Origin of the sequence: Curtobacterium sp. MCJR17_043 (genome assembly GCF_003224315.2) — a bacterium.
Lineage (GTDB): Bacteria > Actinomycetota > Actinomycetes > Actinomycetales > Microbacteriaceae > Curtobacterium.
The window spans coordinates 740,742-794,759 of record NZ_CP126259.1; the positions used below are offsets into that span (position 1 = coordinate 740,742).

The 54,018-nt window shown below is 70.3% G+C and carries 58 protein-coding genes and 11 pseudogenes (2 of these 69 running past the window's edge); 45 read left to right on the top strand and 24 right to left on the bottom strand.

All coding sequences use genetic code 11. The features are described from left to right. Positions 1–442, top strand: partial view of a GNAT family N-acetyltransferase gene (locus tag DEJ15_RS03890; RefSeq protein WP_284175644.1) — the 3' portion only. The gene continues 71 nt to the left of window position 1, outside the view; 442 of the gene's 513 nt are visible here — the last part of the coding sequence; its start codon lies beyond the left edge, outside the window; the stop codon is at positions 440–442. A 168-nt stretch (positions 443–610) separates the two neighbouring features. After that, positions 611–1,345, top strand: coding sequence for a GntR family transcriptional regulator (locus DEJ15_RS03895; RefSeq protein ID WP_110823133.1), 735 nt, complete (start codon positions 611–613; stop codon positions 1,343–1,345). Between the two features lie 7 nt (positions 1,346–1,352). Here the strand turns inward: DEJ15_RS03895 and DEJ15_RS03900 are convergent, their stop codons facing one another. After that, the gene (locus DEJ15_RS03900; RefSeq protein ID WP_110823135.1) at positions 1,353–1,805 is read right to left on the bottom strand and encodes a PTS sugar transporter subunit IIA; all 453 of its coding nucleotides are present in this window, start codon (positions 1,803–1,805) and stop codon (positions 1,353–1,355) included. After that, positions 1,802–2,038 (bottom strand): PTS sugar transporter subunit IIB, encoded by a 237-nt coding sequence (locus DEJ15_RS03905; RefSeq protein ID WP_110823137.1) that lies wholly within the window; start codon positions 2,036–2,038, stop codon positions 1,802–1,804. Before DEJ15_RS03905 ends, DEJ15_RS03900 begins: the two co-directional genes overlap by 4 nt. Positions 2,039–2,226: 188 nt before the next feature. Here DEJ15_RS03905 and DEJ15_RS03910 point away from each other — a divergent pair. The 15 genes and pseudogenes from DEJ15_RS03910 (at position 2,227) to DEJ15_RS03975 (ending at position 14,030) form a co-directional block, all read left to right on the top strand. Then, a pseudogene (locus DEJ15_RS03910) lies at positions 2,227–3,487 on the top strand (PTS transporter subunit EIIC). Between the two features lie 121 nt (positions 3,488–3,608). After that, the gene (locus DEJ15_RS03915; protein WP_349814802.1) at positions 3,609–4,262 is read left to right on the top strand and encodes a metal ABC transporter substrate-binding protein; all 654 of its coding nucleotides are present in this window, start codon (positions 3,609–3,611) and stop codon (positions 4,260–4,262) included. 259 nt (positions 4,263–4,521) lie between these two features. Next, positions 4,522–5,417 (top strand): annotated as a pseudogene (locus DEJ15_RS03920) (metal ABC transporter ATP-binding protein). After that, the gene (locus DEJ15_RS03925) at positions 5,417–6,337 is read left to right on the top strand and encodes a metal ABC transporter permease (RefSeq protein WP_110823145.1); all 921 of its coding nucleotides are present in this window, start codon (positions 5,417–5,419) and stop codon (positions 6,335–6,337) included. Before DEJ15_RS03920 ends, DEJ15_RS03925 begins: the two are co-directional and overlap by 1 nt. Then, positions 6,334–6,756: a Fur family transcriptional regulator gene (locus tag DEJ15_RS03930; protein ID WP_110823147.1), complete on the top strand. Its 423-nt coding sequence runs from the start codon at positions 6,334–6,336 to the stop codon at positions 6,754–6,756. Before DEJ15_RS03925 ends, DEJ15_RS03930 begins: the two co-directional genes overlap by 4 nt. A gap of 224 nt (positions 6,757–6,980) precedes the next feature. After that, positions 6,981–7,454, top strand: a complete 474-nt coding sequence (locus DEJ15_RS03935) for a hypothetical protein (protein WP_284175645.1) — start codon at positions 6,981–6,983, stop codon at positions 7,452–7,454. A 74-nt stretch (positions 7,455–7,528) separates the two neighbouring features. Continuing rightward, positions 7,529–8,980 (top strand): annotated as a pseudogene (locus DEJ15_RS19345) (lipase maturation factor family protein). A gap of 342 nt (positions 8,981–9,322) precedes the next feature. After that, positions 9,323–9,559 (top strand): 50S ribosomal protein L28, encoded by a 237-nt coding sequence (gene rpmB, locus DEJ15_RS03945; RefSeq protein ID WP_110823151.1) that lies wholly within the window; start codon positions 9,323–9,325, stop codon positions 9,557–9,559. Continuing rightward, a complete protein-coding gene (gene rpmG, locus DEJ15_RS03950; protein WP_110823153.1) occupies positions 9,559–9,729 on the top strand; it encodes a 50S ribosomal protein L33 in 171 nt (56 codons plus the stop codon). The genes rpmB and rpmG overlap by 1 nt, the downstream gene beginning before the upstream one ends. Positions 9,730–9,732: 3 nt before the next feature. Then, positions 9,733–10,039 (top strand): annotated as a pseudogene (gene rpsN / locus DEJ15_RS03955) (30S ribosomal protein S14). 301 nt (positions 10,040–10,340) lie between these two features. Continuing rightward, the gene (locus tag DEJ15_RS03960; RefSeq protein WP_110823157.1) at positions 10,341–10,628 is read left to right on the top strand and encodes an HU family DNA-binding protein; all 288 of its coding nucleotides are present in this window, start codon (positions 10,341–10,343) and stop codon (positions 10,626–10,628) included. A gap of 177 nt (positions 10,629–10,805) precedes the next feature. Continuing rightward, positions 10,806–11,207, top strand: a pseudogene (locus DEJ15_RS19350) (copper transporter); the annotation flags it as partial. A 154-nt stretch (positions 11,208–11,361) separates the two neighbouring features. Then, a pseudogene (locus DEJ15_RS17660) lies at positions 11,362–11,643 on the top strand (CopD family protein); the annotation flags it as partial. Positions 11,644–11,851: 208 nt separating this feature from the next. Then, positions 11,852–12,706, top strand: a complete 855-nt coding sequence (locus DEJ15_RS03970; protein WP_284175647.1) for a cytochrome c oxidase assembly protein — start codon at positions 11,852–11,854, stop codon at positions 12,704–12,706. Next, a pseudogene (locus tag DEJ15_RS03975) lies at positions 12,703–14,030 on the top strand (ATP-dependent DNA helicase). Before DEJ15_RS03970 ends, DEJ15_RS03975 begins: the two are co-directional and overlap by 4 nt. 54 nt (positions 14,031–14,084) lie before the next feature. On the opposite strand, the gene DEJ15_RS03980 reads toward DEJ15_RS03975, so the two are convergent. Next, a complete protein-coding gene (locus tag DEJ15_RS03980; protein WP_284175648.1) occupies positions 14,085–14,624 on the bottom strand; it encodes a DUF4383 domain-containing protein in 540 nt (179 codons plus the stop codon). Positions 14,625–14,845: 221 nt separating this feature from the next. On the opposite strand from DEJ15_RS03980, the gene DEJ15_RS03985 reads away from it, so the two are divergent. The 3 genes from DEJ15_RS03985 to DEJ15_RS03995 all read left to right on the top strand — a co-directional run bounded on the left by DEJ15_RS03985 (position 14,846) and on the right by DEJ15_RS03995 (position 16,989). Next, positions 14,846–15,445, top strand: a complete 600-nt coding sequence (locus DEJ15_RS03985) for a phosphatase PAP2 family protein (protein ID WP_284175649.1) — start codon at positions 14,846–14,848, stop codon at positions 15,443–15,445. Between the two features lie 34 nt (positions 15,446–15,479). After that, a complete protein-coding gene (locus DEJ15_RS03990) occupies positions 15,480–15,692 on the top strand; it encodes a hypothetical protein (protein ID WP_284175650.1) in 213 nt (70 codons plus the stop codon). Between the two features lie 157 nt (positions 15,693–15,849). Beyond that, complete coding sequence (locus DEJ15_RS03995) at positions 15,850–16,989, top strand: CE1758 family FMN-dependent luciferase-like monooxygenase (protein ID WP_110823167.1); 1,140 nt, start codon at positions 15,850–15,852, stop codon at positions 16,987–16,989. Between the two features lie 104 nt (positions 16,990–17,093). Here the strand turns inward: DEJ15_RS03995 and DEJ15_RS04000 are convergent, their stop codons facing one another. Continuing rightward, entirely contained in the window at positions 17,094–17,480 is a 387-nt protein-coding gene (locus DEJ15_RS04000; RefSeq protein ID WP_110823169.1) for a DMT family transporter, read from the bottom strand. Next, positions 17,480–17,794, bottom strand: a complete 315-nt coding sequence (locus DEJ15_RS04005) for a DMT family transporter (protein ID WP_110823171.1) — start codon at positions 17,792–17,794, stop codon at positions 17,480–17,482. Before DEJ15_RS04005 ends, DEJ15_RS04000 begins: the two co-directional genes overlap by 1 nt. Positions 17,795–17,884: 90 nt before the next feature. On the opposite strand from DEJ15_RS04005, the gene DEJ15_RS04010 reads away from it, so the two are divergent. The 5 genes from DEJ15_RS04010 (at position 17,885) to DEJ15_RS04030 (ending at position 21,777) form a co-directional block, all read left to right on the top strand. Next, complete coding sequence (locus DEJ15_RS04010; protein WP_110823173.1) at positions 17,885–18,466, top strand: TetR/AcrR family transcriptional regulator; 582 nt, start codon at positions 17,885–17,887, stop codon at positions 18,464–18,466. A gap of 119 nt (positions 18,467–18,585) precedes the next feature. Continuing rightward, positions 18,586–19,605, top strand: a complete 1,020-nt coding sequence (locus DEJ15_RS04015) for a permease (RefSeq protein ID WP_181419441.1) — start codon at positions 18,586–18,588, stop codon at positions 19,603–19,605. 7 nt (positions 19,606–19,612) lie between these two features. Then, positions 19,613–19,819, top strand: coding sequence for a hypothetical protein (locus DEJ15_RS04020; protein ID WP_284175651.1), 207 nt, complete (start codon positions 19,613–19,615; stop codon positions 19,817–19,819). After that, positions 19,737–20,378 carry a TIGR03943 family putative permease subunit gene (locus tag DEJ15_RS04025; RefSeq protein WP_284175652.1) on the top strand — a complete coding sequence of 214 codons (642 nt, stop codon included), beginning with the start codon at positions 19,737–19,739 and terminating at the stop codon, positions 20,376–20,378. Before DEJ15_RS04020 ends, DEJ15_RS04025 begins: the two co-directional genes overlap by 83 nt. Then, positions 20,368–21,777 carry a hypothetical protein gene (locus tag DEJ15_RS04030; RefSeq protein WP_110823177.1) on the top strand — a complete coding sequence of 470 codons (1,410 nt, stop codon included), beginning with the start codon at positions 20,368–20,370 and terminating at the stop codon, positions 21,775–21,777. The genes DEJ15_RS04025 and DEJ15_RS04030 overlap by 11 nt, the downstream gene beginning before the upstream one ends. Before the next feature lie 52 nt (positions 21,778–21,829). Here DEJ15_RS04030 and DEJ15_RS04035 read toward each other — a convergent pair whose 3' ends face one another. The 3 genes from DEJ15_RS04035 to DEJ15_RS04045 all read right to left on the bottom strand — a co-directional run bounded on the left by DEJ15_RS04035 (position 21,830) and on the right by DEJ15_RS04045 (position 25,172). Beyond that, a complete protein-coding gene (locus DEJ15_RS04035) occupies positions 21,830–22,792 on the bottom strand; it encodes a helix-turn-helix transcriptional regulator (RefSeq protein WP_110823179.1) in 963 nt (320 codons plus the stop codon). Positions 22,793–23,010: 218 nt separating this feature from the next. Beyond that, complete coding sequence (locus DEJ15_RS04040) at positions 23,011–24,057, bottom strand: NAD(P)-dependent alcohol dehydrogenase (protein ID WP_110823181.1); 1,047 nt, start codon at positions 24,055–24,057, stop codon at positions 23,011–23,013. Next, the gene (locus tag DEJ15_RS04045) at positions 23,961–25,172 is read right to left on the bottom strand and encodes a LacI family DNA-binding transcriptional regulator (protein WP_284175653.1); all 1,212 of its coding nucleotides are present in this window, start codon (positions 25,170–25,172) and stop codon (positions 23,961–23,963) included. The genes DEJ15_RS04040 and DEJ15_RS04045 overlap by 97 nt, the downstream gene beginning before the upstream one ends. Before the next feature lie 249 nt (positions 25,173–25,421). Between DEJ15_RS04045 and DEJ15_RS17665 the strand changes: the two are divergent. The 3 genes and pseudogenes from DEJ15_RS17665 to DEJ15_RS04060 all read left to right on the top strand — a co-directional run. Next, positions 25,422–25,883: pseudogene (locus DEJ15_RS17665) on the top strand (discoidin domain-containing protein); the annotation flags it as partial. Positions 25,884–25,998: 115 nt separating this feature from the next. Next, the gene (locus DEJ15_RS04055) at positions 25,999–29,592 is read left to right on the top strand and encodes a GH92 family glycosyl hydrolase (RefSeq protein ID WP_284175655.1); all 3,594 of its coding nucleotides are present in this window, start codon (positions 25,999–26,001) and stop codon (positions 29,590–29,592) included. 437 nt (positions 29,593–30,029) lie between these two features. Further along, a complete protein-coding gene (locus DEJ15_RS04060) occupies positions 30,030–31,292 on the top strand; it encodes a hypothetical protein (protein WP_284175656.1) in 1,263 nt (420 codons plus the stop codon). Positions 31,293–31,517: 225 nt separating this feature from the next. On the opposite strand, the gene DEJ15_RS17670 is transcribed toward DEJ15_RS04060, so the two are convergent. From DEJ15_RS17670 to DEJ15_RS04070, 3 genes and pseudogenes are all read right to left on the bottom strand, one after another. Then, complete coding sequence (locus DEJ15_RS17670; RefSeq protein WP_349814803.1) at positions 31,518–31,964, bottom strand: glycerate kinase; 447 nt, start codon at positions 31,962–31,964, stop codon at positions 31,518–31,520. Between the two features lie 70 nt (positions 31,965–32,034). Further along, a pseudogene (locus tag DEJ15_RS17675) lies at positions 32,035–32,622 on the bottom strand (glycerate kinase); the annotation flags it as partial. 120 nt (positions 32,623–32,742) lie between these two features. Continuing rightward, positions 32,743–33,471, bottom strand: coding sequence for an NYN domain-containing protein (locus DEJ15_RS04070; RefSeq protein WP_110823185.1), 729 nt, complete (start codon positions 33,469–33,471; stop codon positions 32,743–32,745). Positions 33,472–33,587: 116 nt separating this feature from the next. Between DEJ15_RS04070 and DEJ15_RS04075 the strand changes: the two genes are divergently transcribed. After that, positions 33,588–34,430, top strand: a complete 843-nt coding sequence (locus tag DEJ15_RS04075) for a formate/nitrite transporter family protein (RefSeq protein ID WP_110823187.1) — start codon at positions 33,588–33,590, stop codon at positions 34,428–34,430. A 26-nt stretch (positions 34,431–34,456) separates the two neighbouring features. On the opposite strand, the gene DEJ15_RS04080 is transcribed toward DEJ15_RS04075, so the two are convergent. Then, positions 34,457–35,587, bottom strand: coding sequence for an FAD-dependent oxidoreductase (locus DEJ15_RS04080; protein WP_110823189.1), 1,131 nt, complete (start codon positions 35,585–35,587; stop codon positions 34,457–34,459). A gap of 94 nt (positions 35,588–35,681) precedes the next feature. Beyond that, the gene (locus DEJ15_RS04085) at positions 35,682–36,281 is read right to left on the bottom strand and encodes a TetR/AcrR family transcriptional regulator (protein ID WP_284175657.1); all 600 of its coding nucleotides are present in this window, start codon (positions 36,279–36,281) and stop codon (positions 35,682–35,684) included. 106 nt (positions 36,282–36,387) lie between these two features. Here DEJ15_RS04085 and DEJ15_RS04090 point away from each other — a divergent pair, with 106 nt between their 5' ends. Together DEJ15_RS04090 and DEJ15_RS04095 are read left to right on the top strand one after the other, a co-directional pair. After that, complete coding sequence (locus tag DEJ15_RS04090; RefSeq protein WP_110823193.1) at positions 36,388–36,750, top strand: DUF4267 domain-containing protein; 363 nt, start codon at positions 36,388–36,390, stop codon at positions 36,748–36,750. Between the two features lie 85 nt (positions 36,751–36,835). Further along, a complete protein-coding gene (locus tag DEJ15_RS04095) occupies positions 36,836–37,300 on the top strand; it encodes an ester cyclase (protein ID WP_110823195.1) in 465 nt (154 codons plus the stop codon). A gap of 180 nt (positions 37,301–37,480) precedes the next feature. Here the strand turns inward: DEJ15_RS04095 and DEJ15_RS04100 are convergent, their stop codons facing one another. Further along, on the bottom strand, positions 37,481–37,675 hold the full coding sequence (locus tag DEJ15_RS04100; RefSeq protein ID WP_110823197.1) for a hypothetical protein: 195 nt from the start codon (positions 37,673–37,675) through the stop codon (positions 37,481–37,483). 318 nt (positions 37,676–37,993) lie between these two features. Between DEJ15_RS04100 and DEJ15_RS04105 the strand changes: the two genes are divergently transcribed. Further along, positions 37,994–38,374 (top strand): DUF6578 domain-containing protein, encoded by a 381-nt coding sequence (locus tag DEJ15_RS04105; protein WP_349814804.1) that lies wholly within the window; start codon positions 37,994–37,996, stop codon positions 38,372–38,374. 630 nt (positions 38,375–39,004) lie between these two features. On the opposite strand, the gene DEJ15_RS04110 is transcribed toward DEJ15_RS04105, so the two are convergent. Next, the gene (locus tag DEJ15_RS04110) at positions 39,005–39,238 is read right to left on the bottom strand and encodes a hypothetical protein (protein WP_110823201.1); all 234 of its coding nucleotides are present in this window, start codon (positions 39,236–39,238) and stop codon (positions 39,005–39,007) included. Next, positions 39,238–39,471, bottom strand: coding sequence for a hypothetical protein (locus tag DEJ15_RS04115; RefSeq protein WP_146232814.1), 234 nt, complete (start codon positions 39,469–39,471; stop codon positions 39,238–39,240). Before DEJ15_RS04115 ends, DEJ15_RS04110 begins: the two co-directional genes overlap by 1 nt. An 82-nt stretch (positions 39,472–39,553) precedes the next feature. On the opposite strand from DEJ15_RS04115, the gene DEJ15_RS04120 reads away from it, so the two are divergent. Continuing rightward, positions 39,554–40,108, top strand: coding sequence for a GNAT family N-acetyltransferase (locus tag DEJ15_RS04120; protein WP_110823205.1), 555 nt, complete (start codon positions 39,554–39,556; stop codon positions 40,106–40,108). Positions 40,109–40,261: 153 nt separating this feature from the next. After that, entirely contained in the window at positions 40,262–40,747 is a 486-nt protein-coding gene (locus tag DEJ15_RS04125; RefSeq protein WP_284175659.1) for a hypothetical protein, read from the top strand. A gap of 372 nt (positions 40,748–41,119) precedes the next feature. On the opposite strand, the gene DEJ15_RS17680 is transcribed toward DEJ15_RS04125, so the two are convergent. The 8 genes and pseudogenes from DEJ15_RS17680 to DEJ15_RS04155 form a co-directional block, all read right to left on the bottom strand. Then, complete coding sequence (locus DEJ15_RS17680) at positions 41,120–41,515, bottom strand: zinc-ribbon domain-containing protein (RefSeq protein ID WP_349814937.1); 396 nt, start codon at positions 41,513–41,515, stop codon at positions 41,120–41,122. 60 nt (positions 41,516–41,575) lie between these two features. Further along, positions 41,576–41,716: pseudogene (locus tag DEJ15_RS17685) on the bottom strand (zinc-ribbon domain-containing protein); the annotation flags it as partial. Between the two features lie 70 nt (positions 41,717–41,786). Further along, a pseudogene (locus tag DEJ15_RS17690) lies at positions 41,787–42,149 on the bottom strand (zinc-ribbon domain-containing protein); the annotation flags it as partial. 798 nt (positions 42,150–42,947) lie between these two features. Beyond that, positions 42,948–44,021 (bottom strand): TniB family NTP-binding protein, encoded by a 1,074-nt coding sequence (locus DEJ15_RS04135; protein WP_110823210.1) that lies wholly within the window; start codon positions 44,019–44,021, stop codon positions 42,948–42,950. A gap of 12 nt (positions 44,022–44,033) precedes the next feature. Further along, on the bottom strand, positions 44,034–44,645 hold the full coding sequence (locus tag DEJ15_RS04140; RefSeq protein WP_284175661.1) for a hypothetical protein: 612 nt from the start codon (positions 44,643–44,645) through the stop codon (positions 44,034–44,036). A gap of 13 nt (positions 44,646–44,658) precedes the next feature. Further along, entirely contained in the window at positions 44,659–44,862 is a 204-nt protein-coding gene (locus DEJ15_RS04145; protein ID WP_284175662.1) for a hypothetical protein, read from the bottom strand. Then, positions 44,855–45,937 (bottom strand): hypothetical protein, encoded by a 1,083-nt coding sequence (locus DEJ15_RS04150; RefSeq protein WP_284175663.1) that lies wholly within the window; start codon positions 45,935–45,937, stop codon positions 44,855–44,857. Before DEJ15_RS04150 ends, DEJ15_RS04145 begins: the two co-directional genes overlap by 8 nt. Positions 45,938–45,964: 27 nt before the next feature. Further along, positions 45,965–46,777 carry a hypothetical protein gene (locus DEJ15_RS04155; RefSeq protein ID WP_284175664.1) on the bottom strand — a complete coding sequence of 271 codons (813 nt, stop codon included), beginning with the start codon at positions 46,775–46,777 and terminating at the stop codon, positions 45,965–45,967. Positions 46,778–46,902: 125 nt separating this feature from the next. Here DEJ15_RS04155 and DEJ15_RS04160 point away from each other — a divergent pair, with 125 nt between their 5' ends. The 11 genes from DEJ15_RS04160 to DEJ15_RS04210 all read left to right on the top strand — a co-directional run. Then, positions 46,903–47,253 (top strand): helix-turn-helix domain-containing protein, encoded by a 351-nt coding sequence (locus DEJ15_RS04160; protein ID WP_284175665.1) that lies wholly within the window; start codon positions 46,903–46,905, stop codon positions 47,251–47,253. 1,350 nt (positions 47,254–48,603) lie between these two features. After that, positions 48,604–49,023 carry a hypothetical protein gene (locus DEJ15_RS04165; protein WP_284175666.1) on the top strand — a complete coding sequence of 140 codons (420 nt, stop codon included), beginning with the start codon at positions 48,604–48,606 and terminating at the stop codon, positions 49,021–49,023. After that, entirely contained in the window at positions 49,016–49,330 is a 315-nt protein-coding gene (locus DEJ15_RS04170; protein ID WP_110823222.1) for a hypothetical protein, read from the top strand. Before DEJ15_RS04165 ends, DEJ15_RS04170 begins: the two co-directional genes overlap by 8 nt. After that, positions 49,299–50,333 carry a hypothetical protein gene (locus DEJ15_RS04175; RefSeq protein ID WP_110858026.1) on the top strand — a complete coding sequence of 345 codons (1,035 nt, stop codon included), beginning with the start codon at positions 49,299–49,301 and terminating at the stop codon, positions 50,331–50,333. The genes DEJ15_RS04170 and DEJ15_RS04175 overlap by 32 nt, the downstream gene beginning before the upstream one ends. Before the next feature lie 34 nt (positions 50,334–50,367). Next, the gene (locus DEJ15_RS04180) at positions 50,368–50,625 is read left to right on the top strand and encodes a hypothetical protein (protein WP_110823226.1); all 258 of its coding nucleotides are present in this window, start codon (positions 50,368–50,370) and stop codon (positions 50,623–50,625) included. 60 nt (positions 50,626–50,685) lie between these two features. Further along, the gene (locus tag DEJ15_RS04185; RefSeq protein WP_284175667.1) at positions 50,686–51,288 is read left to right on the top strand and encodes a hypothetical protein; all 603 of its coding nucleotides are present in this window, start codon (positions 50,686–50,688) and stop codon (positions 51,286–51,288) included. Positions 51,289–51,396: 108 nt separating this feature from the next. Beyond that, positions 51,397–51,528, top strand: a complete 132-nt coding sequence (locus DEJ15_RS04190) for a hypothetical protein (protein WP_258365791.1) — start codon at positions 51,397–51,399, stop codon at positions 51,526–51,528. After that, complete coding sequence (locus DEJ15_RS04195; protein WP_146232811.1) at positions 51,525–51,782, top strand: hypothetical protein; 258 nt, start codon at positions 51,525–51,527, stop codon at positions 51,780–51,782. The genes DEJ15_RS04190 and DEJ15_RS04195 overlap by 4 nt, the downstream gene beginning before the upstream one ends. Then, positions 51,782–52,270 (top strand): hypothetical protein, encoded by a 489-nt coding sequence (locus DEJ15_RS04200; protein ID WP_284175668.1) that lies wholly within the window; start codon positions 51,782–51,784, stop codon positions 52,268–52,270. The genes DEJ15_RS04195 and DEJ15_RS04200 overlap by 1 nt, the downstream gene beginning before the upstream one ends. A 240-nt stretch (positions 52,271–52,510) precedes the next feature. Further along, the gene (locus tag DEJ15_RS04205; RefSeq protein WP_110823232.1) at positions 52,511–52,810 is read left to right on the top strand and encodes a hypothetical protein; all 300 of its coding nucleotides are present in this window, start codon (positions 52,511–52,513) and stop codon (positions 52,808–52,810) included. A gap of 507 nt (positions 52,811–53,317) precedes the next feature. Further along, positions 53,318–54,018, top strand: the 5' portion of a protein-coding gene (locus DEJ15_RS04210; protein ID WP_284175669.1) for a hypothetical protein. It continues 106 nt past the right edge of the window; the window shows 701 of its 807 coding nt (coding positions 1–701); it begins with the start codon at positions 53,318–53,320; its stop codon lies off the right edge, out of view.

Here is a 54,018-nt window from a genome sequence, read left to right on the forward strand (position 1 = left end):
CGGACGGCACACCTCCCGGGCCCAGACCGAGGACCTCGTGCAGCGGAAGATCGGCGGTCGGGTGCGGTACGGGCTCGGCTCGTGGGTCGCGCGTGCGGCGGACTCCCGCGCCTTCATCGGGCTCGGCGGGGTCGACCGCACCGCCGGCGGCGTGTGGAACCTCGGGTACCGGCTCGCCCCGGAACACCACGGGCACGGCTACGCGACCGAGCTCGCACGGGCTGCGGTGGACGCCGCGCGCGACGTGCGCCCCGAGCTCCCGGTCACGGGCAGGGTCCTCACGAACAACCCCGCCTCGGCTCGGGTGCTGACCCGCGTCGGGCTGACGCAGGTGTGGCAGGGTCCGTCGGCGGCCGCCGGGTCGGACGACGTGGAGTGCCAGGCGTGGAGCGACCGCGAGCTGACGCGGGAACAGCTCGACTGGCTCATCGCCAACGCGTAGCGGTGCCGCGGTGCCGCGGTCACGCGTCGGACCGCACGGCGCCCCAGCCGACCGTGCCTATCGTGCCTATCGTCGACCGGGCTCCGTTGGACCGTGCAGCGTCGGACGGTACTGTGGAGGGACTGGTCATGTCCGCACAGGACCACCGCCGCAGCCCGAGGAGCCCGCTTGTCCCGCCGCATCACCGAGGGTGCTGAACCGAAGCACCAGCAGCTGCGGCGGATCCTGCTCGACCTCATCACCACGCGACTGGCGCCCGGTGCCGCGATCCCCTCGGAGCGCCAGCTCATCGCCGAGTACGGCGTCTCCCGCATCACGGTCCGGGAGGCCCTCGGGCAGCTCGTGAACGAGGGGCACCTCGAGCGCGTGCGTGGCAAGGGAACGTTCGTCGCGCACCGCCCGATGCAGTCGACGCTGCACCTCGCCTCGTTCACCGAGGAGATGCGGGCGATGGGGCACGTGCCGACGACGGTGGTGCTGGTCCGCGAGGAGCGGGAACCGCCGGCCGCGACGGTCGCCGCGCTCCGGCTGGCCGAGGGCGAGGCCGCGTACCACCTCAAGCGACTGCGGATGGCTGACGGTGCGCCCGTCTCCGTCGACGACGCCTGGCTCGCCGCCGCGGTCTTCCCCGGCCTGCTCGACCACGACCTGTCGGGCTCGGTGTACTCGATCGCCGCCGACGTGTACGGGCACCCGATCGACCGGGCGCAGCAGACGGTCGCGGCGAACCCGGCCGCGGACGAGATCGCGACGCTCCTGGGCACACGGACCGGAGCGCCCCTGCTCGAGTTCGACCGGGTGTCCTACTCGGGCACCCGGCCGGTCGAGCACGCGCGCAGCTGGTACCGGTCGGACCGGTACCGGGTGCAGATGGAGGTGACGGCCGCGCGGGCGATCGCCTGACCGGCCGTCAGACCTCGAACAGCCCGTCCCCGGTGGCGACGTCGCTGCCGACGGTGTCCTGCGGGACCGAGTCCGGCGTGGACCCGAGCACGACGACCGGCACGACCGGGGAGTAGCCCGCGGCGATGATCGCCGACGGGACGAAGCGCACGACGGGGTCACCGGCCGCGACGGTGTCGCCCTCGGCGGCGAGCAGTTCGAACCCCTCGCCCTTGAGCTTCACCGTGTCGATGCCGACGTGCACGAGGACGTCGGTCCCGGCCGCACCCTGCAGGGCGAACGCGTGCGGGTGCAGCTTGACGATGGTCCCGTCGACAGGGGCGACCGCGGTGACCGGGCCGGTCACGGCGGACGGGTCGACCGCGACGCCCGCGCCGACGAGCTGCTCGGCGAACACCGGGTCCGGCACGTCGGCGAGTGCGACGACCGGCCCGGCGAACGGTGTGCGGACGACCGTCACAGTTCGTCCTGGATGTCCTGCGCGAGGTTGTCCGCGATCGGGCCGACGATGACCTGCCAGCCGGTGCCGCCTCCGACGACGGCCTGGGCGCCGGCGGCCTTGAGGGCGTCCTTGTCGACCAGGTCGCCGTCCTCGACCTCGACGCGGAGGCGGGTGATGCAGCCCTCGACCTCGTCGATGTTGTCGGTTCCGCCGAGTGCGGCGATGATGTCGGCTGCCTTGATGTCGGCCATCTGTTTCCTCCTCGTTACGGGTTCGCTCACAGGTTGACACGACCGTCGTGGTCATCGACACTACGAACTGGTCATGACCGGACAGGACCGGACCTGGCGACACTGCCGAGGGTACCTGCGCCGACCACACGACTCAACTCACCCCGACCAGCTCCACCCGATGACGAGAGGACCGCCGATGAGCACCGCTGCCCCCCACGGACGTGCCGGAGAAGAAGACGCCGAAGAAGCAGAGCAAGCTCTTCGCCAACGCCCAGCGGCTCGGCCGCAGTCTGCTCCTCCCGATCGCGGTCATGCCCGCGGCCGGCATCCTCCTCCGCCTCGGTCAGTCCGACATGCTCGGCGCCATCCCGGGCTTCGAGCAGGGCGCGACGATCATCGCCGCGGCGGGCAACGGTGTCTTCACCTGGCTCCCGCTGCTCTTCGCGGTCGGCATCGCGATCGGCTGGGCGAAGAAGTCGGACGGCACGACGGCACTCGCCGCGGTCGTCGGCTACATGGTCATGTACCAGGTGTTCGCGGCCATGTCGCCGATCGTGCTCGCCGGTGTCGAGGACGCGAACGGCAACCAGGCCACCATCAACTTCGGTGTCCTCGGCGGCATCGTGATGGGCCTCGTCTCCGCGGTCCTCTGGCAGCGCTTCCACCGGACGAAGATGCCCGACTTCCTCGGGTTTTTCTCGGGCCGTCGTCTCGTGCCGATCCTGACCGCCGCCGCCGCACTGGTCATCGCCGTGGTCATGTCGTTCTTCTACCGGTACTTCGACATCGCGCTGACCTGGGCCGGGCAGACCGTCGCGGACAACGCCGTCCTCGGTGGTGGCGTGTTCGGGTTCGTCAACCGCATGCTCATCCCGGTCGGCCTGCACCAGCTGCTCAACTTCTTCCCGTGGTTCCAGCTCGGCAGCTTCACCGGTGCCGACGGCACGATCGTCCACGGTGACATCCCGCGCTTCCTCGCGGGCGACCCGACGGCGGGCATCTTCCAGACCGGCTTCTTCCCGATCATGATGTTCGCGCTCCCGGCCGGGGCCCTGGCGATCTGGCGGAACGCCAAGCCGCAGAACCGCAAGCTCGTCGGCGGCATCATGCTCTCGGCCGCGCTGACGTCCTTCGTCACCGGCATCACCGAGCCGCTCGAGTACTCGTTCATGTTCGTGGCGTTCCCGCTCTACGTCATCCACGCGGTCCTCACCGGGACCTCGCTCGCGCTGGTGAACGCCCTCGGCATCAACGACGGCTTCTCGTTCTCGGCGGGGGGCGATCGACTACGTGCTCAACTTCGGCAAGGCGGACGGGGCGATCTGGCTCATCCCGATCGGCCTGGCGTACGCGGTCGTCTACTACTTCCTCTTCAGCTTCGTCATCAAGAAGTGGAACCTCCGCACCCCGGGGCGCGAGGAGGACACGATCGCCGAGAACTCGATCGACGCGGCGACCAAGCCGTAGCCGTCGAGACCGCCCACCGGGAGGCCCGTCACCAGCCGGTGACGGGCCTCCCGTCCGTCCATGAGCCGTCGGACGCTCGCGCTTTTGACAATCGTTATCACGTGGCGCTAGCGTCCTTCCCATGCACTCCCGCCGCCTCCTCGCCCTGCCGCTCGTCGTCGGCGCCGCCGCGCTCGCCCTGACCGGCTGCGCCACCTCCTCCACGCCCTCCGACGACAGCAGTGACGGCACGATCCGCGTCGTCGCCTCGACGAACGTCTACGGCTCGATCGTCGAGACCATCGGCGGCGACCACGTCGACGTGACGAGCATCCTCGAGGACCCGTCCCAGGACCCGCACTCGTTCGAGTCGAGCGCGAAGACGCAGCTCGCCGTGTCCAAGGCGGACCTGCTCATCGAGAACGGCGGCGGCTACGACGACTTCATGACGACGCTCGCGAAGTCGTCGAACACGGAGGCCGACATGATCAACGCCGTCGACGTCTCCGGGCTCGACTCGGGCGGCTCCGACGAGTTCAACGAGCACGTCTTCTACAGCTACCCGGCCATGGTGAAGCTCGTCGACGAGGTCGCGAAGCGCCTCAGCGACCTCGACGGGGCGGACAAGAGCACGTTCGCCACGAACGCCGACGCACTCACCGAGAAGCTGCAGGACCTCGAGTCGCAGACCGCCGACATCGCGCGGACGGTCGACGGGGACAAGGTCGCCTACACCGAGCCGGTGCCGGGCTACCTGTTCAACGCGATGGGCCTCGACAACGTGACCCCCCGGTGACTTCTCCGAGGCGATCGAGGAGGGCGACGACGTCCCGCCGGCAGCGCTCAACGACACGCTCAAGCTCTTCACGGACGGCGGTGCGGAGCTCCTCGCCGTCAACGAGCAGACCTCCAGCCCGGAGACCGAACAGGTCCAGAAGGCCGCCGAGGACGCCGGTGTCCCGGTGGTCGGTGTGACGGAGACGCTCCCGAAGGGGGGAGGATTACGTCTCGTGGCAGCAGGCGAACATCGACGCGGTGCAGGCGGCACTGACGAAGTGACGACGGTCCAGGAGCCGAACCGGACCGCCACTGCCGCGCGCAGTGGCGGTCCCGCTGTGCTCGCGCTCCGCCAGGCCGGGCTGTCGTACGGGAGCCGCGCGCTCTGGGACGGCCTCGACCTGGACGTGGCACCGGGTGAGTTCGTCGCGGTCCTCGGACCGAACGGTGCGGGCAAGACCTCGTTGCTCCGGACCGTGCTCGGCCAGCAGCGTCTGACGAGCGGCTCGATGTCGTTCCTCGGACGACCGGTCCGCCGGGGGGCACCGGAAGATCGGGTACATCCCGCAGCAGCGGCTCATGGAGTCCGGCACCCCCCCTGCGTGCCCGCGACATGATCGCGCAGGGCGTGACCGGGCACCGCTGGGGCCTCCGACCCGAGCGGAAGGCCGAGCGCGAGCGCATCGACCGGATCGTCCACGAGGTCGGTGCCACCGAGTTCGCCGACGCACCCGTCGCCGAGCTGTCCGGCGGCGAGCAGCAGCGCACCCGTGTCGGCCAGGCGATCGCCGCCGACCCCGCGCTCCTGCTGTGTGACGAGCCCCTCATCTCGCTCGACCTCCGGCACCAGCGCGGCGTCACCGAGCTCATCGACCGGCAGCGCCGTCAGCAGGGCGCCGCGGTGCTGTTCGTCACCCACGACGTCAACCCGATCCTCGACGTCGTCGACCGGGTGCTCTACATCGCCGGCGGACGCTTCCGGATCGGCGCTCCCGACGAGGTCCTCCGCGCCGACGTGCTCAGCGACCTGTACGGCACGCCCGTCGACGTCGTCCGCACGATGGGTCGGATCGTCATCGTCGGCGCGAGCGACGCGCACGACACCGCGGGCGTCGGCCACCACCACTGTGAACCAGCCCCGCACGGGGTCGGCCCGGACGAAGGACGGTTCTGATGGACCTCTGGTCGACCGTCTTCTCGTTCCAGGACTACGGCGAGCTGCTCGTGCTCGTGCGGAACTCGATCCTCGCGGGCGCCGTGCTCGGTGTCGTCGGCGGGCTCATCGGGCCGTTCGTCGTCGCCCGGAACATGCCCTTCGCCGTGCACGGCATCAGCGAGCTGTCCTTCGCCGGTGCCAGTGCGTCCCTCCTGCTCGGCGTCAACGTCGTCAGCGGCTCGGTGGTGGGGTCGCTCGTCGCCGCGCTGCTCATCGGGCTGCTCGGCAGTCGGGCACGCGACCGCAACTCGATCATCGCGGTGCTCATGCCGTTCGGCCTCGGCCTCGGGATCCTCTGCCTGGCGCTGTACAAGGGCCGGGCGGCGAACAAGTTCGGCCTGCTCACCGGCCAGATCGTGTCCGTCGACAACCCGCAGCTCGGGTTCCTCGTGCTCATCTCGGCCGTCGTCGTCATCACCCTCGTCGTGATCTGGCGCCCGCTGATGTTCTCGTCCGTCGACCCGGACGTCGCAGCCGCCGCCGGGATCCCGGTCCGCACGCTCGGGCTCGTGTTCATGCTCGTGCTCGGCCTGGCCACGGCGGTGTCCGTGCAGATCGTCGGGGCGCTCCTCGTGCTCTCGCTCCTCGTCACGCCGGCGGCCGCGGCCCTGCGGGTGACCGTCAACCCGGTGCTGGTCCCGCTGCTCTCCGTCGTGTTCGCGGTGACGTCGGTGGTCGGCGGCATCCTGCTGGCACTGGGCGGCGGCCTGCCGATCAGCCCGTACGTGACGACCATCTCGTTCCTCATCTGGGTCGTCTGTCGGGTCATCGGAGCCCGGCGGGAACGCCGGGGACGCGACCGGGTGACGGACCGGGAGCAACAGACCGGTGGCGGGACGAGCCTCCCGGCCACCACGAAGGAAGGGGTCACAGCATGAACGCCGTGCAGAAGCCACGACGCAACACCTGGCAGCGCGAAGCGGTCCGCGGCGCCCTCTCCGAGACCGAGGGGTTCGTCAGCGCGCAGGCGCTGCACGCGCACCTGCGCGACGGCGGGTCGACGATCGGCCTCGCGACCGTGTACCGGGCGCTCTCCGACCTGGCGAACGACGGCGATGCCGACTCGCTGCAGCAGGACGGCGAATCGCTGTACCGGGCCTGCACGACCGACAAGCACCACCACCACCTCATCTGCCGGGTGTGCGGCCGGACGGTCGAGATCCAGGCCGACCCGGTGGAGGAGTGGGCGCGTGCGACGGCCGCGGCGAACGGCTTCTCGAACGCCAGCCACGTGGTCGACGTCTTCGGCGAGTGCGACGTCTGCACCGCCCGTGCCGCTGTCCGTGGTGGCGCGTAGTCTCCCGGACATGCACGTCGTCCTCGTCCCCGGGTTCTGGCTCGACGCGAGCGCGTGGGACGACGTCGTCCCGGTCCTCCGGGCCGCCGGCCACAGTGTCGATGGGGTGACCCGGAACGGGGCGACGCTCGACGACCAGGTGGCCGACCTCGTCCGACGTCTCGACGCCGCACCGGAACCCGTGGTGCTCGTGGGCCACTCGGGCGGGGGGTCCGATCGCCGCCATGGCAGCCGACCGACGCCCCGGCCGGGTGCGGCACCTGGTGTACGTCGACACCTTCCCCGGCCCCGAGGGCGGGTGCGTCAACGACGAGCTGCCGGTCGTCGACGGACAGGTCCCGCTGCCGCCCTGGGACGTCTGGGAACCAGCGACCGTCCGCGACATGACGCCGGAGGTCCGCGCGGACCTCGAGCGTCGGGCGGGTGCCGAACCCGCGCGGGTGGCGTCCGACCGGTTCCACTACACCGACCCGGCCCGGCACCGGATCCCGGCGACGGTCATCACGTGCGAGATCGCGGCGGACGAGCTGGCCGGCATGGTCGCCGACCACCAGGCCTGGGCCGCCGAACTCGTCGCGACCGAGGAACTCGAGATCGTCGGGCTGCACGCCGGGCACTGGCCGATGCTCACGGTCCCGCGGGAGCTCGGTGCGCTGATGGTGCAGGCGCTGGCGCCGCGCCCGACCGACGGCGTCTAGCCGGGCGGCCACCGGACGGCCGGACCGCGCGGACCAGGACGCACCCGCGGAGACGCCCGCGTAGCGTCCGGCGCGTGGACCTGCAGACGTGGACGAGTTGGGCGGGCGCGGAGGACTACGACGTCGCCCGCTTCGTGCTCCAGCGCGGGGTGGCGGCGATCGCGTGCCTGGCGTTCCTGTCCGCCGTCGCGCAGTTCCCGGCGCTCCTCGGTGAGCGGGGTCTGCTCCCGGTCCCGCGGTTCATGGAGCGGCGGTACGCGCAGACCCTGCCCGTCGTCTGGCGGTGGTGGCGGTACACCGACCGGCGCCTGCGGATCCTGGCCGGGGGCGGGGCCGTCCTGTCGGCCGGCATCGTCGTCGGGCTACCGCAACGGGGGGCCGGCGTGGGTGCCGGTCCTGTGCTTCCTGCTGCTCTGGCTCGCCTACCTGTCGATCTCCGACGTCGGGCAGACCTTCTACGGGTTCGGGTGGGAGTCACTCCTGCTCGAGTCGTTGTTCGTCGTCGCGTTCCTCGGTTCGGACGAGGTCGCGCCGCCGATCGTCGTCCTCGTCGCGATCCGGTGGCTGGTGTTCCGGCTCGAGTTCGGCGCCGGGATGATCAAGATGCGCGGCGACCGGTCGTGGCGGGACCTGACGGCGCTGTACTACCACCACGAGACACAGCCGATGCCGAACCCGATGTCCCGGACGGCGCACCTGCTGCCCCGTCCCGTGCACCGACTGGAGACCCTGGGCAGTCATGTCGTCCAGCTCGGCGTCCCGTTCCTGCTCTTCGCCCCGCAGCCGGTCGCCTCGATCGCGGCGGCGCTCGTGCTGCTCACCCAGGTGTGGCTCGTCGTCACGGGCAACTTCGCCTGGCTCAACTGGCTCACCCTGGTGCTGACGTTCGCCGCGATCGACGACCGTTCCGTGGCGACGGTGTTGCCGTTCCTCCAGGGCATCGCGGAGACCGGACCGACCGCGATCCCGGCGTGGTTCGTGGGGCTGACGGTCGTGGTCGGCCTGCTGCTGCTCGTGCTGTCCTGGCCCTCGGCGAAGAACCTGGTGTCGCGGCGGCAACTCATGAACGCCTCCTTCAACCGGTGGCACCTCGCCAACGCCTACGGTGCCTTCGGCAGCGTGACGCAGGAGCGGGACGAGGTCATCGTCGAGGGGGACCCTGGCGGAGGACCCGGACGAGGACGACTGGTCCCCCCTACGAGTTCAAGGGGAAGCCCGGTGACCCGCGGCGGCGTCCGGCCCAGTTCGCGCCGTACCACCTGCGGCTCGACTGGCTCATGTGGTTCCTGGCGCTCGGAGCGGACGACGGGTGGTTCCGGGTGTTCGTCCTGCGACTGCTCGAGGCCGACCGGCCGACGCTCCGGCTGCTCCGACACGACCCGTTCGACGGGCAGCGGCCGAGGTGGGTGCGGGCGCGGGTCTTCCGGTACCGCTTCGCGACCAGGGCGGAGCGGCGGGCGACCGGTCTCCACTGGATCCGACAGGAACGCGGACTGCTCCTGCCGCCGTCCGGTCTGCGGCGCTGAGGTACCCGCCGCCGGTGCGACCCGGCGGGCACGGACGGGAGGCGCGGCTTGCGACGCGCCCGGCGGTCGCGTAACGTGGGCGGCTGGTTCTCCGCGCCTGCGCGGAGCACCCGTTGTTCTGCCCTCCGACCGTCGCGAACGCCGCGGTCGCGTGGTACCGGATCCGAGCCTCCAGGCCTGACTGAACCCCCCAGGTTCAGCGGTCGACGGTGGCCGACCGCCGGTCTGGGCGGTGCGCACACCCCCCTCGCTCAGCCACCTCCGGTGGTGCAGCGCGTGCGCGCCAGGCAAGTGACCTTGGGTGCAGCCGATCGGCTGCACGGTGAACATCAGGAGGAAACCATGGCTGCAGTGTGCCAGGTGACCGGCGCCGTTCCCGGCTTCGGACACGCCATCTCGCACTCGCACCGCCGGACGAAGCGTCGCTTCGACCCGAACGTGCAGAAGAAGACCTACTACGTGCCGTCGCTGCGTCGTAACGTGACGCTCAACGTCAGCGCCAAGGGCATCAAGGTGATCGACGCTCGTGGCATCGAGTCCGTCGTGGCGGGCATCCTCGCCCGTGGGGAGAAGATCTGATGGCGAAGCGCGGTCAGGACATCCGTCCGATCATCAAGCTCCGTTCCACCGCGGGTACCGGGTTCACGTACGTGACGAAGAAGAACCGCCGGAACAACCCCGACCGTCTCGTGCTGAAGAAGTACGACCCGGTCATCCGCAAGCACGTCGACTTCCGTGAGGAGCGCTGAGTCATGGCGAAGAAGAGCAAGATCGCGAAGAACAACCAGCGCGCCGTCATCATCGAGCGCTACGCCGAGCGTCGCCTCGAGCTGAAGAAGGCCCTCGTGGACCCGAACGGCACCGACGAGTCCCGCGAGGCCGCCCGCGTCGGCCTGCAGAAGCTGCCGCGCGACGCGTCGCCGGTCCGCTACCGCAACCGCGATGCCATCGACGGCCGCCCCCCGTGGCCACCTCGGTGAGTTCGGCATCAGCCGTGTCCGCTTCCGCGACATGGCCCACCGTGGCGAACTGCCGGGCATCACGAAGAGCTCCTGGTAAGCACCAGCACCACCGACGCCCCCACGACCTCCCGAGGTCGTGGGGGCGTCGTCGTCCGCCTGGCGTCCACCGAGCGCGCCGGAGGGCGCGTCGGTCGTCACATCGGCCCCACCAGCCTCTCCCGTTGTTCGGCAGGCCCGGAAAACCGGGCGAGTCGACGGGAAACCCCGGGACCGGCTGGTAGGTTCATCACCGGTTCCACGGGCCCTCGGCCCGCCGGGCCTGCAGCACGGGACAACCGTCCCGGGCATCCGGGCGTCCGCGTCCGACCCATACGCAAGAAGTCCGAGGAGGACATCCAATGGCTGACAAGTCACTGAACCGCACCGAGCTCGTCGCTGCCGTCGCCGCCGAGTCCGGCCAGAGCCAGGCCACCGTCAACGGCGTCGTCGACGCGCTCTTCGCCGTCGTCGGCAAGTCCGTCGCGGACGACACCAAGGTCACGATCCCGGGCTGGATCGCCTTCGAGAAGACCCACCGCGCCGCGCGCACCGGTCGCAACCCGCAGACGGGTGAGGCCATCGAGATCGCCGCGAGCGACTCGGTCAAGGTCAGCGCCGGCAGCAAGCTCAAGGCGTCGGTCAAGTAAGACCCCGCAAGCTCCACGGAAGGGACGGCGTCCGCGCCGTCCCTTCCGTCGTTCCCACAGGGTGCCGACCGTGGTCGTCGCCGTGCCCGGGGCAGCGCCTAGGCTTGACGGGTGAACCGCATCGCGCGCATCGCCGGCCCCGGCGTCCTGTTGCTCGTGGCGTTCGTGTCCCTGCTCGTGGCGCTCGTCGTCGGTGGTGGAGCCGATGCCGCGCTCATCGCCGACCCCGGCGCCGTCGTCCGCTTCGGACTGCCGCTCGCGCGCATGCTGGTCGACCTCTCGGCAGCCGCGACCATCGGCGGACTCGCGCTCGCCACGATCGGCCTGTCCCGCACCGCGCCGGAGTGGGACCGCGCGATCGACGTCGCCGCCGGGGCGGCCGGTGTCTGGACCGTCACCGCGGCCGTCACCACCTTCTTCACCTACCTCAGCGTCGCGGGCGGGGCCGTCAGCCTCGACGCCGGCTTCGGGCAGTCGATGGGCGTGTTCCTCACGGGCACCGACCTCGGGCTCGCCTGGCTGACGACCGTGCTCGTCGCGGCGGTCGTCACGGTGCTGTGCTTCGCGGTGCGGTCCCGGGGGGATGGTCGCGCTCACCACGGCGGTCTCGCTCATCGGCCTCGTCCCGCTCACGCAGCAGGGACACGCAGCCGGCACCGCGAGCCACGACGCAGCGGTCACCGCGCTCGGCCTGCACCTGGTCGGGGCAGCGCTCTGGGTCGGCGGACTCGTCATGCTCGTGCTCGTCCGCGACGTCCTGCCCGGCGCACGCCTGGCCGCCGTGGTCGGCCGGTACTCCAGCGTCGCCCTCGGGTGCTTCGTGCTCGTCGCCGTCTCGGGTGTCGTCTCCGCCCAGATCCGGATCGGGGCGTTCGACGAACTCGGCAGCCCGTACGGCGTCCTGGTGCTCGTCAAGGTGGGCGCCATCGTCGCGATGGGGGTCATCGGGGCGGTGCACCGTCGCCGGGCGATCGCGTCGCTCACGACCAGCCCGACGCGCGTCCGGCCGTTCTGGACGCTCGTGGTCGTCGAGCTCGCCGTGATGGGGATCGCCTCCGGGTTCGCCGCCGCCCTCGGCCGGACCGCGACCCCGGCCGGGCAGCTCGCACTGAGCAAGACCAGCGACCCGACCCCGGCCGAGATCCTGACCGACGACCCGCTCCCGGCCGCACCCGGCACGTGGGGGGTGGCTGACGAACGGGAACGTCGACCTCTTCTGGCTCATGGCAGCGGTGCTGCTCGTCGCCGCGTACGCCGCCGGGGTCGTCCGCCTGCGCCGGCAGGGCCGCGCCTGGCCCGTCCGCCGGTCCGTCGCCGCCGGCATCGCGATCGTGGCACTCGTCGTCGCGACGTCGGGTGCGCTCCACACCTACGACCGCTTCCTGGTCTCCGCGAACATCGGCGCCCACGTGCTGCTCGGCCTCGTCGTGCCCGCGCTCGTCTGGGCGGCAGCGCCCGTCCAGCTCATCCGTGCGGCCGTGCTGCCGCGGGAGGACGACAGCGCCGGCGTCCGCGAGTGGACCACCGTCCTCGTCGACAACGCCGTCGTCCGCTACCTCGTCCAGCCGTTCCCGGCGTTCGTGCTGCTCGCCGGCATCTGGTGGGGCCTCTACGCCACCGACGTGCTCCGCTGGTCCGTCAGCGACGCGACGGGCCGCACCGTCGTGGACCTCGTGTTCCTGGTCGTCGGCCTCCTCGCGCTGCCCACGCTCCTCACGCCGGTCGCCATCGGTGCCCGCCGTCCGTCGACCGCGGCGTTCCTGGTGCGCGGCGCCGGAGCCGTCGTGGTCGCCGCGGGCACGGTGTCGCTCGGGATCGCCATGCAGGGGCCGCTCGGGCTGCTGCAGGCGTCCTGGTTCGGAGCGATGGGCCGGACCTGGGGACCGGACCCGCTCGTCGACCAGGCGCGGGGCGGTGTCGTCCTCATCCTCGCCGGGGTGCTCGTGGTGGTGGCCGTGGTGGTGGTCGGACTCGTGCGCCTCCGCCGCACGCAGCAGACCGGCGGGGACGCCCTGGCGGGACCGGACACGGGCCTCCCGGCCGTGGCACCCATCCCGAGCGGGTCGAGCGCACCGTGAGCGTCGAACTCTCCGCGGAGCAGCGCGCCGTCTTCGAGTACATCGAGTCGACCCGCGACCACGTCTTCATCACCGGCCGCGCCGGCACCGGCAAGTCGACGCTGCTCAACCACCTGTCGTGGAACACCGAGAAGCAGGTCGTGATCTGCGCGCCCACCGGGGTCGCTGCGCTGAACGTCGGCGGACAGACCATCCACTCGCTGTTCCGCCTGCCGATCGGCCTGATCGCCGACGCCGAGCTGCGGCAGGGGCCCGACACCCGGAAGCTCCTCAACACCATCGACACCCTGGTCATCGACGAGGTCTCGATGGTGAACGCGGACCTGCTCGACGCCATGGACCGGTCGTTGCGCAAGGCCCGCGGACGCCAGTCCGAGGCGTTCGGCGGCGTGCAGGTCGTCATGTTCGGCGACCCGTACCAGCTGCCGCCGGTGCCCGGCGACGGCGACGAGCGTGCCTACTTCACCGACCACTACCGGTCGATGTGGTTCTTCGACGCGAAGGTGTGGCTCGAGGCCGAACTGCACATCATCGAGCTCGCGACGGTGCACCGCCAGCGCGACGACGCCTTCGCCGCCATGCTCACGGCCGTCCGCCACGGCCGCGTCACCGCCGACGTCGCGGGGCAGCTCAACGCCGCCGGCGCCCGTCCGGCCCCGGACGACGCCATCACCCTCGCCACGCGGAACGACACCGTGGCGCGGATCAACAAGGCCGCCCTCGAACGGCTGCCCGGCAAGCTGAAGACCGCCAGGGCCGACGTCAACGGCGACTTCGGCGGGCGGAACTTCCCCCGCGGACGAAGCGCTCGAACTCAAACCGGGCGCGCACGTCATGTTCCTCCGGAACGACCCGGACCAGCGCTGGGTGAACGGCACGCTCGGGATCGTGCGGAGCATCCGGGACACGGTCTGGGTCAGCGTCGACGGCGAGGACTTCGAGGTGCAGCCCTCGGTGTGGGAGAAGTTCAAGTACTCCTACGACCCGGACAAGAAGGAACTGAAGAAGGACACCGTGGGGGGAGTTCCAGCAGTTCCCCCCCTCCGACTCGCCTGGGCGGTCACGATCCACAAGTCGCAGGGCAGCACGTACGACCGTGCGGTGGTGGACCTCGGCAACCGGGTGTTCAGCGCGGGCCAGACCTACGTGGCGCTGTCGCGGTTGACGTCACTCGACGGGCTGTACCTGACGCGCCCCCCTCCGCCCGGCGGACATCATCGTCGACCTGGACGTGCGGCGGTTCATGTCCGAGTCACCCCGCGTCGTCGCGACCCAGCTCGAGGCGCCGAAGCCCGCCGGGACGCCGGAGTCCGACGCCTCCTGAACGACGACGCCCGCCTGCCTGATCGGCAGACGGGCGTCGTCGTGGAGGTGCGGGTCAGGCGCGGGCCGCACGCAGCGCGCGGAGGTTCTCCTTGTCGGCACCCAGTGCGGTGAGGACCAGGACGACGCCGACGATCGCGTGGAAGACGTTGTCCGTCGTGTTCAGCGCGAGGACGTTCGCCGAGGTGGCCGAGAACACGAAGCCGTAGACGGCGAGCACGAGCAGCACGACACCGATGACCAGGTTCACCGCACGGGACCCGATCGTGTTGCCGAGGCCCACGATGAAGAACGCGGCGGCCAGGAGTGCCCAGATCGCGCACAGCGCGGGGTTCAGCATGAAGGAGTTCCAGAGGAACCCGCCCTCGCGGCTGAAGAACTGTCCACCGTTGTCCTGGGCGAAGAAGAAGCCCAGGAAGCCCCAGATCGCGAACAACGTGCCGGCGGTCATCGCCAGTGCACGGTTCGGCGAGGCGGTGATGCCCGGTTCCTTGATGGCCACTTCGGTCTCCTCTTCCTGCGCGACGATCGCGCTGTACGGCTGCCCGCCACCGCGACCTGTGTCACGCTGTCCGGAGGCATGCTGTCCGGACACCTGTCGCAGGAGGGCCGTGGCCCCGCTCCGGAGGCCGGCGCTCCCAGCTCCCGACGGGCGCTGCAACGGTATCGTGTCGGACCCCGACCGACCGAATCGCTTCCCGCCCAGCAGGCGGACGACGAGACCGACGACGATGACTCCGAGGAGGACGATGCCCGTGATCCGGACCCCCCGAGCGCACCGCGCCGGAGTCCCGCGACGACGGACGTGGACCGAGCGTGTCCCGGAGGTTCCGGTGGGCGCTGCTCGCGGCTCTGGGGTTCGTGATCGTGCCTTCCGTCTACGCGGTCGCGGTGTTGACGCCGACGGGGCAGCGGATCGAGGACGCCGCACTCGGCGGTGTCCGCGAGTCCGACCTGTTCGGGTCGGACACCGCCCTCAACGTCATCTCGGTCCCGGTGATCCTGCTGTTGGTCGTCGTGATCGCCGCCGTCGCGTTCGCACGCAGGCGGCTCGCCGTGGGGCTCGGAGCGGGCTTCGTGGTGCTCGCGTCCGCGGCCACCTCGACGTTGCTCAAGCGTATCGCCGAGCGCCCGGAGATCGCCCAGTCACCGACGCCCAACTCGTTCCCGTCCGGGCACGCGACCATCGCCCTCGCCGCGCTCTTCGCCGTGCTCATGGTGACGCCGCGACGTCTCCGTCCGGTGGTCCTGGTCGTCGGAGCGGTGTACGCCGTCTTCGTGGCGAACCAGACGGTGGTGTACGGCTGGCACCGGGTGAGCGACATCATCGGTGCGTGTGCGGTCGCCCTGTTCTGGCTCGGTCTCGTCCGGGCGGTCGGGCCGGCCGTCGACCGGGGCACGCGGGGGGGACCGTGACGGGCATCGCGGCCCGCGCCGGGTCGTCACGGTCGTGCTGCTGCTCGCGGTCGCCGCGACGGTCCTCGTCGGGGTGGTCGCCCTGCTCGTGGGGACGACCGGTGGCGACCACGGGGCGATGCTCCTCGCCGGGCGCATGGCCTCGTCGGCGGGCGTCCTCGCCGTCATCACCGCGGTGTGGCTGGCGGACGGGATGCACACCGTGCCGCGCACGACCCGTCCGGACGGACCGGCCGTCCACGTCTGAAGCGACCGGTGCCTCCTGGCCGTCGCCGCCCGCGCCTGGCGGGGATGCCCGCCCGCGCCTGGCGGGAATGCCGTGACGTGCGCTACGTTGTACCCGTCAGTTCGATGCAAACGCATAGAACGGCACGGAAGCCAGCACACGACGGAGGCGGCGCATCATGCAGTTCGGGATCTTCACGGTCAGTGACGTCACGACCGACCCCACCACGGGAACCACGCCGGACGACACCCAGCGCGTCCGGGACATCCTGACCATCGCGCAGCACGCGGACCAGGCCGGTCTCGACGTCTTCGCGACCGGCGAGCACCACAACCCGCCGTTCGTCGCGTCGAGCCCCACGACGATGCTCGGCTACCTCGCCGGCGTCACGAAGGACATCACCCTCTCGACGTCGACCACGCTCGTGACGACGAACGACCCGGTGCGGATCGCCGAGGAGTACGCGATGCTCCAGGTCATCTCCGACGGCCGCATGGACCTCATGATGGGCCGCGGCAACACCGGCCCCGTCTACCCCTGGTTCGGCAAGGACATCCGGCAGGGGCTGAACCTGGCGGTCGAGAACTACGCGCTCATCCGCCAGCTCTGGGAGAACGAGGTCGTCGACTGGCAGGGGCAGTTCCGCACACCGCTGCAGGGCTTCACCTCGACGCCGCGTCCGCTCGACGGCGTGGCGCCCTTCGTCTGGCACGGGTCGATCCGCACCCCGGAGATCGCCGAGCAGGCCGCCTACTACGGCGACGGCTTCTTCCACAACAACATCTTCTGGCCCATCCAGCACACCGAGCAGATGGTCGGGCTGTACCGCCAGCGCTACGAGCACCACGGACACGGGCGCGCGGACCAGGCGATCGTCGGCCTCGGCGGGCAGTTCTTCGCCCGGAAGAACTCGCAGGACGCCTGGGACGAGTTCCGTCCCTACTTCGACAACGCCCCGGTGTACGGCCACGGCCCCTCGATGGAGGACTTCACCGCGCAGACGCCGCTCACCGTCGGCTCGCCGCAGCAGGTCATCGATCGGTACGCGACCATGAAGGACCACGTCGGGCACTACCAGCGCCAGCTCTTCCTGATCGACCACGCGGGCCTGCCGCTCAAGACGGTGCTCGAGCAGATCGACATCCTGGCCGAGGACATCGTCCCGGAGCTCCGCCGCATCAACGAGGCCGACCGCCCCGAGCACGTGCCGGCGAACCCGCCGACGCACCTCGAGCGGGTGGCGGCCGCCCAGGCGGCGGGAACCGCCGGTGCCGATCACGTCGCAGCGCTCGACGAGTGGACCGGCGCCTCGGTCTGATCGGTCCGAGGGCTACCTGACGGCCGGGAGGCCCGGTGCCAGCTGGCACCGGGCCTCCCGTCCGTCGTGTGCTCGCGCGGGCGGCGCCACGGCCCTGCCGCGGCTCAGCGGGTGGTGTCCGCGGCCCGCGCGAGCCGCGGTGTCCGCCGAGCCGGGCCGCGCGGCGGGGCCGGACGCGCGGGCACGAGCTTGAGGCCCACGACGCAGCCGACGATGCCCGCGATGAAGACCACGCGCAGGACGGTGACCGGTTCGGCGCCGGTCGCCATGCCCCACAGGACGGTGAGGGCCGCGCCGGTGCCGGTCCACACCGCGTAGGCGGTGCTGATCGGGATGTGCCGGAGCACGTACCCGAAGGCACCCAGGCTCAGGACGATCGTGACCGCGAAGACGAGCGTCGGGCCGAGCCGGGTGAACCCGTCGCTCTCGCCGAGGGCGGTGGCCCAGACGGTCTCGAACGCGGCGCTGACGAACAGGACGACCCAGGCCATCAGCTCACGACCTTGAGTCCGACGACGCACGCGACCAGGCCGAGGACCAGCGCGATCCGGGCGACGGACGCGGCCTCCTGCCGACGGGCGATCGCGACGAGGACGGTCAGTGACGCCCCGATGCCGACCCAGACGGCGTAGGCGGTGCCGACCGGGATCTCCTTCATGGCGAACGCGAGCCCGACCATGCTCAGGGCCATGCCGGCGACGAAGACGATCGTCGGCACCACCCGCTTGAACCCGTTCGACGCGCCGAGTGCGGTGGCCCAGACGGCCTCGAGCACGCCCGACAGCACCAGGACGACCCATGCCATGTGCTCCTCCGATCCGAAGTCGTACGAGTGTGCGACTTCACGACCCCCCAGTTCTAGCACGAAGTCGTACGACTGTGCGAACATTGCCGGATGGCGCGCAGCATCGACCTCGGGGAACGCCGTCGGACCGTCTCCGAGGCCGCCCACCGGGTCCTGGCCCGTGACGGCCTGGGCGCACTGTCCGTCCGGAACGTCGCCGCCGAGGCCGGACTGCCGCCGAGCACCGTCCGGTACGCGTTCCCGACCCAGGCGAGCGTCCGCGAGCACGCCATCGCGTTGGTCTTCGACCGCACGCGCGAGCGCATCGCCGCCATCCCGGACGACCTGCCGGTCCGGGACCGCGTGCGCGCCGTGCTCGTCGAACTGCTGCCGCTCGACGCCGAGCGGGTGGTCGAACTCGACGTCTACCTGGCGCTCGGGAACGCCGCGCTCACCGACAGGGAGCTCCGGCCGACGCTCGACCGCGTCGTCGCCGAGATGCGGGAGTGGTGCGAGCGCGTCCTCACGATGCTCGGCGTGCCCGAGGAGGACCGCGAGTACGAGGCGCAGCGGCTGCACGCCCTCATCGACGGCCTCGCGATGCACGTCGCCCGGCTCGAGCCCGGCGCGGCGGGGGACCGGGCGATCACTGTCCTCGACCGGCACGTGGACGGACTCACGACGACACGCTGACCGCACTGCCGCGCCGCCGCGCCGGGGTCGGCCGCCGTGGATGAGAGGTCGCCGCCGTCGGGCAGGGCACGGGCCTGCCGGTCGGGGTCCTCGGCGCCCGGTTCGCCTATCCTGTCCGGGTGACGAGCACCCGCGCCCGCCCCGTCACGACGCGCTCCCGCAGCCTCACCGGTCCCGGTCTGGTGCTCGCCGCCGTCGTGGCGCTCCTCGCCGTCCGCATCGTCTCCCCGGCGGTCGGCACCGCGGGGCTGCCGGACGTGCTGCAGGACTTCCTGACGCTCGCGATCAGCGTCGTCGTCGAGTCCCTGCCGTTCGTCGTGCTCGGCATCGTCCTGTCGATCGTCGTCGAGGTGTGGGTCCCGCACGGCGTCCTCGAGCGGATCCTGCCGACCCGGCCGATCCCGCGCCGAGCCGTGATCTCCCTGATCGGCATGCTCTTCCCGGTGTGTGAGTGCGGCAACGTCCCGCTCGCGCGCGGCCTCATGCTCCGCGGGTTCACCCCGGCCGAGGCGGTCACGTTCCTCGTCGCGGCGCCCATCCTCAACCCGCTCGTCATCATCAGCACCGCGCAGGCGTTCGGGTGGTCCGGGTGGATCCTCCCCGCCCGGATCGTCGGCGGCTTCGTCGTCGCGAACCTCGTCGGCTGGATCGTCGCCGCACACCGCCGACCAGCCGACCTGCTCCTCCCCGCATTCGAGGCCCGGTGCCGCGCGGCCGTCGGTGCCCCACCGGTGCGCGACAAGTGGCGGGAGAGCGCGTCGCACTTCGGTGGCGAGACCGCGACGATGATGCCAGCCCTGTTCGTCGGTGCGGGCCTGGCGGCGGCGATCCAGGTCGCGGTGCCACGGAGCACCCTCGTCGCGGTGGGGGCGAACCCGGTGCTGTCGGTGCTGGCGATGATCCTCCTCGCGATGACCGTGTCGCTGTGCTCCAACGTGGACGCCTTCTTCGCGCTGTCCTTCGCGTCGACGTTCCTGCCGGGGTCGATCACCGCGTTCCTCATCATCGGGCCGATCATCGACGTCAAGATGATCGCCCTCCTCCGCACGACGTTCCGGGCACGCTTCCTGGTGCTGCTCGCCGTCGTCTGTGTCCTGTTCGCCGCGACCGTCGGGTTGGTGATGAATGTCCTCGTCTGAGCGCACCGTGCTGCGCCGCACCCTGCTCGGTCTCGGGTCGGTGCTGGCCGTGGCCGTCGGCACCCTGTGGCTCGGCATCGCCGACCACCTCGACCTGTACATCAACCCCCCGCTACGCCACCTTCACCCTCGTGCTCGCCGCCGTCGCCGTGCCCGCGTCGATCGCGGGGCTCGTCGTGGTCGCCCGCCACGGCGCCCACGCGCACGACGGTGACCCGGAACCGCGGCCGGCCGAGGGCGGGCGCCTGCTGCACGTGGTGCTCGGGTCCGTCGCGGCGCTCGTCACGATCGGCACCGTCGTGGCGATGCTCGTCCTGCCGCCGACCACCCTCTCCGCCCGGACCGCCCAGCAGCGGAGCGTCGGGTCGGCCTCGCTGTCCGACGCGACGGGTGCCGGTGCGCCGGTGACGCTCCTGGGCAGCGAGTCCGTCGACACGTCCGAGTACGGCGTGAAGGACTGGGCGGCGCTCATCCGGCAGACGACCGACACGACCGCGCTCGTCGGCCGCAAGCTCACCCTGACCGGGTTCGTCGTCCCGGGGTCCGACGGGTCGTTCACGCTCACACGCTTCGTGGTCAGCTGCTGCGCCGTCGACGCCCAGCCGGTCGGCATCGGCGTGACGACCGACGACGCCTCCCCGCAGGAGGGCGAGTGGGTCCGGGTCGAGGGTGCCCTCGCCGCGAACCCGGACACCGCCTCGGACGCCCGCCTCGTCATCCGCGCGGCCCGGGTCAGCCCGGTCGAGCAGCCCTCGGACCCGTATGAGTACTGAGTCCCGTCCGCGTCGCCCGGTCGCGCACCGCTTCCGTCGCCGCTTCGTCGCCACGGTCCTGGTGCTCGCCGTCGTCGCCGCGCTCGCCGCCGTGGTGGGGACGCAGCAGGGGCCCCGGCTGCGGTCGGTGTCCTACGACGCCGGCGACCTCGTCACCCGACCGGCGCAGCGGGTCATCCTCACCGCGAACCAGGCCGTGCAGCAGGTGCCCGCGTCCGCCGTGCGCGTCCGCCCCGCGGCACCGTTCTCGGTCACGTCGAGCGGCAACACCGTCGCCGTCGAGTTCGCCGGACCGCTCGCCTACGACCGCGAGTACACGCTCACCGTCCGCGGGGTGCGGGCACCCGGACAGGCTGCGACGTCGGAACTGCGCACGACGATCCGCACCGGGACCACGGACGTCCTGGCCGTGGTGCCGGGGACGGACGGCGGTCCGGACAGCATCGTCCGCCGGGGCCTCGGCGCCGCGGGCTCGCGGACCGTGTACCGCGCGCAGGGCATCACGGAGTACGCCGTCCTGGCCCGCTCCCTCGTCGTGCTCCGGGACGACCGGGACGGCGGGTCCGCCATCGACATCGTGCCGCTCGCGGGCGGGGTGCAGGACGACGCCGTGCCCGTCGAACGCCTGTCGATGCCGAGTTCCCGCGGCTCCGCGAAGGCCCTGCACGCGGCCGACGACGGCTCCTCGTTCGGGTTCGTGTACGCCGACACGTCCTCCGGGCGCTCCGAGGACGTCGGCCTGTACGTCGTCGACCTCACCGGCACGCACCAGCCCGAACCCGTCGCGGCCGACGGCACCCCGACGGCCGGGGCGACCCCGATCTCCGTGGCGCAGTGGGCGTACGTGCCCCGGACCGCGAGCGCCCTCGTCCGGACCGGCGCCGACGACCTCGTGCTCGTCGACATGAGCGGTCGGAACGACGCCGTCCGGCTGGGGTCGGCGACCTACCTGCACGGCTTCGTCGGCTCCGGCACGACCGCCGTCGTCGAGACCGGCAACGGGATCGTCCAGCTCGACCTGACCGACGGCGAGCGGACGGACCTGCCGGCACCGGCGGCCAGCACCGACTCGGCGTACCTCGGGCGGATCGCCCCGATCGCGGAGGACGTCTACCTGCGGGTGGTGGGCTCGGTCCGCGAGGACGGGACCCTGGCCGCGCGCATCCTGCGGGTGGACGGGGCACGGGCTTCCCGGCTCGCGGTGACCGTGCCCGACGACGCGAGCATCACCGCGGTCTGCCCGTCGCCGAACGGGCAGTTCGTCGCCGTGGCGACGCAGTCGTCCGACGGTGCGCTCGTCAGCGTGGTCGATGCGACCTCGGGCGCGCTCGAGGCCTCGCTGGCCGGGACCGCGATCGACTGGTGCAGCGCGCTGCCGACGGGCGACGAGGTCGGCTGAGGCACCGGCACCGGCACCGGCACCGGCACCGGCACCGGCACCGGCCGACCGGTCAGTGCCGCAGCGTCTGCCGCGGGTACTCGCCGAACCGGTTCAGGTACTCGCCGGAGAACCGCCCCATGTGGCTGAACCCCCACCGCGAGGCGATCTCCGCGACCGAGGCCGACCCCGGCTCGGCCGCCAGCAGGTCCGCCCGGACGTGCCGCAGGCGGACCTCGCGCAGGTAGTTCATCGGGGTGCGGTCGAGCGTCCGCTGGAACGACTCCTGCAGTGCCCGGACGCTCAGGTCGGCGGCGCGGGCGATGTCCGACACGCTGAGGGGCTCGCCGGCGTGCTCGTGCAGGAACTCCACCGCGGCGCGGAGTCGGGCGTTGCGGCGCTCGCCGTAGCCGTCCGGCTGCGTCTCGCCCTGGAACCGGTACAGGCCGAACAGGGACCGAGCGACGTCGCGCTGCGCCTCGTGCCACGCGAGCGACGAGGGGCCGTCGACCCGGAGCGAGCGGACGGCGGCGGCGACGGAGCCGCGCCAGACCTCGATGGCCGCGGCCGTCGGTGGCGTCCGGCGGTCGAACGCGAGGGTGCCGTCGACCAGGAACTGCTCGGCGGCCACGTCGAGCACGAGGTCCCGGCGCAGGTGGACGAGGCGCTGGTCCCAGTCCTCGTACTCCATCTCGAAGCGCTGCTCGACCGGGAAGAGGGTCGGGACGCCCGGCTGCATGCGGACCTCGTCCCGGCCGACGTCCACCCGGGCGCGACCGGCGTCGATCCACTGCACGACGACCTCGCCCTCGACGGCGACGTCGCCGCGGAGGTGGCCGTGCATCTGGGAGCGACGGATGCTCATCCGGTCGTCACCGACGCCGACGTACTTGTACCAGTAGTCACGGTCGATCGGCGAGGAGTACCAGGCGCGCCCGGCGTACATGCCGGCGAGGTCCTGGATCGCGCCACCCGTGTCGGTCCCCGACACCGCGACGATGGCGGCGGCGGGTGCCGGGGTCTCCGGAGTCGTCATGCTCTCACCTTCTCCCGGAGCGGCGTCCGGATGCGAGTCGCCCGGCGCGGTGTGCCCCGGTGGACGGCGTTCCGTGGACCTTCGGGGGGCGGGTACGGAGGTTCCGGTCAGGATCGCGACGGGGTCGGAGCCGGTCGGGAGGCCCGTCACCAGCAGGTGGCGGGCCTCCCGTCCGGTGCGTCCCGGCCGGCGACCGCCGGGCGGGAGGGGAGGCGTCGTCAGGCGAGCGTGGCGGCGTCGATGACGAAGCGGTAGCGGACGTCCGAGCTCAGGACGCGCTCGTAGGCCTCGTTCACCTGGTCGGCGCTGATGAGCTCGGTCTCCGGCAGGATGCCGTGCTCGGCGCAGAAGTCGAGCATCTCCTGGGTCTCGCGGATGCCGCCGATGGACGAGCCCGCCCAGCTGCGGCGGCCCGGGAGCAGCGCGAACGCCGGGACCTCGAGGGGCTCGGACGGCGCCCCGACGTTGACCATCGTGCCGTCGACCTTGAGCAGGCTCAGGTGTGCGGCCATGTCGATCTTCGCCGAGACGGTGTTGATGATGAGGTCGAACGAGCCGCGCAGCTCCTCGAACGTCTCCGGGTCCTTCGTCGCGTAGTGGGCCTTCGCGCCGAACCTCAGCGAGTCCTCCTTCTTGGAGGTCGTCTGCGACAGGACGGTGACCTCGGCACCCAGGGCGGCGGCGATCTTGACGCCCATGTGGCCGAGTCCGCCGAGGCCGACGATCGCGACCTGCATGCCGGGTCCGGCGTTCCAGTGGTGCAGCGGCGAGTACAGCGTGATGCCGGCGCAGAGCAGCGGCGCGACCCGCTCGATGTCGAGCGACTCGGGGACGCGGAGGACGAAGTCCTGGTCGACGACGACGGCCTGCGAGTAGCCGCCCTGCGTGATGGTGCCGTCGGCGCGGTCGACCGAGGCGTAGGTGCCGGTGTTGCCCTGCAGGCAGTACTGCTCCTGGCCGGCGAGGCACTGCTCGCACTCGCGGCAGGAGTTCACCATGCAGCCGACGCCGACGAGGTCGCCGACGCGGTACTTCGTGACGTCGGAGCCGACCTCGGAGACGTGGCCGACGATCTCGTGACCGACGACCTGCGGGTACTCGATGCCGCCCCACTCGCCGCGGACGGTGTGGATGTCGGAGTGGCAGATGCCGGCGTAGTCGATGTCGATCATGACGTCGCCGGGCAGGAGGTCGCGGCGCTCGATGGTGGTCTTGACGAGCGGTTCGGTCGCGGACGGTGCCGCGTACGCGTTGACGGTGCGCAAGGGTCTCCTCGTGGGGGGTGGGGATGACGGGCCGGGTGCGGCCCACCGTCGATCCTGCCCCCCGTCGCCCGACCTGAGACAGGTACGGACGGAGCACCCCTCGCGGTCCGGGCGGTCAGCGGGCCGTGCTGCTGGAGGCCCGGACGACCAACCGCACCGGCTGCACGTGGTGCCGCGGGGGGCCCGTCGTCGCCGGCGATGCGTGCCAGGAGCTCCTCGGCCCCGACCCGGCCCATGGCGTCCGGATCGGAGGCGATGACCGTGATGCCGAGGACGTCCGCGAGGTCGAAGTCGTCGAAGCCGACCAGGGCGGGCCGGTCCGTGCGGTCGACGAGTGCGCGGAGTGCCCCGGTCGTGATCCGGTTGTTCGTGGTGACGATCGCGGTCGGCGGCTCCGGGGCGTCGACCAGGTCGCGCACGGCACGCGAGGCCTCGTCGAGGTCGTGCGAGTCACTGCGCACCCACCGTTGCCAGTCCGGCACGCCGGCCGCGCGCATGGCGTCGCCGAACGCGTGCACGCGCTCGCGGTGGGTCGACAGCCGGCTGAGGTCGCCGACCAGGCCGATGCGGCGGTGTCCGCGTTCGAGCAGGTGCTCGACCGCGGTCCGGATGCCGCCGGCGTTGTCGAGGACGACCGAGTCGGCGTCGACGTCCGCCGGTGCGCGGTCGAGGAACACCACGGGCGTGCCGAGGGCCCGCTCGCGGGCGATCAGGGAGTGGTCGTCGTCGGCGGACACGACGAGCAGGCCGCTGACACGGCGTTCGACGAGCTGCGCCACGAGGGTGCGCTCCCGGTCGGCGTCCTCGTCGTTCGAGGTGGACAGCAGGCTCAGCCCCGGTGCGCGGAGCGCGCGCTCGGCGCCCCGCGCGATGCGTGAGTAGAAGGGGTTCGCGACGTCGCCGGTGACCAGCCCGATCGTGGCGGACCGTCCACCGGCGCGGAACTCGCGCGCGAGCGTGTTCGGGCGGAACCCGAGCTCGGCGGCGACGGTCAGGACCCGTGCCGCGGTGTCGGCGGCGACGTACCGCTCGCCGTTCACCACGCGTGAGACCGTCTTCATGCTGACGCCGGAGCGCTCGGCGACGGCGCGCAGCGTGGGTCGCTCGGTGCTCACCCCGTCATCGTACGGTTGTCCGGTTTGCTGGGCGTTCCTTGACACGACTCACACGGAACCGTTAGAAACGTCGGGTGTGACAACGCTGTCATGGTCGACGCGGCGTCACTCCTCCCCAATCTCGGAAGGTGACGATGTCGTCATTCGGTTCCCGGCGCAGCCGGACCATGCACCAGATCAGCGGTCGGCGCGGCGGGTTCGGGACCCGCGCCACGGCCGTCGTGCTCGGGGCGGCGCTCGCCGCATCGGGTGCGCTCCTCGGGGCCGTGCCGGCGCAGGCCGCGTCCGGACCCTTCACCACCTCCTTCGAGGCGGGGGGACACGGCGCCCCTCGCGAACACCCCGCTCACGCCGTCGACGACCGTCACCGGGTCGACGCTGCCGCCCGGGAGCCTCCTCGGTCACGTCACGGGCGTCACCGCCGACGCCGAGAACCCGCCGAACGAGGTCGCCGCCAGCCTGGCCGACGGGAACGCGGGCTCGAAGTGGCTCGCCTTCCGGAACACCGGCGTCGTCACCTACCGGCTCGACCAGCCCGAGACGCTGCGGGCGTACTCGCTCACGAGCGCCAACGACGCCCCCGGCCGTGACCCGTCGGCGTGGACGCTCGAGGGCTCCACCGACGGCACCACGTGGACCACGGTGGACACGCAGACCGCGCAGACCTTCAGCGGCCGTGGGAAGACGAACACGTACACCGCGGCGACGCCCGGCTCGTACGACCGGTACCGCCTCCGCATCACGAAGAACAGCGGCGACGGCATCACCCAGCTCGCCGACTGGAGCATCTCCGACGGCTCGACCACCCCGCCCCCCGCCCAGCCCGATGGTCACCCGGGTCGGCAACGGACCGGTGTCCGGACTGAACATCCGCTCGACCGTCGGGTTCAGCGGGACCAAGGCGCTCCGCTACGCCGGCGCCCACGTCGCCGCCGGTCCGGCGAGCGCGACGAACGTCCTCTACGACGACGTCGCGATGCCGATCACCGCGGACAGCGAGCTCAGCTACAAGCTCTTCCCCGAGCTGAACGGGGACACCACCTACCCGGCGACCTACGCCGCGGTCGACCTGCAGCTCAGCGACGGCTCGCTCGTGTCCGCGGACCCGCAGGTCACGGACGAGAACGGCAACCGCGTCTCGGCGGAGGCCCTCGGTGCAGGCAAGGTCTTCTTCGTCGACCAGTGGAACTCCATCCGGATCCCGCTCGGCGCACTCGCCGGCAAGACCGTCGACAAGGTGCTGTTCACCTACGACGACGACGCCGCGGGCACCAGCGCGTCGACGAAGTTCCAGGGCTGGGTGGACGACATCCGCATCGACCCGGCGGCCGAGCGCATCGACGGCTCGAGCCTGACGGACTACGTCGACACCCGCCGCGGCACGAACTCCTCCGGCGGCTTCTCGCGGGGCAACAACATCCCCGCCGCGGCCGTCCCGAACGGCTTCAACTTCTGGACGCCGATGACGGACGCGTCGAGCCAGTCGTGGGAGTACTCGTGGCAGTCCGACAACGACGCGGACAACCTGCCGCGCCTCCAGGGCATCGGCATCTCCCACGAGCCGAGCCCGTGGATGGGTGACCGCAACCAGCTCGCGATCATGCCGTCGACCTCGGGCACGACGCCGAACGCCTCCCTCGATTCCCGTGCGCTCGCGTTCGACCACGCCGACGAGGTCGCCCGACCGGACCTGTACTCCGTGAAGACCACGTCCGGGACGGTGGCCGAGGTCACCCCGAGCGACCACGGCGCCGTGCTCCGGTTCGCCTTCCCGGCGAGCAGCGGCAGCGTCGTCCTCGACAACGTCGGCTCCGACGAGCGCACGTCGATCACGATGGGCGACGACGGCACCGTGACCGGGTGGACCGAGGGCGGCTCCGGCCTGTCCGTCGGCGCCACGCGGATGTTCTTCGCCGGTCGGTTCGACACGGACCCGTCCGGCACCGGCACCGCCGCGGGCGACCGCAGCAGCGCCCGCTACGCCTCGTTCTCCGGGCTGACCGGCGACCATGTCGTCGAGCTCCGCCTCGCCACCTCGTTCATCTCCCTCGACCAGGCGCGGCACAACGCCGACCTCGAGCTCACTGGCAAGTCGTTCGAGCAGGTCCAGCAGGCCGCCGCCGCCCAGTGGAACGAGCGGCTCGGTGTCGTCACCGTGCCGCAGTCGGCCGCGAGCGACACGCAGCTCCAGGCGCTCTACGGCTCGCTCTACCGGATGAACCTGTACCCGAACTCGCAGCACGAGAACACCGGCACCGCCGGGGCACCCGTCTGGGAGCACGCCAGCCCGAACGTCGCCCCGAAGGGCGCGGCGACCGCCACCACGACGAACGCCGTCGTGAAGGCCGGCAAGGTCTACGTCAACAACGGCTTCTGGGACACCTACCGCACGGTCTGGCCGCTCTACTCGATGCTCTACCCGGACGTCGCACAGGAGCTCGTCGACGGGTTCGTCCAGCAGTACCGTGACGGCGGATGGACGCCGCGCTGGTCCTCACCGGGCTACGCCGACCTGATGACCGGCACGAGCTCCGACGTCGCCTTCGCGACCGCGTACCTCGACGGTGCGGTGGACACGAAGACCGCGCTCGAGGCCTTCGACGCCGGGTACAAGAACGCCACGACCGTCTCGACCGACGTCTCCGGCGCCGGACGCAAGGCGCTCGACCAGTCCGCGTTCCTCGGCTACGTGCCGGACTCGCTCCACGAGAGCGTCTCGTGGGGGCTCGAAGGCACGATCAACGACCACGGTCTCGCGGAGATGGCCGAGGCGTTGGCGAAGGACCCGGCCACGCCCGCCGACCGCGTCGAGGAGTTGGAGACCGCCGCGGCGTACCTGCACGACCGGGCGGAGGACTACGTCAACCTGTTCGACGCGGACGCCGGGTTCTTCCAGGGCCGGAACGCCGACGGGTCGTTCGAGGTCCCGGCGGACGAGTTCGACCCGGCCGAGTGGGGCGGCGCCTTCACCGAGACGGACGGCTGGAACTTCGCCTTCCACGCCCCGTTCGACGTGCAGGGCCTCGCCGGCCTGTACGGCGGCGACGAGCAGCTCATCGCGAAGCTCAAGGAGTTCTACGCCACCCCGGAGACGGCCGAGAACGTCGGCTCCTACGGCGGGCAGATCCACGAGATGCTCGAAGCGCGGTCGGTCCGCATGGGCCAGCTCGGCATGAGCAACCAGGTCTCGCACCACATCCCCTACATCGCGGCAGCTGCCGGCGACCCCTCGCTCACGCAGCAGGTCGTCCGCGAGAGCATGCGACGCCTGTTCGTCGGCAGCGACATCGGGCAGGGCTACACCGGTGACGAGGACAACGGCGAGATGTCGTCGTGGTTCGTGTTCTCGGCGCTCGGCCTCTACCCGCTCGCCCAGGGCTCCGGTCAGTACACGATCGGTTCGCCGCTCTTCTCGCAGGCGACCGTGCACCTGCCCGGAGGCGACCTGCGCGTGAACGCGGCGGGCAACAGCGCGCAGAACGTCTACGTGCAGTCGGCCTCGTTCGACGGGAAGCCCCTGGACCGTGCGGTCATCGCGCAGTCCGACATCGCGAAGGGCGGCACGCTCGACTTCCGCATGGGGTCGACCGCGTCGAACTGGGGTGCCGGCAAGACCCAGGGTGCCGAGGGGCTCGACGCCCCGGCCGTCGCGCCGAAGCCGCTCGTCGACGCCACGACCTCCGGCTTCGGGGTCACGACGAGCGACGACGACACCGCCGTCGGCGCACTGACCGACGACGAGTCCCTCACCGCGACGACCTTCTCGAGCGCCACCCCGGCGATCACGTGGAAGTCGTCGCAGGGCCCGGTGACCGTCGACCAGTACACGCTCACCACCGCGGCGAGCGGCGGCCAGCCCACCTCGTGGAAGCTCGAGGGCTCCAGCGACGGCAGCACGTGGGTGCCGCTGTCGACCGTCGCGAAGAGCACCTTCGACGCGCCGCTCCAGACCCGTCCGACCACGATCGAGCACCCTGCCGCACTGACCTGGTACCGCCTGTCGGTCACCGGGACGAGCACGGGGAAGGCGCCGTCGATCGGGGAGTTCGAACTCCTCGCCGACAGCAGCAAGACCACCAGCGCGTTCGCCGTCGAACCGACGCCCGGGCTCACCGCGGAGGTCGGGCAGTCGTTCACGGGTGACCTCGCCGCGATCACCGGGCCGGGCACCGAGGCGTCCGACTACACGGTGACGGTCGACTGGCAGGACGGGTCGGACCCCCCAGCAGGTGACGCCGACGAAGTCGGCGCTCGGTGCCTGGGAGGTGCCCGGCGAGCACACCTTCACGACCGTCGGCGAGCACACCGTGCACGTCGTCGTCCGCTCCGGTACGGAGATGGCGAGCACCGACGTCCCGGTGACGGTCTCGCGCACCGCACCGAGCCTCCAGGGCGCGTTCGACAACGTCTGCCTCGGTGACCCGGGACAGGCCGCGAACTGCGACTTCGGCGGCCGCGGGTTCTCCCGCTCGGCGCTCGCCGCCGACGGGTTCGTCCAGGGCACGACGAACACCGTGCCGGGGACCGACCTGACGTTCGACCTGCCCGCCGTGGAGCCCGGCGAGCCGGACAACGCGACCGGGAACGGCCAGACCATCCCGGTCCCGACGGGCACGGACATCACCGAGCTCGCCGTCATCGGCACCGCCAACGAGCGGGCGCAGCAGACCGTCGGCACGATCCGGTACTCCGACGGGACCACCGCCGACCTGCCGATCGAGTTCGGCGACTGGGCGGCCTCGCTCGCGGCGCCGCGGTTCGGGAACACGGTCGTCGCGTCGAGCGACCACCGCACCGTCGGGGTGAACGGCAGCGACCGGATCGCGGCAGGGGTCTTCGCGACCCCCCGTCACCACCGTGCCCGCCGGCAAGCAGGCCGTGTCGATCACCCTGCCGACCCAGACCGGCTCGCCGTCGAGCGCAGGACGGATCCACGTCTTCGCGATCGCGACGAACGGCACCCGGGTGCCGACGACGGCGCTCACGGCCACGGCCGGTGCGCGCCTGAGCGGCACCGCCGGCGAGGAGGTCTCGGGCACGCTCGCGACCGCCACCGGCGGCACGATCGGGACCGGCACCACGACCGCCACCGTGAACTGGGGCGACGGGTCCCCGCTCGAGGAGGCGACCGTCACGGTCACCGACGGCACCGCGACCGTCACCGGTGCGCACACCTACGCGACGGCGGGCAGCCGGGAGGCCGTGGTCACGGTCGACGACGGCACCGGCAGCGCGAGCGTGCGGACCCCGGTCGAGATCGCGGCGGCTCCGGTGTGGACGCCGACGCTCACCACCTCGGCCGGGTCGGGGGTCCGTCCGCGGGCCACCGTGCACGTCACGGGTGCCGGCTTCGCCGCCGGCGAGACCGTCACGGTGACCGTCGACGGAGAGGGCACCGGCACCACCGCGGTCGTCGCAGCCGACGGGTCGGTCGCCTTCGACGTCACGGCTCCGGGTCGTCCGGGCAGCCACAGCGTCTCGGCGATCGGTGACCGGTCGGCGACCCTGGCGACCGTGGCCTTCCAGGTGGTCGTCCCCGGCAACGGCGGGGGCAACGGCGGGGGGCAACGGCGGCGGCTCCGGGAACGGGGGGCGGCAACGGCGGCGGCAACGGCAACGGCGGCGGCTCCGGCAACGGGGGGTCCGGGGCACGGCGGCGGCCACGGTTCGTGGGCGCCGGAGTTCCGGCTCCTCGCCGAGGCCGGCACCGAGGGCACCGTCGTCGGCTACTCCGGCAGCCGCTTCGCACCGAACGAGCGCGTCACCCTCACCCTGCACAGCAAGCCCCTCGCGCTCGGCACGGTGACCGCGAACGCCGACGGCGTGCTCAGCGGCACCTTCACGGTCCCGTCGGCAGCACGGCCCGGTGCCCACGAGGTGCAGGCGCGCGGTGCGACGTCGGCCGTCACGGTGAGCGCCGCGTTCCGGGTGCTCGCCCGGCCCGCAGCGGACGCCGGACGCGCACCGGCCGAGCCCGGGCGCTGGGGCGGCCTGGCCTCCACCGGGTCCGACGTCGACCCGGCCCGCTGGGGCCTCGTCGCCGGAGCGCTCGTGCTGCTCGGCGCCGGGATCACCGCGACCGCCGCGGTCGTGCGGCGTCGTCGGAGCCGGCTCGGGTAGCGGCGGATGACGGACGGGAGGCCCGGTGCCAGCTGGTACCGGGCCTCCCGTCCGTCTGTGCGCGTGTCGTGCGCGTCGTGGCCGTCGCTCGCTGTCGCGCTCGGGGCCGGCCCCTGACCCGTGGTCCCTCCACTCGTGCTGCGGCTGCTCGCTCTCCCGGACGTGGGCGCGGGCGCGGGCGAGCGCGGACCCGGGTGCTGGCGCGAGCGCGGGCGACCGCCGAGGTCAGCCCTGGGCGCGCGCCATCCGCTCGCCGGCGACGCGCGCGAAGCGCAGCGGGTCGCGGAGTGCATCGTCGGGCTCGCCCGTGGTCTGCGTGGCGATGACCGTGAGTGAGGCCGCGATCGAGAACGCGTCCAGGCGGGCAGCGACGTCACCCGCGACGAGCGCGACCGGCGTCCCGGCAGCGACCGCGATCGCCGTGACCACCGTCGGGGTCTTGCCGGCCGCGGTCTGTCCGTCGAAACGCCCCTCGCCGGTCACCACGAGGTCGGCGGCAGCCACGGCGTCCGCGAGGCCGAGCGCCTCCGCGACCGCTCCCGCGCCGCTCCCGACACGTGCGCCCCACGCGAGGAGGCCGAATCCCGTCCCGCCTGCGGCCCCGGCACCCGGTGTCGCCGGGTCGACGTCGGGGAAGTGCGCTGCCCAGCGGGCGAGACGTGTCTCGTGCACGGGGACGCGGTCGGGGGGTCACGCCCTTCTGCGGGCCGAAAACCGCTGCCGCTCCCTCGGGCCCGAGCAGCGGTGACGTGACGTCGCTGAGGACGGTGACGCCGCGCGGGGGGAGCGGTCGCAGCGACGTGCGGTCGACCGCGGCCACGTGGTCGAGCAGGGTGCCGCCGGTGGCGCTCGAGGCGTCGGCGCTGTCGTCCAGCGCGATCCCGAGTCCGAGCGCCCGGAGCGCCCCGACCCCGCCGTCCGTCGAGGCGCTGCCGCCGATGCCGAGCAGGAGGCCGGTCGCCCCAGCGTCGAGCGCGGCCGCTACCGCCTGCCCGAAGCCGGTCGTGTGCGCGGAGTCGGGCTCCGGCTCGTCCAGCAGACCAAGCCCGCTCGTCGCCGCGAGTTCGACGACCGCGCGGCCGTCCGGCAGCCGGAGCCAGGAGGACTCGACGGGACGGTCGTCCGGCCCGGTCACCCGCACCGGCACGCGCTCACTGCCGGGGACGGCGGCGGCGAAGGCGTCGAGCGTGCCCTCCCCGCCGTCGGCCATCGGCAGGACGACGAGCTCGTCGTCGGGCCGTTCGGTCCGCCAGCCCTCCGCGACGGCCGCGGCGATGTCGGCCGCGGACGCGGTGCCCTTGAAGGAGTCCGGTGCGATGACGACGCGCATGGGGTCACGCTACCGGCGCCGAGGGGCCCGATCTCGCGCTGGGGCGCACGGTGGAGAAAAGGAAGACCCGGCGCCAGAGACGCCGGGTGGGTGGCTCCAGTATGACACACATCACGAGTGTCACCAACCGGTAGGGCGCCGAAGCCGCCCGACCTCTTCTGGCAGTTGGACATCGCTGAAGTCCTCCGGCCGCAAGGTGTACCACCAGTGCCCACCGACACCGGCGGCGGAGTCCCCACGCAGCCGTCCGGCAGTCGGGCCCGGGGTCGGGTTGACCATGCCGACCTGAACGAGGGTCCGGGCATGCGCCACCGGGAAGGCCAGATCGCTGTCGTTGCTGACGACGATGGCGGCGTCGACGCGCCCGTCGAGCACGTCGATGAGGAGGTGAGAGGCAACGTTGACGTCCGACCCCTTCTCCTCACGCCGGGCGACCGACACGATGAACGATGCGCCTGGGACGTCCGCCCCGTCTGCGTCTTTCACTTGTACGGGCCAGTCCGAGCGTGCGAGTGTCGGGCGGCCACGGCGGTCCGGAACGGCGAGTGGCGCTGCTGTCACGCGGGTCACGAAGTTCCCGAAAGCAAGCTCGTCGACGCTCCGCGCCGCAGCGAGGGCCCTGAGGTAGGTGTCCTGATCACGCTGCCCGCTGACGTTCCCGACACCGCTGATACGCGCTGTGCAGAAGACCACGCGCTCCAGAACCGCACCGCGCCATCCAGATCGGGCCACGAGCCGTTCACCGAAGGAGCGGAGGTCGAGCCACCTCCACCCGGTTGAAGCGCGTCCGCAGAGGCCCCTACCGCCGTAGTAGAGGTTGAAGCCGTCGACGTAGAGTCCCACCCGCATCCCCGAACGGTAGTTGCCCACACGAGCTCGCCACGGGACTTGTGGAGAACCGCGCATGTGATGATCCGCGTACCCCTCGGCACCGCGCACATCACCCTCCGCCTACCGTTGCCGTCATGACCGACGACCGACGCCGTGAACTCGGCTCCACCGACGCACCCGTGGAGGACGAGCTCGCCGAGTCCTTCGACGCGACCATCGAGGAGGGCGCCGAGCGGCTCCAGCGGACGACCCGTGCGGTCCTGGTCACCGGATTCTTCGGCGGCCTCGAGGTCGGCCTCGGCGTGATGGCGTACCTGGCGGTCCTCACCGAGACCGACAGTCACCTGCTCGCCGGACTCGCGTTCGGCATCGGCTTCATCGCCCTGCACCTGGCGCACAGCGAGCTCTTCACCGAGAACTTCCTCATGCCGGTCGCGGCCGTGGTCGCCCGCGAGGGGACCGTGCTGCAGCTCGTGAAGCTCTGGGGCGGCACCCTCCTGGCGAACCTGGCGGGCGGCTGGCTCTTCATGTGGCTCGTCGTGCACGCGTTCCCGCAGTGGCACGTCACCCTGGCGGAGTCGGCCCGGCACTTCATCGACGCGCCCTTCGGCCTGCAGAGCATCGTGCTCGCCGTCCTCGGTGGCAGCACCATCACGTTGATGACCCGCATGCAGCAGGGCACCGACTCGGACCCGGCGAAGCTCGTGGCCGCCGTCGCGGGCGGCTTCCTGCTCGCCGGCCTGCAGCTCTTCCACTCGATCCTGGACTCGCTGCTCGTGTTCGGCGCGATCCAGTCCGGCGAGGACATCACGTACGGGCAGTGGCTCGGGTGGTTCGGCTACACGCTGCTGTTCAACGTCCTCGGCGGGCTGGTGCTCGTGACGGCACTGCGGCTGCTCCGCACGAAGGAGCTCATGCAGGACCGGCGCCACGGCTCCCAGGACGACCCGGAGCGCGCCGACCACGAGCAGGGCTGACGCGCGGCGGTACCCGAGTGGACGGCTCAGAGCGCGAACCGCGGGTGCGGCACCCCACCGGTCGCCAGGTCCGCGAGCATCTCCCCGAGCACCGGCGCGAACTTGAACCCGTGCCCGGAGAACCCGGTCGCGACGGTCAGCGGTCCGCGGCGGTCCATCACGAAGTCGTCGCTCGGGGAGTTGTCGTACAAGCAGCTGATCAGCGCTGGAGCCGTGGCATCGACGCCCGGCACGAACCGGGCCACGTACGCCTGCAGCCGCTCGACCTCGGCGGCGACCGGTGTCCGGTCGCGAGCGTCGGGGTCGACGACCGGGCCGACGCCGTGGAACCCGACCTTCACGCCCTCGCCCGGCGTCAGCAGGCCGTACACGTCCCCGCCGTCGAGCGGGTAGTGCACGAAGGACGGCCACGGGTCGTCCGGCAGGTGGCTGGGGAAGTGCGCGGGCTGCTCCTGCGTGACCCGGATGGCCGGGAGGCTCGCCCCGCGTCCGGCGAACAGCTCGCCGACCAGCGTGGGCGCCCAGGAGCCGACCGCCGCCACGACGCTCGGCGTCATCACCGCGGTTCCGTCGTCGAGGTGGACGGTCACGGTGTGGCCGTGGTCGTCGAGCCCCGTCACCCGGACCCCGAAGCGGAGGGCCGCTCCGTCGGACGCGGCCAGGTCGAGCAACGCCTCGATCGTCTCGGCCGATCGGATCCGGCCGGCGGTGCCGTGCGCGAGCACATGACCCTCGAACGCCAGTCCCGGCCAGCGGGCCGCGGCCTCGTCGAGGTCGAGCCGCTCGAACGGCACGCCGGCACGCTCGAGTGCGTGCGCGATCGCGTCGATGACCTCGGGCCGACCGTGGTCGACGGCCCCGGTGCGGTCGAGCAGGGTCCGACCGGACGCGGCCTCGAGCGCTGCCCAGGCGTCCCAGGCGCGCTGCGTGAGGGTGACGTAGTCCGGCTCGGTGTAGCCCATCCGGAAGATCCGCGTCGCTCCGTGTGAGGAGCCGTGCTCGTGCCCGCGGTCGTGTTGTTCCACGAGCAGGACCTGCTCTCCGCGGGCGGCCAGGGACCGGGCCGCTGCGGCGCCGACGACACCTCCGCCGACGACGACGTGGTCGAGCCGCGACGTCCACGGAGTGGAGCGTCGTCCTGCCGGGGCGTGGGGCATGCCTTCACAGTAGGGCGTCCGTCAGGGCGGAGGTGGTCCGCCCGACGCGGCGCTCGTCCGACGCGACGCCGTCGATTCCGGTTTCCTCAGCCGATCAGCGGACGGGTCTTCCTACGAACTCGTGGGGGGTGTGACCGCCACTCGCTCGTCCTGCTCCCGAGCCTCCGCTCAGCGCTCGGTGGGCGTGGTCGAGTCGCGCACGCGACCGCGTTGCGGGTAATCGCTTGCTGTTCTCCAGGGTCGCCAGACCGTGGACCGTCGCCCAGGCCACCTCGGCTTCGGTGTCGTCCGGGCCGGGGAACGCCGCGCGGATCCCGGCGAAGGCGCGCTTGAGCGCGTCCGGGCCGCGTCCGGAACCGAACTCGAGGCCCGACGGCATCGAGAACATCGCCTCGTAGACGCGCGGTTGATCGGCGGCGAAGTCGAGGTAGGCCTGCATCCGCGCCAGTGGCTCCGCAGGCACGGCCTCCAATGCGGTCGCGATCGCTTCGAACCCGGCGAGCGCGACGGCGTCGATGAGTGCCTGGCGGCCGCCGGCGAACGCGGAGTAGATCACCGGCTGGGTCACCCCGATCTCGGACGCGAGCCGACGCATGGTGACGGCTTCCCACCCCTCGGCTTCCGCGACCTTGCGAGCCGCCCGGAGGATCTGGTCGCGCCGGAGATCGAGGTCAGGAGCAGGTCGTGGAGACATAGGTCCAGAGTAGCAGAAAGCGGTTACATAACGTCGGTATACAACGGCCCCATCGACTGTTAGCGTCGAGGCATAACGTCGTTAGCCAACAACGGAAGGTCCTCCCATGGTCATCACCGCCCTCGTCGTTGCCGTCCTCGGCTGTCTCTTCATCCTCTTCATCGGCGGCTGGTTCCTCGTGGCTCCGGCGCTCGCCACCGCCGGGTTCGGCATCGCTGAGGACCGCCGGCGAGCATTCACGAGCATCAAGGGCGTCCGCGACATCACCTCCGGCATCGTGCCGCTGGTGGTCCTGCTGGTCGCCGACCCGCACGTGTTCGGCTGGGCGCTCCTCGCCGCGGCGATCACGCCGATCGGTGACGCCGTCATCGTCGTCACGAACGGCGGAACCCTCCGCCAGGCCCTCGGCGTGCACGCGGCGACGGCACTCGTGCTCGTCATCGCAGGCCTCGTCCTCGCACTCGGCTAGATCGGACGCCACTCCTCGCGGCTCGGCCGCCCCGCCACCCGCCTCATCCCCCCACCCTGCTCCACCACCACGAAAGGCAACACGCATGCGCACCACGAACGAGCACGACGACACCGACGGCACCGCCATCGAGAACATCGTGCGGGCCTTCTACGAGCCCTTCCGCACCGGAGACACCACCATCTACGACGAGGTCCTGGCGGAGGACTGGACGGACCTGCCCCTCGCACCCGGCCAGCAGCAGGGACCTGCCGGCATGGCCGCTCAGATCGCCCTCTTCCGCCACGCGATGCCGGACTACGCCGTCGAGCACCAGGACGTCATCGTTCAGGGCGGCAAGGTCGCCGTCCGCAACACCGTCTCCGGGACGCATCAGGGCGCCTTCATGGGCCACGAACCCACCGGCAAGCGCATCGAGATGCGCACCATGGACGTGCACCAGTTCTGCGACGGGAAGATCATCACCACCTGGCACCTGGAGGACTTCGCCGGCCTCATGAGCCAGCTCAACGCCCCTGCAGACGCCCCGACCCCGGCACCCTGGGGCTGAACCGGGTCACCTCCGGAGAGGGCAGGGACTCATACCGAGTCCCTGCCCTCTCCGCGTGCCTGCCCTGCGGAACACAGCCTGTCCGCACTGCTGGGGATGTTCGTCGACGACGTGGCGCTCATCCGCCGCGACGCCCTCGACTCCGGCTTCCTCAGACGATCCGCGGCCGACGGTCCGTCCCTATGGCCGGCGCAACCCGCGGATGAGCAGCGCGCTGCACACCAGCATCACTCCCGAAAGCAGCACGGCACTCCCGAGGATGGCTGCCGATGTGCTCCCCGCCACGAAGGACACGAGGATGCCGATGACGGCGAGCGGAGCGCCGATGAGCAGGCCCACGAGGTCGGCGGCTCCCTGCTGTTGTGGCTTGTTCATCCGTTCAGGCTAGCGGCGGACAAGAAGGCGTATCCGACCGCTCAGTACCCGTATCGGTCGCCGATCGGCTACCGACCGTTCAGCCTGATGCCGTTCGGGGCGCCACTCGTCGTCCAGGCGAGTCCTACGCTGGGCGCATGCTCCTGAGTGGTGGGTCCGAGCAGCACCGATCGGAACACCGCGTGCTCACGCGCCGTCAGTACGAAGCGATCTTCGGAGCACCTGCAGGCATCACGGTTCCGTCAACGAGAGCGGGCGTTCCGGTGCCCGCGGTGCCGCCCGAGGACTTCGTTCCAGAGCCGGCGGTGGGGGAAGTAGATGTGTGGTTGCCCGAGTGGCAGGTCGACGCGGACGGCTTCGACGTCGCCGTGGGGGGAACGCATCCGGTGGTCGCTGGTCGAGATGGATCAGCGATGGGTCGACCGACCCCTCACCGAGCCGAGGAGCGTGTCACTCCAGCTCGACTTCACCGCCGAGGACCGCGACGACGCGGACCAACTGACTTGGCATGACCTCACCGGGACGGTCACCCGCATCGACCAGGTCTCAGCTCGCTACGTCAGCTCCCGCGACCCAGCAGAGGGTGGCGCGCGCATGCCAGAGGCTGGTGGTGCACAGCAGCACAGCGTGTCCTCACTCTGGGATCGCCGACCTCATCACGGCCGCATCACGAGCTGGATCGTCCGCGTCCAGTCCTGATCGCAGCGATCCTCCTTCGCCCACGCGTCGCCTGGAGCAGCAAGGATGCTGACCGCTGTGTCCACGAGGGCTCCGGTCAGGATCCGCTACCGAATGTTCCGTGCCCACGACGCTCGTGACCGTGCTGCCCGTCGCCTCGGTACGCACACGAACGGGAGGAGGAGTGCGGGGCTCAGGCACAGACCGACGCCGGTCCCCGCGATCACCGTCAGCGTCCAGTCGTCCTCGAGGAACGTCACCTGCTGTCCCGTCGGTCCTGTCAGTGTGCAGTCGGTGCCGAGTGGCCAGGACGACGGAGTCACACTGCCTCCGACCTCTTCCTCGAATCGTGCACCGACGACGGACGGGTCGTGTCCCGAGCAGCCCGAACCGTGGTCCCCACCGACAAGACTGCCGTGGGCTGCGACAAGAGCGAACGCGAAGAGGAATGCGCCGGTGACCACGGCCGAACCCGTGAGGACCCAGAATCGCCCCCCACCGAGGAGCCGACGGCGTGCGGGCCGGGCGATCACACCGTCGAGCCCAGAGCATCGGTGCGGACACAGTCCGGCGACCACTGCGCTCGCTTGCTGTCATCGGCACCTGCTCCGAGACTCATCGACTCGGTCGACGCGTGGTTGCGGGATCCGGTCACCGCCACGACCCGTGGTCCGGCAGGAACCCTGTGACCGCCAGGACGACGAACAGGGTCCCGATGGCCGCCATGACGATCCCGATAAACCGGACGAAGCCTGGCGTCAACGGGCGTCCGTTCGCGAGCTGGTCGCCGCCCAGCTTCTGCGCCCACTGGTTGAAGATCGCGATCGTCAGACCCCACAGTGCGGCGACGGCTCCGCCGATCCCGAAGATGAGTTGCGGGTTCATCAACCTCTCCGGCGTGCGAGCTGGTTGCGGAGGTTCCGGACGAACACCGCTTCAAGACCGACCGCGATGACGAACCCGACGACGGCGAACGCGATGTGGCCCGGGTCCCGACCTGAGGTGAGCGCGATGACCGGCAGCGCGACCACGATGACGCCGCAGACCACGACGTTGAGGACGGCCCCGATCACCCCGCCGGGGGTGCGGCCGGTGCGTTGCATCCAAGGTGTGGGCATGTCTCAGATCCTATTGAGAGGCGGCATGCTGCCGTTCTGAGCACACCGCACTGCTGCGGAGCGGGCTGCGTACCGTAGGTGCATGACGGTGACCCTGACCAGGACCGACCCGGAGGGCCAGGACCGGGAGGCCCTGATCGCCTTCCACACGTCGGCGGAGTTCCCCTTCCACGTGCGCGCTCGGCCGGGGCGGGCGGACATGGAGCGTGTCCTCGACGCCGGCACCTTCCGCGACGAGGACCACGAGTCGTGGTGGATCGATGACCATGACGCCGGTCGGATCGGTCTGGTCGTGCTCGAAGACCTGCAAGAGCCGTCGCCACTGCTTGATCTCCGGCTCGCGCCCGCTTTCCGTGGGCAGGGTCTGGGCGTGGTCGCGCTCCGCGCGGTGACCGATCACGTCTTCCGCGCGATGCCGGCCGTGCCACGGCTCGAGGGCCAGACGCGCGAAGACAACATCGCCATGCGCCGGGTGTTCCTCCGTGCCGGGTGGGTGAAGGAAGCGCACTACCGGGAGTCGTGGCCGGTCGAGGGCGGGCCTGCGCTGGCGTCGGTGGCGTACGCGGTGCTCCGCCGCGATTGGGAGACCGGTACGACCACGACGTTCGTGTGGGATGACGTCACACTCACGGACTGACGCCAGCAGAGGAGCGGCCGGCGTGAGCCAGCGCGCGGCGATGCTCGGTGACGACACCGACACGGCTGGGAAGCCGTACCGCCGGGTGGTCGTGCCAAGCTGTCGGTCATGGGGTGGACGAAGCAGTTGCCGACGTGGATCGTCGGAGTCATCATGGCGGTCCTGTTCGCCGCGCTGTGGTTCGCGTTCACGTTCGTCACCGCGCCGGAACTCGGCATCGGAGCTCGAGCGCTCGTGTCTGCATTGGTCGGGGCGCTGTATGGCGTCGGGATGGGGCTGTGGCTCGGGCGGACACGACGCGGGTACGGCGGGGTAGCACGACGACCCGACTTCGGCCGGGCCGTCCGCCGCGGCACCGTTCCGGCCGACGTGGACGTGGACGAGTGGCGGCGCGCGGTGGAGCACCATCAGCGGCAGTACCTGCCACTGCGCTGGGCGGCGCCGCTGCTGTACCTGCCGATGACCGCCCTCGCCATCTGGCTCGCGGTCACCGGTCAGCCGCTGTTCTGGATCGGTGCGGTCTTCTTCCTCGCCGTGTTCATCGGCACCGCTGTCACCACTCCACGAGTGCTCCGGAAGACGGAGACGATGCTCGCCGAGCTCGACCGACGGAAGAGCGTGCAGCAGACCGTCCGGTGACGGTCGTCGGTCGCCGCCACGGCGAGACTCCGGTCGCACAGAGGATGGACATCCCCCCGTCGCCCTGGCCTCGGCATGGAGATCGTACGTCCCGGGAGTCAACAGGGAGCGGTTCCGCTCGGAAGCCAACGGGGGTGGGGGGAGAGTCTCAGCTGAATCGAGAGAGGAACGACCGCGCTGAGCAGCGATGTCCTTTCTCAAGTCAGGTGAGACTCCTTCGCAGCGATGAGACCATGCGGCGCTTGAGAACGCCAGGTTCCAGCGTCGCAGAATCTTCTCACTCGACGTGAGACCTTCTGAGCCGACTGCCCAGGACGACGAAAACGACGGCGAAGCTAGTGGGCTTCGCCGTCGTTTTCGTGTTGTTCAGTTCTAGTTGAGGATCCTGTCCTCGGGTTCGCAGTCGGTGCAGCCGCGTGACTTCCGACGGTTCGGGACGCTCTGTTGCTTGACGTGTCCGAAGGCGCACTTCCACCAGTAGCGGTCGGTTCCGGCGAACATGAGCTCGGGCCGCTTGGGGACGTTGAGGTAGTCGTGCCATTCGGTGACGAGGAGCGGGTCGGTGGTTGCGAGGTCGTTGACTCGGAGGACCAGTCGTCGGCTGGAGCAGAGCGAGCATCCGTAGCCCTGGACCTTTCGGTCGATGCGCTGCGGGTACCAGTGGGCGGCGCTGGTGGTGCACAGCCAGTAGACCTCGTCGTTCGAGCCGTAGGAGTAGTCCTCGGGCTGCTTGCCGTTGTTGCGGGTGGGGTGCCACTGGGCGGCGATGTCGGGGTGCGTGTCGACGAGGCTCGTGCGCGTGCTTCGGAGTCGGGCGCGGCGGCAGGGCTCGCAGCCGGAGCCTTGGCTGCGGTTGTAGAGGGACATCTTGTAGTGGTGTCCGCAGTCGGGGCAGATCCATTCGGGCTTGTCTCCGCTGCCGGCGCACATCTTCGTGGCGGGGTGACCTGCCTCGTACGCGGGGTCGAGTTCGGCGGCGAGGCGGGGGGTGGGTGGTGGTGAGGTCGTTGATGCCGGGGACGATGGTGCGGTTGCTGCAGATGCCGCAGTTGGTCCCGCCCTGGGTTCGGTTTGATGCGGTGGCCCAGTAGACGTGTCGGTTGCGTGGGCAGCGCCACGCGAGGCTGAGTCGGGCTGCGGCCTGGATGGTCTGAGCGGTGTTCTTGCCGTTGAGAACAGGGTCGAGCTCTTTGGCGATGTCGGGGTGCGTGGTTGCGAGGTCGTTGTAGCCGGGGGGCGACGGCGCTGTTGGTGCAGACGGGGCATCGGCCCTTGCTGGAGTGCTGGTGTCCGTGGTCGCAGATGACGAGGCCGCCGCGGCCGAGCCGGAGGCCACTGGTGCGCTTGTCTTCGGCGTTGTAGGACGTGAAGGGGATGACCTGGTGTGCGGCGACGTACGCATCGGCGAGGTGCTGCGGGGCGGCGAGGTCGTGTGCCCAGGCAGGTTCGTACGGTGTTGCCGTGATGACTGCGTGGCGGAGGGCCCAGAAGGTCGGGCGGAAGTAACCCCACAGCGCGGCGGTGACCGGGGTAGCGTTGCGTCCGGTGAGACCGGTTACAGCGTCAGTGAGGACGGCGTAGGCGTGCGCATAGTCCTTGCCAGGGCGCAGGAGTTGCTCGAGGAACCGACCGGTGGTCACCGCGGCGGCGACATCGACGATGACGGCAAGGTCTGCGACGTCGCCGTTGCCGATTCGAGCGGTCGCACTCCGAAGAACGTTGTAGAGGTGCGGGGTCAGCCGGCCGCTCTTCTGGAGCCGGTCGAAGCGGAGTGCTGCGCGGGTGGTGGTGGCGTCGACCGTGCTTTGCCTGGTGGAGAGGTCGAGTCCGACCCAGCGACGGTGCCGGATGCACACCGGGTTGGTGAAGCCGGGCGCTTGCACGACGGTTTCGCCCTTGGTGCAGAGGGCGCACATCAGCCGCACGTTGCCGGCGTCCGGGCAGAGCTCGCAGCGGTGTTCGCCACCGTTGAGTTCGGCAGTGGAGAGCGGGACGCCGAAGCGGAGGTGGCGGCCGGTCTTCTGCTCGAGCACGTCCTGCCAGGTCAGGGTCGCCGATTCAGCTTTAGCGGCGCGGAGCAGCTGTTTCTGGTGCGTGTCGAGTTCGCGGTTTGCCGTCAGCAGTCGGCGGGTGTAGCTGGGTTCGGTCTCTCGGTGGAGGGGCTTGACGGTCATCGGGTAGCGGCGGGTGAGGAGGTCGTTCATGCTGCGATTCCTGGCAGGAGGGTCTTCTTGCTGCGGGCGTTGCGGGCGGTGTGCTCGGCGTATGCGGACTCGGCGGCGGCGTCGAGTTCCTGTGCGTCGAGCAGCGCCCGGTCGATGCGCTCGAAGGGGATGGTCGGGTCGGTGATGGCTTCGGTGGCGGCACCGGTGAGGAGCCGTCCGAGGCTGCCAATGGAACCGTTCGTGCGGGCGTGGAGGTAGTCGGCGAGGTCCGCGAGGGAGCCGTGTTCGTGGTGGCGCAGTGGGAGGTGCTTCTCGAAGGTGTTGATGATTCTCTTCCAAGCCTTCGCGTCCGTCTGGTTGCTGAGGTTGTACGGGCGCAGTTCCAGCAGGGAGAACCGTCCGCCGATCTGTGCTCCGCGTTCTGTGGCGAGCATCTTCTTCACGTTGATGCCGGCGTAGAGGAACGTCGCGGGGAGGTCGTTGTGGAGGTTCTTGAGCAGGTCGTGGGATTCGCCGTTGCCTTGTGTGTGGCGGGAGAGGTTGTGGAGTTCGTCGATGACGACGAGCTGGGTACCGGCGGCGTTGAGGAGGTCGACGACGCGGTTGCGGATGCTCAGCATGGTTTCGCTGCTGCTGACGGTGAGGCCGAAGAAGTCGGCGAAGGTGCGCATGAGGAGTTTGCCGGTGGAGCCGGCGGGAACCTCGATGTAGACCACGGGGATGCGGTTGTGTGCGCGGAAGTCGGGGAACTGGGTTCCGTAGGAGCGGTAGATGTGCCGCATGAGGCTCTTGCAGAGCGTGGTTTTGCCGAGGGTCGAGTTGCCGGAGATGACGAGTCCGGCGTGGCCGGAGTTCCGGCCGGCGTTCGCGGCAAATGCCTTCTCGAGCTGTGTGCGGGCCTTGGTGTAGTGCGGCGTGGCGAGGACGATGCCGCCGGAGAGGTAGAGGATTCGGGCTCGGTCGTGTGCGGCCCGAGCTTCTGCCGTCAACGCTTCGTACGCGTGGTCGTCGAGTGCGGCGGGCGCTGTGGAGCTGCCGGAGAGGAACGCGTCGAGGGTCTCGAGGCGGTGCAGGGCTGCGGGGCGGTCGTCGCCGTGGAAGTGAATCATCGGTGGGTCGTTTCAGTCGAGGACGTAGATGACGTCGTCGTCGTCATCGTCGGTGGGGTCGGTGGGGTCGGTGGAGGGAAGGTTCGGCGTACTTTCGATGGCCGTGTGCAGCGGCGCCCCGGCAAGTGCCGCGGTGACTGCGGCGACGTCGCCGCGGTCAGTTTCGGCGTCGGTGAGGGTGAAGTCGTTGTCTTCGAGGTGCGGGTAGAAGAGCGCGTCTTCGTTGCGGACGGTGCACTCAATCCAGCCGCCCTTCGGGTCGGCGACCCAGGCTTTCACCGGGTTGTAGGGGTCGAGCTTGACTTCGTGCCTGCCGTTGCGGCGCCGGAGGTCCGACTTGGTGTTGCGGAGCGGGTCGAGTCCCTCGGCGTCGAACTGGCGGTAGTTGATGGTGACGCCGGTGTCGGTGACGTGCCGGTACATGGTGGGCAGCATCGCGATGTAGTCGTCACCGGTGAAGGTCGTTTCGAGGTTGCTGGTCAGCCTCGAGGCGGCGGCGAACATCTGGTACGGCGTCAGCTTGTTTTCCGGGTGCATCAGGTCGCGGAGGCCGCCGTGCGGGCGGTGGTTCCAGACCTTGAGGAACCAGTCGTCGAGGAGTTCGTGGAGGGCGTAGATGTCCATGAGCTCTTCGCGCTCAACCTTGTAGCCGCGGAACTCGGGGGGAGCGACCGACGTAGCCGTACCGGTACTGCAGGAGGAGAGAGTCGATGCTGCCGAAGTTGCGCTCGACGAGCGGCTTGCCGGTTGGGGTGTGCGGGGCGCTGTAGCGGATGTCGACCCCGTGCATCTCGGCGGCGGCGCGGAACGCTTCCGAGATGAAGTCCTTCCCGTTATCCATCACAATGCAGCGGGGGGTGCACGAACGGTCGCGACTGCTCGTATTCGCGACGTTCCTCCGCGCTCATGAGCGTCACGGAGGGGTTCATCCGCTGCACCATCTCCCGGAACACGGCGTTGTTCGGGCGATTCTGCGGCGGCGTCAGGGCCTGCGCGAGAAGTGCGACGTGGTCGACCGCCTTCCCTGCGACGAGGCGGAGGGTGAACGCGAGGACGAGCCGTGTGGCGCGGTCGAGCAGCACCGTCAGGATGGGGCGGACGGGTTCGCCACTGGGCGACTTCACGAGGATGTCAAGTGTCGTGGAGTCGACCTGGACCTCGGCGCCGGGCAGCAGTTCCATGCGAGTGTTGAAGACGCGCTTCGGTCGGTTCTCCAGTGACCGTCGGGTCGATGCGGAGCCGGTTGTGTGCTTGCCCTTGGTCAGCAGGTCGATGTACCGGTACATCGTCGCGTTCGATGGCATGTCCGGAGCTTCGGCGCCGTGCCACTTCACGAGGTTCGCCGCTGTCTCGGCGATGAGGCGGCTCTTCGTACCGGTCGACCGGTTCTTCTGGTCCGCGATGACGGCGCACAGTGCGTCGTAGACGTCGGGGTTGATGTTCTTGAGCGGCGGGTCTGAGCGCTGCGCCCGGCCATCAGCGAGCGCAGATGCGCCATCCTCCCGCCAAGCCTTGAGCTTGCGCATCACCGTGGCGCGGGACGCAGCCTGTCCGTTCTTTTGTAGCTCCTGCACCTTCGCCGCGACGCGCTCGTTCTGCGTGGTCTTCTCGATGTCGTACTCCGGACGGCGCTCGGCCCGACCGGGGTTCACGCCGGTCTCGATTTCCGCGAGGTGGTCCGCCATCGTGACCGCGGCTGCTCTGGTCTTGTCTGGCAGGTTCTCGAATCGACGGACGATCTCGGGGAACGCCTGCGGCAGACCGACGACCTGCTGGCTGAGCTCTGCGATGTGCATGTCCTGGGTCTCACTCGTGGCGGTGTTGCGGAGGCGGATGACGCTGCCGAAGCGGGCGACGAACTGGTAGATGCTGCCGTCGCGGAGCTCGATGGGGTCGTCGACGTTGATGCTGGTCATGGGAGGGTCCGTTCGATGAGCGTGCGGTCAGAGATGGGGGCGGTGAGGTCGAGGCTGAAGAGGCCGCTCCAGATGAGGTGGTACAGACCGGCGCGGCCGCGGTCGAGGGCGTCGGGAGCGAGCAGCCGAGCGACGTCGCGGAGAGGAAGCGGCCGATGCAGCGCGTCGACCGTTCGGGCTACGTCTTCCGGTAGGGGGGCGGTAGCCGTGGTGCTTGAATCCGGCTATCCACGACAGGTTCACGTCGACCTGGCGAGGCAGCTCGTGGTGCACCTCGTAGTGAAAGCCAACGTGCTCGCAGAAGGCGCGAGTCTTCGCGAACTGCTCCTGGAACTTCGGGATGTACTTGCTCGGCTTCACGTCGCGAAGCACCTGACGGTGGTCGCTGTGGAGGGTGAGGATGTCCGGCGTGTGCGAGGTGCCGTCCGCGAAGTCGATGCGCACGGGCTGCGCGCTGAGGGCGATGACGTCTTCCGACATGTCGAGCCACCGCATGACTTGCGCTTCGAGCTGCGATTCGTGCCAGACGTGCTTCCTGGCGCCGGTGAAGAAGTAGAGGCCCTGGATGTTCTTTTGGCGCGGGTATCGGTGCGGCTGGCGGAAGAGCGCAACGTCGTAGAGCTCTCGGTTCAGCAGGTCCGAGTTCGCAGCCGCCGTCTTCGGGCGGGCGCGCTCCACGTTCGGCATCCATGTGACGGTCGCCGGCAGCGCAAGCGCCGCAGCGTCCGCCGAGGTCAGCGTGCGCTGCGGCGTTCTGCTCCTCGGCTTAGAGGCCCGTGGTCGCGGGAGGGCTCGCGAACCGAAGGCCAGGGCCGGGTTCAGCGGGGTGGTGAGGGTCATGTCCACCCCCTGTGCTGCGACGCCGACGCCAGCGGGGCAGAAACACAATTTGAGTCCTGCTTCTGGCATGAATATGCTCCTTTTGGTGCGTTTTCGGCACGTTTGAGGGATCTGGAAGGGTCGGGATGGCAGGGCCGCGCTTCGTCCCACGGGACTTCGCCGAGGACGCACGGGGCTTCGGGCATACGCCGGTGCTGCGGTGGTTGCAGGCTGCTGACCGGCGGGCGGAGGTGTTCCTCCGCGCCGCGCAGGTGCAGCATCAGCAGGTGCTGCGAATCCGGGAACGGATGCAAGCGCGGGGACTCAGCCCGAAGCAGTACGCAGCGCAGGCGGGGACGAGCTACCCGCGGTTACTTCGACTGCTCCGTGGGGAGGCGATCCTGCGACTCGAGGACATCGCCCTTGCCGACCTGGTCCTCGGGGGGTGTCATCCACGAGCCGGCGGCCGCCGCGCCGACGGAGCCTTCCGCGAGTGACCTGCAGGCGTTGCTGGAAGCGATACCCGAGCGCACCGCGCAAGCGGTCATCGGCCATATCAAGGCAGCGCAGTCACAACGCGTGCCGGGCGCTGCTGGTGCGCGCCCCGGGGCTCGTTCTCGCTGAGCCGTCGGTCCCGCGCGGCGGCGTGAGTGCAGGGTGTGCTGGTTCCTCCTTCCGATAGGTCCCTCGATAGGTCAGTCGCGCGAGGTAGCGATTGCGGTCGTCTGCGGGATCGCTGGCGGGAAAGCCGTCCTGCCTCCGGACGTGTAGCGACCGTAAGCGCCCACAACCCGTTCTGGTTCCTGCTCTTGGACTGAGGTCCTCAGCTGGCAAGACCTCGTCGACGCGATCGCGTCTTCGTCCGCGCATAGCCCTTCCCGGGACCGACCGCCGGTCCCGGGAAGGGACCAATGGACACGTCCAACCGCACGCCCGACTACGTCACCGAGCTTCACCAGCACTACGCCGAAGTCGCCAACCAACCCAGCGCGCTCCTGAGCGTCGACCAGCGCCGCGGTGTCGAGTTCTACCTCGCTGACATCGGGGAGACCGAGCAGCCCGCGACCGTCATCAGGAACTGGATCGCCTTCGTCCACGACCTCGACCGCTTCGTCAGCGCCATCGGACGGCTACCCCGATCCGACTCTCGCCGACCACGTGCACGGACGGAGGAGCAAGCCCTGGTGGATCGGCTCGCGTACCAGCGCCGGCCAGAAGTCCGCGCCGCGCACTGCAGCTACCAGACCCTCCGATTGGAGTCGTTTCCTAGCTTCCGTTGGGAGCCGCAGGAGGAGCGGTGGGCGGAGCAGCTGATGCTGCACCAGTCGTTCTGGGCGGAAACGGGACGAGCCCCTCGCCGTGACGCCCCGGACCCGAAGGAACGAGCAATCGCCCGCTGGGCGACACACCAACGAGCCGCCCAACGCAACGGCACACTCACCCCCCGATCGCGCCCGCCGGCTCCGCCACGCGACCTACCGCATCCTCTAGCTGGCCTGCGGCGTGAGCAGCGTCATCGGCGAGCGCGGTACGGAACTTTCCTGCTCTTGGACGGAGGTCTGTCCGCGAGCACCCGCCGGCGCAGCAGTCTCCGTAGCGTTCAAGCACCAGCAGCCAACGGACGAGACAGCGCGGCGGCTCGTGAGTTAGGCGTCCGAGGAAGCACGAAAGCGAAGGCGTGATGAGCACGAACCGGGAAGAAGCCGAGCACCGCGCACGGCAGCAATTCGCCATCCAGGGCATGGCCCGAATCCCACTCTCCGACCTGCGCGACCAGAGTCCCCCCGAACCTGACCGCGCTCTACGCCGACGTTCAAGAGGGTCAAGCGCTGATCCCTGGCTTGAAGATGGGTCTTGGCGCCCTCACCGTGCAGCGGTGGGAAGCCTCCTACGCTGCCGCCGGTTGGGCGCTCTACGGCGCAGACCTCACCCTCGACATGGGCCATCCGTTCGGGTCGATGTTCTACCGCAACGACGCCGACGGCCGCGTGCTCCGCATCGGGGTGAAGTGGCACCCGCCGGTGCAGCAACTCGAGTTCCCAGCCCTGCATCCCTCGAAGCCTGAGCTCACCTCTGACTGCACGGACGACGAGGTCGCCGCAGTCACCCTCGATGCGAGGAGTCGGATCGGGACGCTTGTCGCGATCAACGCGCAGATCGGGTCATTCGTCGCCACCGAAGAGTCCGAGAACGCGATCCTCGACGCGTCCGGACTCGGACTGGAGCGCCTGTCCGAGGACGACCCGCGGTTGGCTCGCGATGCCTGACCCTCAGTCGCCGCGGTTCGAGCCGATCCCGTTGCGGCTGCTGTCGTTGACTGCTCAGTTCGACGCCGTCGTCTGGCCGGCGCTGGTGGGGATGACGTTCACGAACTCCACCGGTCCGGCGATCCTGCAACGGCACGTCACCGTCCGAGCGTCCGACGACAGGTGGACGTTCAGTCTCCTCAACGGCACGCAGCTCATCGAGCCTGCTGACCCGCTGGTGGAAGCGGCGACCCAGGTGATGAACGTGTTACAGGGGCTCCGTTCAATGGGTCGTGGTGGCGAAGCGGCTGGCCCTGCTGATGTCTGACCGGAAGTGGGTGCAGAACATCCGGCACCACCAGACGGTCCTGTCATTGCCATTCGGACTCGGCTGGACCATCGACATCACCCAGACACTGACCGCCCTCGCCGCCGCCGGTATGCCCGCCCAGGTGGAAGCGTTCGACCGGCTCCGGTTCGAGGACGGCCGGACTGCGTTCCTCGCCACTCCAGACCCCACCACCACCGCTCAGGACGGAGCTGGGGACGGCCACCACGACGACGTGGTCCTCCTGCCAGGTGGATCGGAGGGCGGAGTCCTGTCGCTTGTGCGCCGGTATCCGGACTTGGTGGTCGTGAATGGGAAGCGGCAACGCGTCTGGGCGAACGGCCGGCAAGTGCACGGAACATCGATGCAACGAGACGCGACACCGGGCTGGCGTCACGTGTTCGCCGTTGCCCGGACCATCGCCCTGCGCGGTGGCGGCACGCATGCCGTCGCGGAACACATCGGCATCCCGGCGGACGACGTCCGTGCAGCCCTTCCTGCCCTCGGGCAGACCGTGTTTCATACGCCGTTGGGGTGGGAAGCGACGGACCGGCCGTCGCTCATCGACTGGGCTCTCGCCGCCTACCCGGGCCCCGGCGGAGTGCGCACCTGCTGGCACCGCGACGACACCATCGACGCGCAAGCAGATGAGCTCATCGGGCTCGGCGGGGTGATGTCGGACCGGTGGGCGGCGCAGCAGGCCGGCGTCTTGGTCCCGCCGAACCGGCTGACCGCGTTCTTCGCGAAGCATCCCGACATGCAGGCGCTCGGCTATGAGCCCGCATCGGCGGATGACGCCACCGTGGCGGTCGTCATCCCGCAGGACACCACCATCCTGACCGCGGCCGAGGGGTGCTGCACGGATGAGTTCATCACAGCGCACGTCATCCACGAAGACAGCTGGGTGGCCGCGAACACCGACGTGGTGAACGCGTTACGGCAGCTGCTGCACTTCCAATCGGACCTCGCCCACGACCTCCGCTGGCACCCCAATGGAAGTTGACGAGGGGACGCCGTTGATGTTGCAGCTGCTGTCTATGACCTTGGCATTCGACGACACCCGCTTCTTCGGCTCCGTCATGTTCACCAACCCCACCCACCCCACCGACAAGCCCTCGGTCGTCCTCGTCGACCACGCCGACCAGGCGCCGTGGTTCCGGCTCAGCAACGTCGACCCAGACGTCCAGGACCCGTCGGATCCGGCGATGGTCGAAGCGGACCGGATCATGCGGTTCATCCTCACCTGGGCACCAGAACGCCTCGGCCGCACCCGCCCCGAACCCGACCAGTCCTGACCCACCCCGCACCACTCCCAACTTCTTTGGAGGTACTCACTGATGATGCGTCTGGTATCCATGCACCTCTCGAACGACCGGATCCTCTGGGGACATGTCCTCCTTGAGGACACCGACAACCCGGACGCGCACCTGGCGCAGATCCTCGTCCGTCCCATCGACACGGAGCCCGGGTATGAGCTGTTCGACAAGCACAACACGGTCCTGTCGGACCTGACAGTCCCAGCGACGCGGGAAGCGAACCGCATCGCGCAGACCCTCCTCATCCCCGCCTCCGAAATCGCCCGACGCGAGCAGGCCGCCCGGTCCGTCATCCACTCCGGGTACCTCGAAGGATTCCCCGACGACATGCCCTGGCAGTCACAGCTGTGGATGTACGCCCGCGGGGGAGATTACCCCGGAGCAGCTCAGCGCCTACGCCGACGACAGCCGGCAGATCCCCCCCGCGACCCCGAATACACCGCCGTCAACGCAGCGGACGTACCCGAGGACTGGTGGCGGGCCACGCAGGCCCGGATCCGCCGGCACCTTCTCGACTCGACCCTCACCGAAGCGGAAGCCGCAGCCGCCCTGCAGATCAGCATCCATGAGGTTGGGGAGTTGTTCGGGTCGAACCGGCTGCTGAGCTTCGACCTCGAGGGCGAAGAACGCATCCCTGACTGACAACTCGTCAGGCCGGCCCTGCCCGAGTTTGGCGACCCGTCCGCCCTGCTGCCCGGACTTGCAGTGCTGTACGCGGCGGCACCGCAGCCGCTGCTGGACGCGGCAGCGATGACCGAGTTCATGACCACACCCCGCACGCACCTCACCATCGACGCCCACGCCCTGTCGCCGCTGCAATGGATTCGGGAAGGGCGCCCGCTCGAGACAGTCATCGCCCTGTTCCGGGAACGTGAATGGTGAGCGCCGCCAGCCGCCCCGACCTGTTCCTACTCAGCGTCGCTTTCGACCTCGCCGGCACCCACGGGCACATGTACTTCCGCGACCCGACCAGCCCGGAGCTCCGGCAAGTCATCGTTCACAACACCGACGGAAGCTCCGGCTACCGGTGCGAACCAGCACACGGTGACACCCGCGACGGGTGGGAGCCGTTCCTCACCGAAGCAGGCCGGCTCATGGCCCTCATCCGACCAGACACCCCGGAAGAACGCAGCTGATGCAACCCGCACTCGAATGGGTCGCCGCGGCCTACGCCGGGCGGCCTCAGATCACGATGCCATACGGGCTCGGCGACACCACCGACCTCACCGACACCCTCGCCGTCCTCAAACTCGCGGGACTCGCCGCAGCCGTGGAGACCCACGACACGATCCGCCTCGCCGACGGCCGCCGCGCACGCTTCCCAACACTGACACAGCGGCCTCGCGATGAGGACGTGGATGACGCGGAACTCCTCCTCATGGCACCGCGGACCGTGACGGCGACGCAGATCGCGCTCGCTGAACAGACCGCGACGGTGCTGCTGGTTGACGTCGACCGGCGACGCGTGTGGATCGGCGGGAAGCAAGTCCTTGGAGTGCACGAGCGGTGGAAGGACGCCGCCCCCCATCTACATCACGTTCGCCGTCGCCCGGATGCTCGCCGTCAACGGCGCCACCTTCGACAGGCTCGTCCGGGCAGGGCTGACTGCCGGGCAGGTGGATGACGGGCTCGCGCGACTCGGGAAACGTGTGCACCGCACCGACATCGGATGGGAGTCGCGACAGGTGGGCGGCCTCGTCGACTGCGCTATCGCCTGCTACCCAGGACCAGGCGGCGTCCGCACTCGGTGGACGTCCGACCTGCCGCTCATCCAGCAGGCGGAACGACTCATCAGCGTCGGGTGCCGGATCTCCGGCCGTGCCATCTCCGACCGCCCCGGCTACCCCGCATCAGCAGGCGCGAGATGCCCTACCGGCTCGTCGCGTTCACCGAGCAGCAGGTCGACATGGCCGCGCTCGGGTTCGAACCCGACACGATCGGCTTCGCCGGCACCGAACTCATCCGGCTCGCCGACCCAACGATCTTCCTGACCGCAGCAGCCGCCGACTACACGGACCGCACCGACGACATCATCACCGCCAACACGCTCCTCCGCGCCGACTTCCGCAACGACGACGACGCAGCATCGTTGCAAGAGGTTCGCGACCGGCTGCAATTCCTCGCCGACACCGGTTACGACCTCCGACACAACCTTCCGAACTGACGCCGTCTGTTCGACGCCCAACGCGTCCGGTTGAGGCAGGTCCGTGAGATCCGGATCGGACAAGCTATTCGGGACGGCACGACGCTCGGCCGGCCGACGGATCGCCGTCGGTCGGTGAACGACCGTCATCTGAGACGACTCCCTAGCGCGGCCCTCCTGATGGTGGAGGATTCCACTGAGGACGCCACGACGTTGAATGCCGGCGTCAGCGGTGTTGTGCCGTAGGTTTCCTGTCGGAACCTCACAGATTGGCATTGCCTTCGATGACGACGTATGGCTACCGAATACACACGCTCGAGCCGCGCCTCGGTCGTGCCCGCGGAGACAACGGCGCGATGCCGTTAGAGGACGTAAGTGCCGCTGGCGGCGCTGTCGATGCGTTCGATCAGTTCAAGGTCGAGTTGCTTGCACTGCAGGACGATCGCACGCAGCTAGGTAACCCGACGTTCTACGTCGACGAGGTCACCGAGGCGGAGAGGCAGGCGCGCTTAGACGAGGCTGAGGGGGGTGCCGTACTTCGAGGTCACGAACGTCGACGTGGAGGATCGCCGGATCCGCGTGACGATCGAGACCGGCCGTGAGCAGGATCACGATGCACTGGTGAGCCGCGACGGCACGCATGAGCCGATCGAACGGAAAGCAGCGGTACGAGGGATGCAAGTGGTCCTGCTGTTCCCGACGTCCGGGCCAGCGGCAATCATGCTGTCCGAAGTCCGTGGGCAGACCTATGTCGGGGAGCTGCTGATCAAGTGGCTGACACGCCGTGCTCAGCACGCCGCTGTCACAATCAACGAGGACAACCGGAAGGTCGTCGGCCCGTTCCTCAACTGGCATCTCACCCCGCAAATCGACGGCGCTCGGTTAGACGGGATCCTTGGTGAATCAGCCGACCCGTCGTTCCGCTTGCGCCGCCGAGGTGTCAGCGCCACCGGCACGCGCAGCAGTTACGACCTGGAACTGGTGCAGTGGGGGTTGAAGAAGACGCCCGTCGAGCGGGTGTTCGGCGCGATTCTCGCGATGGCAGAACGACGGGGGTCCACGACCGAGCTCGAGCGCCGGAAAGCTGCTGCCGCCGACGTCATCGAGCTCGTCGATCCGGCTGTCAGGAGTGGCGACATAGAGTACGACGACGCGGAGATCTCGATCGTTGAGAGGGGCAAGCGGCAGACCATCACCGCCGAGACTGTCGACAAGCTCTTCATCTACCC

What these genes read in the sequence shown, in the direction of transcription:
- DEJ15_RS04115 (WP_146232814.1), bottom strand. Translation starts at nt 39,471, where the DNA reads ATGCCCACACCTTGGATGCAACGCACCGGCCGCACCCCCGGCGGGGTG.
- DEJ15_RS03915 (WP_349814802.1), top strand. Translation starts at nt 3,609, where the DNA reads ATGCACTCCCGCCGCCTCCTCGCCCTGCCGCTCGTCGTCGGCGCCGCC.
- DEJ15_RS04080 (WP_110823189.1), bottom strand. Translation starts at nt 35,587, where the DNA reads ATGCCCCACGCCCCGGCAGGACGACGCTCCACTCCGTGGACGTCGCGG.
- DEJ15_RS03970 (WP_284175647.1), top strand. Translation starts at nt 11,852, where the DNA reads ATGGCAGCGGTGCTGCTCGTCGCCGCGTACGCCGCCGGGGTCGTCCGC.
- DEJ15_RS04140 (WP_284175661.1), bottom strand. Translation starts at nt 44,645, where the DNA reads ATGGACATCTACGCCCTCCACGAACTCCTCGACGACTGGTTCCTCAAG.
- rpmB (WP_110823151.1), top strand. Translation starts at nt 9,323, where the DNA reads ATGGCTGCAGTGTGCCAGGTGACCGGCGCCGTTCCCGGCTTCGGACAC.
- DEJ15_RS04145 (WP_284175662.1), bottom strand. Translation starts at nt 44,862, where the DNA reads ATGGATAACGGGAAGGACTTCATCTCGGAAGCGTTCCGCGCCGCCGCC.
- DEJ15_RS04075 (WP_110823187.1), top strand. Translation starts at nt 33,588, where the DNA reads ATGACCGACGACCGACGCCGTGAACTCGGCTCCACCGACGCACCCGTG.
- DEJ15_RS04165 (WP_284175666.1), top strand. Translation starts at nt 48,604, where the DNA reads ATGGGTCTTGGCGCCCTCACCGTGCAGCGGTGGGAAGCCTCCTACGCT.
- DEJ15_RS03995 (WP_110823167.1), top strand. Translation starts at nt 15,850, where the DNA reads ATGCAGTTCGGGATCTTCACGGTCAGTGACGTCACGACCGACCCCACC.
- rpmG (WP_110823153.1), top strand. Translation starts at nt 9,559, where the DNA reads ATGGCGAAGCGCGGTCAGGACATCCGTCCGATCATCAAGCTCCGTTCC.
- DEJ15_RS04120 (WP_110823205.1), top strand. Translation starts at nt 39,554, where the DNA reads ATGACGGTGACCCTGACCAGGACCGACCCGGAGGGCCAGGACCGGGAG.
- DEJ15_RS04150 (WP_284175663.1), bottom strand. Translation starts at nt 45,937, where the DNA reads ATGACCAGCATCAACGTCGACGACCCCATCGAGCTCCGCGACGGCAGC.
- DEJ15_RS04190 (WP_258365791.1), top strand. Translation starts at nt 51,397, where the DNA reads ATGACCGAGTTCATGACCACACCCCGCACGCACCTCACCATCGACGCC.
- DEJ15_RS04090 (WP_110823193.1), top strand. Translation starts at nt 36,388, where the DNA reads ATGGTCATCACCGCCCTCGTCGTTGCCGTCCTCGGCTGTCTCTTCATC.
- DEJ15_RS04135 (WP_110823210.1), bottom strand. Translation starts at nt 44,021, where the DNA reads ATGATTCACTTCCACGGCGACGACCGCCCCGCAGCCCTGCACCGCCTC.
- DEJ15_RS04185 (WP_284175667.1), top strand. Translation starts at nt 50,686, where the DNA reads ATGCACCTCTCGAACGACCGGATCCTCTGGGGACATGTCCTCCTTGAG.
- DEJ15_RS04180 (WP_110823226.1), top strand. Translation starts at nt 50,368, where the DNA reads ATGACCTTGGCATTCGACGACACCCGCTTCTTCGGCTCCGTCATGTTC.
- DEJ15_RS04070 (WP_110823185.1), bottom strand. Translation starts at nt 33,471, where the DNA reads ATGCGGGTGGGACTCTACGTCGACGGCTTCAACCTCTACTACGGCGGT.
- DEJ15_RS04100 (WP_110823197.1), bottom strand. Translation starts at nt 37,675, where the DNA reads ATGAACAAGCCACAACAGCAGGGAGCCGCCGACCTCGTGGGCCTGCTC.
- DEJ15_RS04155 (WP_284175664.1), bottom strand. Translation starts at nt 46,777, where the DNA reads ATGACCCTCACCACCCCGCTGAACCCGGCCCTGGCCTTCGGTTCGCGA.
- DEJ15_RS03960 (WP_110823157.1), top strand. Translation starts at nt 10,341, where the DNA reads ATGGCTGACAAGTCACTGAACCGCACCGAGCTCGTCGCTGCCGTCGCC.
- DEJ15_RS04055 (WP_284175655.1), top strand. Translation starts at nt 25,999, where the DNA reads ATGGTCACCCGGGTCGGCAACGGACCGGTGTCCGGACTGAACATCCGC.
- DEJ15_RS04125 (WP_284175659.1), top strand. Translation starts at nt 40,262, where the DNA reads ATGGCGGTCCTGTTCGCCGCGCTGTGGTTCGCGTTCACGTTCGTCACC.
- DEJ15_RS04035 (WP_110823179.1), bottom strand. Translation starts at nt 22,792, where the DNA reads ATGACGACTCCGGAGACCCCGGCACCCGCCGCCGCCATCGTCGCGGTG.
- DEJ15_RS04000 (WP_110823169.1), bottom strand. Translation starts at nt 17,480, where the DNA reads ATGGCCTGGGTCGTCCTGTTCGTCAGCGCCGCGTTCGAGACCGTCTGG.
- DEJ15_RS03905 (WP_110823137.1), bottom strand. Translation starts at nt 2,038, where the DNA reads ATGGCCGACATCAAGGCAGCCGACATCATCGCCGCACTCGGCGGAACC.
- DEJ15_RS04160 (WP_284175665.1), top strand. Translation starts at nt 46,903, where the DNA reads ATGGCAGGGCCGCGCTTCGTCCCACGGGACTTCGCCGAGGACGCACGG.
- DEJ15_RS04030 (WP_110823177.1), top strand. Translation starts at nt 20,368, where the DNA reads ATGAGTACTGAGTCCCGTCCGCGTCGCCCGGTCGCGCACCGCTTCCGT.
- DEJ15_RS04205 (WP_110823232.1), top strand. Translation starts at nt 52,511, where the DNA reads ATGCCCTACCGGCTCGTCGCGTTCACCGAGCAGCAGGTCGACATGGCC.
- DEJ15_RS03925 (WP_110823145.1), top strand. Translation starts at nt 5,417, where the DNA reads ATGGACCTCTGGTCGACCGTCTTCTCGTTCCAGGACTACGGCGAGCTG.
- DEJ15_RS04085 (WP_284175657.1), bottom strand. Translation starts at nt 36,281, where the DNA reads ATGTCTCCACGACCTGCTCCTGACCTCGATCTCCGGCGCGACCAGATC.
- DEJ15_RS03935 (WP_284175645.1), top strand. Translation starts at nt 6,981, where the DNA reads ATGGCAGCCGACCGACGCCCCGGCCGGGTGCGGCACCTGGTGTACGTC.
- DEJ15_RS04095 (WP_110823195.1), top strand. Translation starts at nt 36,836, where the DNA reads ATGCGCACCACGAACGAGCACGACGACACCGACGGCACCGCCATCGAG.
- DEJ15_RS04010 (WP_110823173.1), top strand. Translation starts at nt 17,885, where the DNA reads ATGGCGCGCAGCATCGACCTCGGGGAACGCCGTCGGACCGTCTCCGAG.
- DEJ15_RS04200 (WP_284175668.1), top strand. Translation starts at nt 51,782, where the DNA reads ATGCAACCCGCACTCGAATGGGTCGCCGCGGCCTACGCCGGGCGGCCT.
- DEJ15_RS03930 (WP_110823147.1), top strand. Translation starts at nt 6,334, where the DNA reads ATGAACGCCGTGCAGAAGCCACGACGCAACACCTGGCAGCGCGAAGCG.
- DEJ15_RS04105 (WP_349814804.1), top strand. Translation starts at nt 37,994, where the DNA reads ATGTGTGGTTGCCCGAGTGGCAGGTCGACGCGGACGGCTTCGACGTCG.
- DEJ15_RS04110 (WP_110823201.1), bottom strand. Translation starts at nt 39,238, where the DNA reads ATGAACCCGCAACTCATCTTCGGGATCGGCGGAGCCGTCGCCGCACTG.
- DEJ15_RS04005 (WP_110823171.1), bottom strand. Translation starts at nt 17,794, where the DNA reads ATGGCATGGGTCGTCCTGGTGCTGTCGGGCGTGCTCGAGGCCGTCTGG.
- DEJ15_RS04170 (WP_110823222.1), top strand. Translation starts at nt 49,016, where the DNA reads ATGCCTGACCCTCAGTCGCCGCGGTTCGAGCCGATCCCGTTGCGGCTG.